The 57,671-nt window shown below is 63.2% G+C and carries 45 protein-coding genes and 1 tRNA gene (1 of these 46 running past the window's edge); 23 read left to right on the top strand and 23 right to left on the bottom strand.

Going from position 1 to position 57,671, the window contains the following annotated elements; all coding sequences use genetic code 11:
- A protein-coding gene (gene msbA, locus KW842_RS15875) for a lipid A export permease/ATP-binding protein MsbA (protein WP_218305083.1) crosses the window boundary here: on the top strand, nucleotides 1–1,625 show its 3' portion. The gene continues 229 nt to the left of window position 1, outside the view; 1,625 of the gene's 1,854 nt are visible here — the last part of the coding sequence; its start codon lies beyond the left edge, outside the window; it ends in the stop codon at nucleotides 1,623–1,625.
- Here the strand turns inward: msbA and KW842_RS15870 are convergent.
- On the bottom strand, nucleotides 1,610–2,497 hold the full coding sequence (locus tag KW842_RS15870) for a 2OG-Fe(II) oxygenase (protein WP_218305082.1): 888 nt from the start codon (nucleotides 2,495–2,497) through the stop codon (nucleotides 1,610–1,612). The genes msbA and KW842_RS15870 overlap by 16 nt on opposite strands.
- Nucleotides 2,490–3,554: a bifunctional DNA-binding transcriptional regulator/O6-methylguanine-DNA methyltransferase Ada gene (gene ada / locus KW842_RS15865; RefSeq protein ID WP_218305081.1), complete on the bottom strand. Its 1,065-nt coding sequence runs from the start codon at nucleotides 3,552–3,554 to the stop codon at nucleotides 2,490–2,492. The genes KW842_RS15870 and ada overlap by 8 nt, the downstream gene beginning before the upstream one ends.
- 125 nt (nucleotides 3,555–3,679) lie before the next feature.
- On the opposite strand from ada, the gene hutC reads away from it, so the two are divergent.
- From hutC to KW842_RS15825, 8 genes are all read left to right on the top strand, one after another.
- Complete coding sequence (gene hutC / locus KW842_RS15860) at nucleotides 3,680–4,402, top strand: histidine utilization repressor (protein WP_218305080.1); 723 nt, start codon at nucleotides 3,680–3,682, stop codon at nucleotides 4,400–4,402.
- Between the two features lie 204 nt (nucleotides 4,403–4,606).
- Nucleotides 4,607–8,884 (top strand): PAS domain S-box protein, encoded by a 4,278-nt coding sequence (locus KW842_RS15855; protein ID WP_229223725.1) that lies wholly within the window; start codon nucleotides 4,607–4,609, stop codon nucleotides 8,882–8,884.
- Nucleotide 8,885: 1 nt separating this feature from the next.
- Entirely contained in the window at nucleotides 8,886–9,296 is a 411-nt protein-coding gene (locus KW842_RS15850) for a response regulator (RefSeq protein WP_218305079.1), read from the top strand.
- Nucleotides 9,297–9,497: 201 nt separating this feature from the next.
- Entirely contained in the window at nucleotides 9,498–9,824 is a 327-nt protein-coding gene (gene trxA / locus KW842_RS15845; protein WP_090182984.1) for a thioredoxin TrxA, read from the top strand.
- 122 nt (nucleotides 9,825–9,946) lie between these two features.
- Nucleotides 9,947–11,209: a transcription termination factor Rho gene (gene rho / locus KW842_RS15840; protein ID WP_110845290.1), complete on the top strand. Its 1,263-nt coding sequence runs from the start codon at nucleotides 9,947–9,949 to the stop codon at nucleotides 11,207–11,209.
- Nucleotides 11,210–11,378: 169 nt separating this feature from the next.
- Nucleotides 11,379–11,648: a type B 50S ribosomal protein L31 gene (locus tag KW842_RS15835; protein ID WP_218305078.1), complete on the top strand. Its 270-nt coding sequence runs from the start codon at nucleotides 11,379–11,381 to the stop codon at nucleotides 11,646–11,648.
- Nucleotides 11,649–11,745: 97 nt separating this feature from the next.
- On the top strand, nucleotides 11,746–13,470 hold the full coding sequence (locus KW842_RS15830) for a glycosyltransferase family 39 protein (RefSeq protein ID WP_218305077.1): 1,725 nt from the start codon (nucleotides 11,746–11,748) through the stop codon (nucleotides 13,468–13,470).
- Nucleotides 13,471–13,527: 57 nt separating this feature from the next.
- Nucleotides 13,528–14,259 carry an ABC transporter substrate-binding protein gene (locus tag KW842_RS15825; RefSeq protein ID WP_218305076.1) on the top strand — a complete coding sequence of 244 codons (732 nt, stop codon included), beginning with the start codon at nucleotides 13,528–13,530 and terminating at the stop codon, nucleotides 14,257–14,259.
- Between the two features lie 14 nt (nucleotides 14,260–14,273).
- On the opposite strand, the gene KW842_RS15820 is transcribed toward KW842_RS15825, so the two are convergent.
- Nucleotides 14,274–14,663, bottom strand: a complete 390-nt coding sequence (locus KW842_RS15820; RefSeq protein ID WP_218305075.1) for a gel scht — start codon at nucleotides 14,661–14,663, stop codon at nucleotides 14,274–14,276.
- A 371-nt stretch (nucleotides 14,664–15,034) separates the two neighbouring features.
- On the opposite strand from KW842_RS15820, the gene KW842_RS15815 reads away from it, so the two are divergent.
- The 3 genes from KW842_RS15815 to KW842_RS15805 all read left to right on the top strand — a co-directional run bounded on the left by KW842_RS15815 (nucleotide 15,035) and on the right by KW842_RS15805 (nucleotide 18,885).
- A complete protein-coding gene (locus tag KW842_RS15815; protein WP_218305074.1) occupies nucleotides 15,035–16,939 on the top strand; it encodes an AAA family ATPase in 1,905 nt (634 codons plus the stop codon).
- A 156-nt stretch (nucleotides 16,940–17,095) separates the two neighbouring features.
- Entirely contained in the window at nucleotides 17,096–18,733 is a 1,638-nt protein-coding gene (locus KW842_RS15810; protein WP_218305073.1) for a methyl-accepting chemotaxis protein, read from the top strand.
- Between the two features lie 67 nt (nucleotides 18,734–18,800).
- A tRNA-Leu gene (locus KW842_RS15805) sits at nucleotides 18,801–18,885 on the top strand.
- Nucleotides 18,886–18,974: 89 nt separating this feature from the next.
- On the opposite strand, the gene KW842_RS15800 is transcribed toward KW842_RS15805, so the two are convergent.
- Genes KW842_RS15800 through KW842_RS15790 form a run of 3 tightly spaced genes read right to left on the bottom strand, consistent with a single transcriptional unit; the run spans nucleotide 18,975 to nucleotide 20,637 of the window.
- A complete protein-coding gene (locus KW842_RS15800) occupies nucleotides 18,975–19,520 on the bottom strand; it encodes a VOC family protein (protein WP_218305072.1) in 546 nt (181 codons plus the stop codon).
- A gap of 2 nt (nucleotides 19,521–19,522) precedes the next feature.
- Nucleotides 19,523–19,885 carry a nuclear transport factor 2 family protein gene (locus KW842_RS15795; RefSeq protein ID WP_218305071.1) on the bottom strand — a complete coding sequence of 121 codons (363 nt, stop codon included), beginning with the start codon at nucleotides 19,883–19,885 and terminating at the stop codon, nucleotides 19,523–19,525.
- A gap of 2 nt (nucleotides 19,886–19,887) precedes the next feature.
- Nucleotides 19,888–20,637, bottom strand: a complete 750-nt coding sequence (locus KW842_RS15790; RefSeq protein ID WP_218305070.1) for an SDR family oxidoreductase — start codon at nucleotides 20,635–20,637, stop codon at nucleotides 19,888–19,890.
- Between the two features lie 104 nt (nucleotides 20,638–20,741).
- Between KW842_RS15790 and KW842_RS15785 the strand changes: the two genes are divergently transcribed.
- The gene (locus KW842_RS15785) at nucleotides 20,742–21,641 is read left to right on the top strand and encodes a LysR family transcriptional regulator (protein ID WP_218305069.1); all 900 of its coding nucleotides are present in this window, start codon (nucleotides 20,742–20,744) and stop codon (nucleotides 21,639–21,641) included.
- A gap of 33 nt (nucleotides 21,642–21,674) precedes the next feature.
- On the opposite strand, the gene KW842_RS15780 is transcribed toward KW842_RS15785, so the two are convergent.
- From KW842_RS15780 to KW842_RS15760, 5 genes are all read right to left on the bottom strand, one after another.
- Nucleotides 21,675–23,021 (bottom strand): enolase C-terminal domain-like protein, encoded by a 1,347-nt coding sequence (locus KW842_RS15780; RefSeq protein WP_218305068.1) that lies wholly within the window; start codon nucleotides 23,019–23,021, stop codon nucleotides 21,675–21,677.
- A gap of 29 nt (nucleotides 23,022–23,050) precedes the next feature.
- On the bottom strand, nucleotides 23,051–24,703 hold the full coding sequence (locus KW842_RS15775) for a DUF5597 domain-containing protein (protein WP_218305067.1): 1,653 nt from the start codon (nucleotides 24,701–24,703) through the stop codon (nucleotides 23,051–23,053).
- 76 nt (nucleotides 24,704–24,779) lie between these two features.
- Complete coding sequence (locus tag KW842_RS15770) at nucleotides 24,780–27,860, bottom strand: TonB-dependent receptor (protein WP_218305066.1); 3,081 nt, start codon at nucleotides 27,858–27,860, stop codon at nucleotides 24,780–24,782.
- A gap of 276 nt (nucleotides 27,861–28,136) precedes the next feature.
- Nucleotides 28,137–29,669, bottom strand: coding sequence for a S10 family peptidase (locus KW842_RS15765; protein WP_218305065.1), 1,533 nt, complete (start codon nucleotides 29,667–29,669; stop codon nucleotides 28,137–28,139).
- Nucleotides 29,670–29,707: 38 nt separating this feature from the next.
- Nucleotides 29,708–30,991, bottom strand: coding sequence for a BNR repeat-containing protein (locus KW842_RS15760; RefSeq protein WP_218305064.1), 1,284 nt, complete (start codon nucleotides 30,989–30,991; stop codon nucleotides 29,708–29,710).
- A gap of 108 nt (nucleotides 30,992–31,099) precedes the next feature.
- Here KW842_RS15760 and KW842_RS15755 point away from each other — a divergent pair, with 108 nt between their 5' ends.
- Nucleotides 31,100–31,573: a hypothetical protein gene (locus KW842_RS15755; RefSeq protein WP_218305063.1), complete on the top strand. Its 474-nt coding sequence runs from the start codon at nucleotides 31,100–31,102 to the stop codon at nucleotides 31,571–31,573.
- Nucleotides 31,574–31,597: 24 nt separating this feature from the next.
- Here the strand turns inward: KW842_RS15755 and KW842_RS15750 are convergent, their stop codons facing one another.
- The 3 genes from KW842_RS15750 to KW842_RS15740 are packed head-to-tail and all read right to left on the bottom strand — an operon-like array spanning nucleotide 31,598 to nucleotide 34,805.
- A complete protein-coding gene (locus KW842_RS15750) occupies nucleotides 31,598–32,821 on the bottom strand; it encodes an ABC transporter permease (protein ID WP_229223724.1) in 1,224 nt (407 codons plus the stop codon).
- Between the two features lie 5 nt (nucleotides 32,822–32,826).
- Entirely contained in the window at nucleotides 32,827–33,576 is a 750-nt protein-coding gene (locus KW842_RS15745; protein WP_373925192.1) for an ABC transporter ATP-binding protein, read from the bottom strand.
- Nucleotides 33,573–34,805 (bottom strand): efflux RND transporter periplasmic adaptor subunit, encoded by a 1,233-nt coding sequence (locus tag KW842_RS15740; protein ID WP_218305062.1) that lies wholly within the window; start codon nucleotides 34,803–34,805, stop codon nucleotides 33,573–33,575. The genes KW842_RS15745 and KW842_RS15740 overlap by 4 nt, the downstream gene beginning before the upstream one ends.
- Nucleotides 34,806–35,021: 216 nt before the next feature.
- Here KW842_RS15740 and KW842_RS15735 point away from each other — a divergent pair, with 216 nt between their 5' ends.
- From KW842_RS15735 to KW842_RS15720, 4 genes are read left to right on the top strand one after another with little or no spacing between them, the layout of a single operon-like run.
- Nucleotides 35,022–35,717 carry a dienelactone hydrolase family protein gene (locus KW842_RS15735; RefSeq protein WP_218305061.1) on the top strand — a complete coding sequence of 232 codons (696 nt, stop codon included), beginning with the start codon at nucleotides 35,022–35,024 and terminating at the stop codon, nucleotides 35,715–35,717.
- 11 nt (nucleotides 35,718–35,728) lie between these two features.
- Nucleotides 35,729–36,688 carry an alpha/beta fold hydrolase gene (locus tag KW842_RS15730; RefSeq protein WP_218305060.1) on the top strand — a complete coding sequence of 320 codons (960 nt, stop codon included), beginning with the start codon at nucleotides 35,729–35,731 and terminating at the stop codon, nucleotides 36,686–36,688.
- Between the two features lie 51 nt (nucleotides 36,689–36,739).
- The gene (locus KW842_RS15725; protein WP_218305059.1) at nucleotides 36,740–40,108 is read left to right on the top strand and encodes an MHYT domain-containing protein; all 3,369 of its coding nucleotides are present in this window, start codon (nucleotides 36,740–36,742) and stop codon (nucleotides 40,106–40,108) included.
- The gene (locus KW842_RS15720) at nucleotides 40,105–41,103 is read left to right on the top strand and encodes a two-component system response regulator (protein ID WP_218305058.1); all 999 of its coding nucleotides are present in this window, start codon (nucleotides 40,105–40,107) and stop codon (nucleotides 41,101–41,103) included. Before KW842_RS15725 ends, KW842_RS15720 begins: the two co-directional genes overlap by 4 nt.
- Here the strand turns inward: KW842_RS15720 and KW842_RS15715 are convergent.
- From KW842_RS15715 to KW842_RS15680, 8 genes are all read right to left on the bottom strand, one after another.
- Nucleotides 41,100–42,317 (bottom strand): pyridoxal phosphate-dependent aminotransferase family protein, encoded by a 1,218-nt coding sequence (locus tag KW842_RS15715; protein WP_218305057.1) that lies wholly within the window; start codon nucleotides 42,315–42,317, stop codon nucleotides 41,100–41,102. The two genes, KW842_RS15720 and KW842_RS15715, sit on opposite strands and share 4 nt — an antisense overlap.
- Nucleotides 42,318–42,396: 79 nt before the next feature.
- Complete coding sequence (locus KW842_RS15710; protein ID WP_229223747.1) at nucleotides 42,397–43,755, bottom strand: HAMP domain-containing sensor histidine kinase; 1,359 nt, start codon at nucleotides 43,753–43,755, stop codon at nucleotides 42,397–42,399.
- Nucleotides 43,755–44,456, bottom strand: a complete 702-nt coding sequence (locus tag KW842_RS15705) for a response regulator transcription factor (protein WP_218305055.1) — start codon at nucleotides 44,454–44,456, stop codon at nucleotides 43,755–43,757. Before KW842_RS15705 ends, KW842_RS15710 begins: the two co-directional genes overlap by 1 nt.
- A 48-nt stretch (nucleotides 44,457–44,504) precedes the next feature.
- Entirely contained in the window at nucleotides 44,505–45,620 is a 1,116-nt protein-coding gene (locus tag KW842_RS15700) for a glycosyltransferase family 4 protein (protein ID WP_218305054.1), read from the bottom strand.
- 5 nt (nucleotides 45,621–45,625) lie between these two features.
- On the bottom strand, nucleotides 45,626–46,801 hold the full coding sequence (locus KW842_RS15695) for a glycosyltransferase family 1 protein (protein ID WP_218305053.1): 1,176 nt from the start codon (nucleotides 46,799–46,801) through the stop codon (nucleotides 45,626–45,628).
- Entirely contained in the window at nucleotides 46,798–47,703 is a 906-nt protein-coding gene (locus KW842_RS15690; RefSeq protein WP_218305052.1) for a GDP-mannose 4,6-dehydratase, read from the bottom strand. The genes KW842_RS15695 and KW842_RS15690 overlap by 4 nt, the downstream gene beginning before the upstream one ends.
- Nucleotides 47,704–47,717: 14 nt before the next feature.
- Entirely contained in the window at nucleotides 47,718–48,761 is a 1,044-nt protein-coding gene (gene gmd / locus KW842_RS15685; protein WP_218305051.1) for a GDP-mannose 4,6-dehydratase, read from the bottom strand.
- Nucleotides 48,762–48,934: 173 nt separating this feature from the next.
- Nucleotides 48,935–51,253 carry an NADP-dependent malic enzyme gene (locus KW842_RS15680; protein ID WP_218305050.1) on the bottom strand — a complete coding sequence of 773 codons (2,319 nt, stop codon included), beginning with the start codon at nucleotides 51,251–51,253 and terminating at the stop codon, nucleotides 48,935–48,937.
- A 310-nt stretch (nucleotides 51,254–51,563) separates the two neighbouring features.
- On the opposite strand from KW842_RS15680, the gene KW842_RS15675 reads away from it, so the two are divergent.
- Complete coding sequence (locus tag KW842_RS15675) at nucleotides 51,564–51,962, top strand: hypothetical protein (protein ID WP_218305049.1); 399 nt, start codon at nucleotides 51,564–51,566, stop codon at nucleotides 51,960–51,962.
- A gap of 18 nt (nucleotides 51,963–51,980) precedes the next feature.
- Nucleotides 51,981–52,955 (top strand): thiamine-phosphate kinase, encoded by a 975-nt coding sequence (thiL, locus tag KW842_RS15670; RefSeq protein ID WP_218305048.1) that lies wholly within the window; start codon nucleotides 51,981–51,983, stop codon nucleotides 52,953–52,955.
- On the opposite strand, the gene KW842_RS15665 is transcribed toward thiL, so the two are convergent.
- On the bottom strand, nucleotides 52,940–55,558 hold the full coding sequence (locus KW842_RS15665) for an EAL domain-containing protein (protein WP_218305047.1): 2,619 nt from the start codon (nucleotides 55,556–55,558) through the stop codon (nucleotides 52,940–52,942). The two genes, thiL and KW842_RS15665, sit on opposite strands and share 16 nt — an antisense overlap.
- Before the next feature lie 182 nt (nucleotides 55,559–55,740).
- On the opposite strand from KW842_RS15665, the gene KW842_RS15660 reads away from it, so the two are divergent.
- From KW842_RS15660 to KW842_RS15650, 3 genes are all read left to right on the top strand, one after another.
- Nucleotides 55,741–56,229: a CinA family protein gene (locus KW842_RS15660; RefSeq protein ID WP_218305046.1), complete on the top strand. Its 489-nt coding sequence runs from the start codon at nucleotides 55,741–55,743 to the stop codon at nucleotides 56,227–56,229.
- A 62-nt stretch (nucleotides 56,230–56,291) separates the two neighbouring features.
- On the top strand, nucleotides 56,292–57,032 hold the full coding sequence (locus KW842_RS15655) for a hypothetical protein (RefSeq protein WP_218305045.1): 741 nt from the start codon (nucleotides 56,292–56,294) through the stop codon (nucleotides 57,030–57,032).
- 6 nt (nucleotides 57,033–57,038) lie between these two features.
- A complete protein-coding gene (locus KW842_RS15650; protein WP_218305044.1) occupies nucleotides 57,039–57,542 on the top strand; it encodes a hypothetical protein in 504 nt (167 codons plus the stop codon).
- Nucleotides 57,543–57,671 lie beyond the last annotated feature (129 nt).

Below are 57,671 nucleotides of genomic sequence, written 5' to 3'. Positions count from 1 at the left end.
ATCTGCTGCCAAGCGACGCGACCAAGGCCGCGCTGTGGACCATCCCGGCGGTGATCTTCGGCCTGGCGCTGATGCGCATGGTGTCCAGCTTCGCCGGCGAATACGGCGCCGCATGGCTGAGCAGCCGGGTGCAGGCCAATCTGCGCGAAGTCATGTTTGCCCGCATCATGCGCCTGCCGAACGGCTATTTCGACCAGTCGTCCACCGGCACCACGCTGTCGCGCGTGGCGTTTGACGCGGCCCAGGTAGCGCAGGCGGTGCTGAATGTGATCACCGTCGCCGTGCGCGATTCGGTCGCGGCGATCGGCTATCTGGCAACGCTGTTCCTGATCGACTGGCAGCTGGCGGTGTTCTGTCTCGGCCTGCTGCCGCTGGTGGCGGCGATTGTCACCTTTGCCGGCCGGCGCATGCGCAAGTTGAGCAAAAGCGCGCAGGCGGCCATGGGTGACCTGAGCAATGTGCTGGATGAGAGCATCAGCGGCCAGCGCGTGGTGAAGATTTTCGGCGGCCAGAAATACGAGCAGACCCGCTTCGACCAGGTGGTCAAGCTGAATCGCCAGCTGGCGGTCAAGCACGCGGCCACCTCGGCGCTGAACTCCGGCATCATCATGCTGCTGATCGGGATTACGCTGTCGTCGGTGATTTATTTCGCGCTGCTGCGTGCGCAGGCCGGCGCGCTGTCGCCGGGCGCCTTTGTCGCCTTCATGTCGTCGCTGATGGCGATGCAGTCGCCGATCAAGAACCTGACCAAGATTAATGAACCGATGCAGCGCGGCCTGGCGGCGGCAGAATCGGTATTCGGCCTGATCGATATGGAATCGGAGGCCGACCGGGGCACCAAAACGATAGCGCGCGCCGAGGGCCGCCTGTCGGTGCAGGACGTCAGCTTCCATTATCGTGGCGCCGGCGGTGCGCCGCTGGATCCGGATGCGCGCCCGGCATTGGATCATGTATCGCTGGATATCGCGGCCGGCGAGACGGTCGCCCTGGTCGGCAGCTCGGGCAGCGGCAAGACCACGCTGGCAGGCCTGCTGCCGCGCTTCTACGATGTCAGCGGCGGCAGTATCCAGCTGGATGGCATCGATCTGCGCGATTACACCATGGCTTCGCTGCGCCAGCAGATCGCGCTGGTGTCGCAGGACGTGGTGCTGTTCAACGATACGCTGGCGGCGAATATCGCCTACGGCGACCCTGCGCCGTCAATGGAGCGCATCGAAGCGGCGGCGCGTGCGGCGCATGCGCATGAATTCATTGTGCGCCAGCCGGAAGGCTATCACTCGCCGGTCGGCGAGAACGGCCTGCGTCTGTCAGGGGGCCAGCGCCAGCGCCTGGCCATCGCGCGTGCGCTGTACAAGAACGCGCCCATCCTGATACTGGACGAAGCCACCAGTGCGCTGGATACCGAATCCGAACGGCTGGTGCAGCAAGCGCTGGAAGTATTGATGAAGGGCCGCACCACGGTGGTCATCGCACACCGCCTGTCGACCATTGAAAACGCGGACCGCATCGTGGTGCTGGACCGCGGCCGTATCGCCGAAGCAGGCAGCCACGCGGCGCTGCTGGCGCAGAACGGCATCTACGCGCGCCTGTATCAAACCCAGAAAAGTGTTCAGGCGGCGTCGTGAAAGATGATGCCCAAAGTGTGGCGTGATCCGGCGCGCAGCCGGCTCACGCCATGCCGCAGGTTGACGCGGTAGACGCCGCGCGTGCCCTGCACGGGGCGATGGTTGACCGCAAAGATGACCATGTCGCCGCGCTGCCACGGCACCACTTCCACCCGCGACTGCATGCGCGGGCGCTGTTCGGTCAGCACCAGTTCTCCCCCTTCGAAATCCTCGCCCGGCTGGTTGAGCAGCAATGCCGCCTGCAATGGGAAAACGTGTTCGCCATACAGGTCCTGGTGCAGGCAGTTATAGTCGCCGGCGGCGTATTGCAGCAGTAGCGGCGTCGGGCGCTGCTGGCCGGCGGCGTGGCAGCGGGCCAGGAAGTCGCTGTGTTCGGCGGGGAAGCGGTCCGGCAGGTCCATCAGCTCGTGCCAGCGGTTGGCGATCAACGCCAGCGGGCCGTACAAGGCGCTGCGCAGTGCGGCGATTATCGATGGCAGCGGATAGCGGAAGTACTGGTACTCGCCGCTGCCGAAGCCGTGTTGCGACATCACCACCCGGCTGCGGAACAGCTGCGGCTGCGCATACTGCGCCGCCATCGCCGCGCATTCGCCGGCGCTCAGCATGCCGGGCAGGACGGCGTAGCCGCGCGCATTCAGCTCATCAGCAATCGCCTGCCAGTCCAGGCCAGCGACATGCACCGCAATGCCTGCCGCTGCCCCAACCGCCCGACGCGCCGCCTGTACCGCGTCAGCGACGCCCGGCAGCGCGGATGACTCGGCGCCACGCGCTGCGCTGTCGCTGACCGCGCGCGGCGCCGGGGCGACCGGCGGCACGCTGCGTGGTTTACGCTCAGCGACCGGGTCGCCGAAATCCAGTTCGCCGTTACTCATTGACCGTCTCCCGGTTCAGCAGCGCCGCCTTGCGGTCCACACCCCAGCGGTAGCCGGAAATGGTGCCGTCGTTGCGCACCACGCGGTGGCACGGAATGGCGACCGCGATCGCGTTGGCGGCACAGGCGCTGGCGACCGCGCGCGCACCGCGCGGCACGCCGGCCAGCTCCGCCAGCTCCGCATAGGTCAACCGGCGGCCGGACGGTAGCGCCCGCAGCACCTGCCACACGCGCTGCTGGAACGCAGTGCCGCGCACATCCAGCGGCAAGTCCAGCCCCAGCGACGGCTGCTCGACCATGCCGACCACGCGCGACACCACCTGCTCGTATTCCGGCTCGGCCCCGATTAATTCCGCCTTGGGGAAACGGTCCTGCAAATCCTTCACCAGAAAATCCGGATTATCATCGATCAGGATGGCGCAAATGCCCTGCGCCGTGCTGGCCACCAGGATCGGCCCCAGCGAACACTCGGCAATCGCAAAACGGATCTGCTCCCCTGCCCCGCCGGCGCGGAAGGCCGACGGCTTCATGCCCAGCACCGCCGGCGACTGCGCGTAAAAGCGTCCGCTGGAATTGAAGCCGGCCGCATACAGCGCATCGGTCACCGACGCCTGCGCCGCCAGCCCGTCCTGCACGCGCCGCGCGCGGGCCGCATTGGCGTAGGCCTTGGGCGTGATCCCGGTCACCGCCTTGAACATGCGGTGGAAGTGGAAGCGGCTGACGCCCACCGCAACGGCCAGCGCATCCAGGTCCGGCGCCTCGTCGGCTTCATCGATCAGGCGGCAGGCCCGCGCCACGATGGCCGCCTGGCGCTCGGCCAGCGGCGGTTGTTCCGGCTTGCAGCGCATGCACGGCCGGAAGCCGGCCTGCTCGGCCGCCTCGCGACTGTCGTGGAAAGCCACGTTCTTGCGCAAGGCCGGCCGCGCCGCGCACGACGGACGGCAATACACCCCGGTGCTGCGCACCGAATACCAGAACACGCCGTCGGCGCCGCCATCGCGCCGCTGCACCGCCGCCCAACGCATTTCTTCGCTACTGTAGCTGCTGTCATTGCCCATTTCAGACTCCGTGTCAGTGGAATGCGGCCATCTTAGCCAGCGCAATAAAGTGACGCACTCCGCCTCTTGCTTTTGAATTGTACAAGCATGCAGTGCTAAAATTCCCGCTTTCCTGGAGAAGCCGTTTGGACGACCACACTACGCAAGACAGCATCCCTATTTTCCAGCGCATCAAGGACTACCTGGTATCCGAGATCGCCGCCGGCACCTGGAAGGAAGGCGATGTGATTCCGTCCGAACAGGCGCTGGTCAAGCAGTTCGGCGTCTCGCGCATGACCGTCAACCGCGCCGTGCGCGAGCTGACGGCGGAACAGGTGCTGACCCGCCGCCAGGGCGCCGGCACCTATGTGGCCCAGCAAAAGTACCAGGCCACGCTGCTGGAGATCAAATCCATCGCCGACGAGGTGCGCGCGCGCGGCCACGCCCACCGCAGCAGCCTGCAGCAGCTGGAACGGGTCAAGGCCAGCGACCTGATGGCCAAGCAGTTCGATCTGCCATCCGGCCATATGCTGTTCCATTCGGTGATCGTCCACTTTGAAAACGGCGTGCCGATCCAGGTCGAGGACCGCTGGGTCAATCCACAGTGTGCGCCGGACTATATGGAACAGGACTTCGCCCACATCACGCCCAACGAATACCTGATGCGCGCTGCGCCGCTGCAAGGCGCCACCTACAGCATCGAGGCGCTGGCGGCGCCGCGCGACATCGCCGACATGCTGGCGATCGACACCAGACAGGCTTGCCTGGTGCTCAAGCGCCAGACCTTTTCCGCCGGCCTGATCGCCTCGCTGGCCACCATGTGGCACCCCGGCCACCGCTACCAGTTCGCTGGCAGCTTCAACCAGTAGCATCGATGGCTAGCATCAAGCTAGCCTGAGCCATTCGCACTTTCTCACTAATTGTCACGAAAACAGCCCAAAAGTGTTAAATTTAAGGCTGTTTTGATGCAGCTCAAGATGCAATCGTTTTCTTGTGATGCCGGTGTCTACGACAAACACTTCGATGCTATAGTTTCCTCAGTACAGCAAGCTTAGCCACCGAAAGGGAACCTCTTGTTTCACTGCCGTCCGCGCTTGTGCCAGCCGCGCTGGCAACGCCTGTCGCACTGCATGGCGGCGGCTGGGCTGGCACTATGCCTGATACCGGCGGTAGCGGCCGAGCAGGTAACCATCCAGCTCAAATGGCAGCATCAATTCCAGTTCGCCGGCTATTACGCCGCCCAGGACCAGGGCTATTACCGCGACGCCGGCCTCGATGTGACGCTGCGCGAAGCGCGTCCCGGCAGCGATCCGCTACAGGCGGTAATGCAGGGCCAGGCCCAGTACGGCGTCGGCAACACCACGCTGCTGCTGGCGCGCGGCATCGGCCAGCCGGTGGTGGTACTGGCCTCGATCTTCCAGCATTCCGGCGCCGCGCTGTTGCGCCGCATTGAGGCGGACGGCAAGCCGCGCCCCTGGACCGGGGCGCGCCTGATGATCGCGCCCAACAATGAGGAATTGACCGTCTTCCTGAAAAAACAGGGCGTGCGCATGGACACGCTGTACCAGGTCGCGCACAGCTACCAGGTTGATGATCTGGTGGACGGCAAGGTCGACGCCATGTCGGCCTATAGCACCGAGGCGCCCTATCTGCTGGACCGGCGCAACCTGCGCTATGAGTTGCTGTCGCCACGCGCGCACGGCCTGGATTTCTACGGCGACGTGCTATACACCACCGAAAGCGAATTGCGCGAACATCCGGCGCGCGCCCAGGCGCTGCGCGCCGCCACGCTGCGCGGCTGGGAATACGCCATGCGGCACCCCGGCGAGATCGCCGACCTGATCCGCGCCCGCTACCCGGAACGCAAGAGCCGTGAACACCTGATGTTCGAGTCGCAAGCCATCGTTCCCTTGCTGGAGCAGCCTTTGATCGAGCTCGGTTACAGCAATCCGGAGCGCTGGCGCGCCATCGCCAGCGCCTACGCGGAACAGGGCATGCTGCCGGGCAAGTTCAGCCTGGATGGTTTCCTGTACCAGCCGCCCAGCGGCAATCCACTGCTGCGCTACGGCGGCGCCGTGTTCGGCGCACTGCTGCTGATGGTGGCGCTGGCCCAGGCATGGCGGCTACGCCAGCAGGGCAGCGCCCTGCGCGCCGCACGCGCCGAACTGGGCAGCGCCGAGCGGCTGGCGGGGTTCGCGCTGGAAGGTTCGGGTGAAGGCAGCTGGGAATGGCATCTGGCCACCGGCAAGCTGACGCTGTCGCCGCGCTATGGCGCGCTGCTGGGCTACAGCGCCGGCGACTTCCATCCGACACTGGAGGAATGGATGGGCTTCATCCATCCGGACGACCGGCCACGGCTGGAGCGCGACATCCAGCATAGTTTGGGCAGCACCAGCGACGCCACCGGCCATATCCACAGCGAGCACCGCATGCGCACCCGCGACGGCAGCTGGAAGTGGGTGCTGGCGCGCGGCATGATACTGGAACGCGACAGCGCCGGCCGGCCGCTGCGCGCCGCCGGCACGCTGGCCGACATCGCCGAACGCGCCGCCGCCGAGGAAGCGCGCGTCTGGGCAGTGGTGGACGCCACGCCGGGCGCGGTGCTCATCGCCGACAAGAGCGGCAGGGTACGCCACGCCAATCCGGCCTGCTCCCACAGCTTCGGCTACGAGGGCGACATGGCCGGCCTGTCGGTCGAACAGCTGGCGCCGGAAGCCATGCGCAGCAACAGCGGCGTGCGCGAACTGTTCTCGCGGCCACGGCTGCCGGGACGGGTATTGTGCGCGGTGCGCGCCGACGGCCACAGCTTCCCGGCCATGGTGCACCTGGCGCCGGTGGAGCTGGGCGGGCAGGAACTGGTGATCATGGCGCTGCGCGACATGACCCAGCGCCAGCGCGCCGAGGAAGCCTTGCAGGCGTCTTCGGAACGCTACCGGCAGATCGTGCAGACCGCCGCCGAAGGCATCTGGATGACCAACGCCGACGACCGCACCACCTTCGTCAACCCGACGCTGGCGCGCATGCTGAACTACGAGGTTGAAGAAATGATGGGCCGCGCCATGACCGAGTTCATGGACGATACCGGCGGCGCGCTGCTCAAGCAGCACCTGCAGCGCCGCCTGTCGGGCGAAGCCGGCCAGGGCGATGTGTGCTTCCTGCGCAGCGACGGCAGCACGGTCTGGTGCCTGCTGTCGACCACCGTGATGAACGCCGATTCCGGCCACTACGCCGGCACGCTGGCGATGCTGACCGATATCACCGCACGCCGCCAGGCGGAGGAGGCGCTGCACGGCTCCAGCCAGCGGCTGGCGTCGATCTTCAATGCGGTCACCAACGGTCTGGTGATGATCGACAGCCAAGGCGCGGTGCTGGAACGCAATGTGGCGGCAGCGCGCATGCTGGCGCACAGCGCGGAGCTGAGCGCCGGCGGGCTATGGGCCGGCGTGCGCCAGGACGGCACGCCCTACGACACCAGCAGCCATCCGGTGCAACTGGCGCTGGTCACCGGCCTGCCGGTGCGCGACGTGGTGATGGGCTTGCAGCAGCAGGACGGTGCGCGCTGCTGGCTGTCGGTGAATGTCGAACCCATCCCCGACGACAGCGGCGCGGTGCGGCTGGTGGTGGCCAGCCTGACCGACATCACCGACCGCAAGCGCGGCGAGGATGCGTTGCGCGAATTGAACGAGCACCTGGAGGAAAGGGTGGCGATGCGCACCATCGAGCTGGACCACGCGCGCCGCGTGGCCGAGGAAGCCAGCCAGACCAAAGGCCAGTTCCTGGCGAATATGAGCCACGAAATCCGCACCCCGATGAATGGCGTGATCGGCATGGCCTACCTGGCGCTGAAGACCGAGCTCGATCCGCGCCAGCGCGACTACCTGGAAAAGATACGCTTCGCCGGCGAGCACCTGCTGGGCATCATCGACGACATCCTCGATATTTCCAAGATCGAGGCCGGCAAGCTGGAGGTGGAACAGGTCGACTTCGCGCTCGACCATGTGATCCAGACACTCAACACGGTGGTGGCGCCGAAAGCCGCCAGCCGCGAGCTGGAGCTGGTGTACGACCTTGATCCGGCGCTGCCCGAGGTGCTGCGCGGCGATCCGCTGCGGCTCGGCCAGGTACTGATCAATTACGCCAACAACGCCATCAAGTTCAGCGAGAAGGGCCGCATCGAGGTGCGGGTGCGCCAGGTGGTCGGCGACGCCCACGGCTGCCTGCTGCACTTCGAGGTCAGCGACTGCGGCATCGGCCTGTCGGAAGCCGAGATCGAGAAACTGTTCCAGTCCTTCCAGCAAGCCGACACCTCCACCACCCGCGAATACGGCGGTACCGGCCTGGGCCTGGCGATCTGCAAACAGCTGGCGCAGCTGATGGGCGGCGAGGTCGGGGTGCGCAGCCGCCCCGGCCAGGGCAGCACCTTCTGGTTCACCGCCCGGCTCGGCATCAGCAGCGCCTCGGTGCCGGACCTGATCGACCGGGTCAAGGACGCGGCCGCCGAGCTGCTGGCCTCGTCGCGCAGCGCGGCGGTGATGGCGGCGCTGAAGAACGCCCGCATCCTGCTGGTCGAGGACAATACCTTCAACCAGCAGATCGCGCTGGAGATGCTGGAGGACGTCGGTTCATCGGTATGCCTGGCCGCCAACGGCATGGAGGCGCTGGAGCTGCTGCGCAACACCGCTTTCGACTGCGTGCTGATGGACGTGCAGATGCCGCTGATGGACGGGCTGGAAGCGACCCGCCGCATCCGCGCCGATCCGCGCCTGGCCGATATGCGCGTGCTGGCCATGACCGCCACCGCCACCAGCGAGGACCGGGTGCGCTGCATCGAGGCGGGCATGGACGATTTCATCTCCAAGCCTATCCAGCCTGCGCTGATGTACCAGACCATCGCCAACTGGCTGCCGGAACGTGACAGCAACGCGCCGCCGGCGCCGCTGCCGGCCCGGCCAGCCCGCTCGGCGTTCAGCACCACGCTGGGCGGCGACCCGGCGATTATCGATCTGTCCATCTTGGCAAAATTGCTGGGTTATCATCCGCATAAGGTGCGCAAGTTCGCCTTCAAATTCCTGCAAAATACGCAGGACGGGCTGACGCTGATGGACGCGGCGCTGGCGCGCGGCGATTTTGCCGCGCTGCGCGACCTCGGCCACAAGCTGAAATCGCCGGCGCGCACCGTCGGCGCGCTGGGCATGGGCGAGCTGCTGCTGGAGCTGGAGCAACTGCCGGCCGCCGCCAGCGACGCCGACAACCGCCAGCGCGCCCAGGCGCTGCTGGGCAAGCTGTGGCCGCTGCTGGAGCAGATTACTGAACAGATTATGACCAATACCACTTTCGCCGACGACAACTGAGATGCGCATACTGCTGCTGGACGACGACGCCTTCATGCTGGAACTGCTGGCGGACATGATCGCCACACTGGGCGGGCATAGCGTAATCCGCGAAACCGATGGCCGCCGTGCGCTGATCGAGCTGCGCCTGCGCCCTCCCCAACTGGTGATCTGCGACCTGGCGATGCCGATCATGGACGGCATCGACTTCCTGCGCCTTGCGGCGGCGCAGCAATACCCTGGCTGCGTGGCGCTGCTGTCCGGCGTCGACAGCGCGGTGCTGAACACCGCCGGCCGGCTGGCCGAGGCGCAGGGATTGCACATCCTGGGCACTTGCGCCAAGCCGCTGGGCATCGAGGCGCTGGCCGGTTTGCTGGCCCGCGCCGAGGCGCGCTGCCCGGCGATCATGGTAAATAGTTTAAAGAATAGTTAAGGAAATGCGGTCGCGGCGACAAACCACCGCACATTTTTAAAAAATGGGTTATTATTTACGCCATCCCTCGCCTGCCGACCTTGTTGCCACCCCCTCAAAGACATTGAAATCGTGCAAATGGCACCCAACTGCTGCTCATGGCAGCGTTTGTGGCCCCGTCCCCAGGCGTTATTACTGACACTGACCTCGATTGAGGAAAATATGAGCGAAAATATCAAACACATTACCGATGCTTCCTTTGACGCCGACGTGCTGAAGTCCGACCGTCCTGTGCTGGTCGATTTCTGGGCCGAATGGTGCGGCCCATGCAAGAGCATTGCCCCGATCCTGGAAGAAGTGGCCAAAGAATACGAAGGCAAGATCCAGATCGCCAAGATGGACGTCGATTCGAACCAGGCTGTACCAGCCAAGTTCGGCATCCGCGGCATCCCGACCCTGATCCTGTTCAAAAACGGCGTCGCCGCTGCGCAGAAAGTCGGCGCCATGGCGAAAGGCCAACTGACCTCTTTCATCGACAGCAATATCTAAGATAAGATATCGCTGCGTTGTACCAGCGGCGCCGCGCCCGCGGCCGCCGCTGAATAATACGAGACAACCCACGTAGTCCCCTCCCCTACCTTTACTTTCCCGTCACGGGATACTCAAACAATATGCATCTATCTGAATTGAAGGCCTTACACGTCTCGGCGTTGTTGGAAATGGCCATCGGACTGGATATCGACAATGCGGCGCGCCTGCGCAAGCAAGAGTTGATGTTCGCGATCCTGAAAAAGCGCGCCAAATCGGGCGAGCAGATCTTCGGCGACGGCGCCCTGGAAGTGCTGCCGGACGGCTTCGGCTTCCTGCGCTCGCCCGACGCCAGTTATATGGCGTCGACCGACGACATCTACATCTCGCCATCGCAGATCCGCCGCTTCAACCTGCACACCGGCGACTCGATCGAAGGCGAAGTGCGCACCCCGAAAGACGGCGAGCGCTATTTCGCACTGGTCAAGGTCGACAAGGTCAACGGCGAATCGCCGGAAGCCTCGAAACACCGCATATTGTTTGAGAATCTGACGCCGCTGCACCCGAACGAGCCGCTGCGCCTGGAACGCGACATCAACGGCACGGAAAACATCACCGGCCGCATCATCGACCTGATCGCGCCGATCGGCAAGGGCCAGCGCGGCCTGCTGGTGGCGTCGCCGAAGTCCGGCAAATCGGTCATGCTGCAGCACATCGCCCACGCGATCACCTCCAACCACCCGGACGTCACGCTGATCGTGCTGCTGATCGACGAACGCCCAGAGGAAGTGACCGAGATGCAGCGTTCGGTGCGCGGCGAAGTCGTGGCATCGACCTTCGACGAGCCGGCCACCCGCCACGTGCAGGTTGCCGAGATGGTGCTGGAAAAAGCCAAGCGCCTGGTCGAAATGAAAAAAGACGTGGTGATCCTGCTGGATTCGATCACCCGCCTGGCGCGCGCCTACAACACCGTGATCCCGGCTTCGGGCAAGGTGCTGACCGGTGGTGTCGACGCCAACGCGCTGCAGCGTCCGAAGCGTTTCTTCGGCGCCGCCCGTAATATCGAGGAAGGTGGTTCGCTGACCATCATCGCCACCGCGCTGATCGAAACCGGTTCGCGCATGGATGATGTGATTTACGAAGAATTCAAGGGTACCGGCAATATGGAGGTGCACCTGGAGCGCCGCCTGGCCGAGAAACGCGTCTACCCGTCGATCAACCTGAACAAATCGGGCACCCGCCGCGAAGAGTTGCTGATCAAGCCGGACCAGCTGCAGAAGATCTGGATCCTGCGCAAGCTGCTGTACTCGATGGACGAGATCGAGGCGATGGAGTTCATCCTCGACAAGATGCGCGCCACGAAGAACAACACTGAGTTCTTCGACATGATGCGTCGCGGCGGCTAATCAGCGATTAGCCGTAACAAACAGGCAACTCCGGTTGCCTGTTTGCGTTTACGGGCGTATAATCGCCGATCGCATTAATTTAACCACTGGCAAGTGAGCGGCAATCGGGTCACGAGGTAGCAAGACCGACGAAGTGCTGTTTGGCTACCAAACTAACCGAGGCTACAAAATGAAAGCAGAAGGTCACCCAGAATACCGCGAAGTCGTTTTCCACGATCTGTCGTGCGACTTCAAATTCATCACCCGTTCGACCATTGGTACCCGCGAAACCATCAACTTCGAAGGTAAAGACTACCCACTGATCAAGATCGAGGTATCGGCTGAATCGCACCCGTTCTACACCGGTAAACACAAAATCGTCGACACCGCTGGCCGCGTTGAGAAATTCCGCCAGAAGTTCGGCACCGTCGGTTCGAAAACCGCCGTCGCAGCTGGCTAATCTCAGCCGCTTCGCTAAAAAAAGCAGCCTCTGGCTGCTTTTTTTGTTTGATGCCGTCATACTCCGGTTCTACTCTTAAAAACACACTGATTGATCGATGAAGCCAGTCCGTCTTGCCGCCGCCGCTACCTTGGCCTTACCGCGCTGGGCCCTGTATGCCCTCGGCCTGCTGTATATCCTGCCTGGCCTGATCGGCCGCGAACCGTGGAAGAATGACGACGCCGCCAGCTTCGGCATCATGTGGACCATGGCGCACGGCAGCTGGCAGGACTGGCTGTGGCCGAACATCGCCGGGCTGTCGCTGCCGGATGAGGGCCCGCTGGCCTTCTGGCTGGGCGCGCTGGGCATCAAGCTGTTTGGCTGGCTGCTGGGCGATGTGCTGGCGGCGCGTGTCAGCACCGTCGGCATCTTCCTGCTGGGCGTGCTGTCGCTGTGGTACGCCACTTTCCACCTGGGCCGCCGCCAGGATGCGCAGCCGCTGCGCCTGGCCTTCGGCGGCCAGCCGGAGCCGGACGACTTCGGCCGCACGCTGGCCGACGCCGCCGTCCTGATTTACCTCGGCTGCCTGGGCTTGCTGCTGCACAGCCATGAAACCACGCCGGACGCGCTGCAGGTGTCGATGACCGCCTTCCTGCTGTACCGTACCGTGCGCTATGTGGAAAAGCCCTCGCTGCGCAACGCCGGCCTGAGCGGCCTGGCGATCGGCCTGATGACGCTGAGCGGTGGCTGGATTACGCCGGTGTGCCTGATGCTGGCCCTGTTCGCCTGCACCCGTTTCCTGGCCCAGCCAGCCATCCGCGCGATGCGCGATCTGGGCGCCATGATCGCTGTCGGCGGCGCGCTGGCCGCGCTGTGGCTGCTGCCGGCCCAGCTACTGGAACCGTATCATCAGCAGCCGCTGAACGCCTGGCTGGGCTGGAACTGGCTGCAGCTGGACTGGCCAAGCTGGAGTTCGGTCAAATTCTTCTTCCGCGTTGGCGTGTGGTTCTTCTGGCCTGCCTGGCCGTTCGCCTGCTGGGCGGTATGGGCCTGGCGCCGCCAGCGCGGCGTGCTGCACATCGTGGTGCCGCTGGCCTTCGTGGTGATGGGCCTGCTGCTGACGCTGTGCAATCCGCAGTCTGACCAGGGCCAGCTGCTGGTGCTGCTGCCGCCGCTGGCCATCATGGCCGCCTTCGGCCTGCTGACCATGAAACGCGGCGCCATCAACGCCATCGACTGGTTCTCGGTGATGGCGCTGACCTTGTGCGCGCTGGTGATCTGGATCTTCTACTTCGCCAAGCTGATTGGCTGGCCAGCCAAGGCGGCCAAAAATGTGCTGAAGCTGGTACCGGGCTACACGCCCGAAGTCGGCTGGATCGCCTTCTTCGTGGCGCTGGCCGCCACGCTGGGCTGGTTTGTGCTGGTGCACTGGCGCGTGTCGCGCCGCCCGGCCGTGCTGTGGCGCGCGGTGGTGCTGTCCTCCGGTGGCCTGATCCTGATCTGGGTGCTGTCGATGACGCTGTTCCTGCCCGAGCTCAACTACGGCAAGAGCTACGCCGGCGTGGCGCGCCAGATCGCCGACAAGCTGCCGCCGGGCACACGCTGCATCGAAACCAATGTCGGACCGGCGCAGCGTGCCTCGTTCGCGTTTTATGCGCAGCTGCCGTTTGTCGGCGTGGAAGGCGGCCGCTGCGATCTGTTGCTGTTGCAAGATAGCGTCAAACTGCGCGACAACCGCGAGATCCTGCCGCAGCATCGCGGCAAGCAGTGGGTGCTGTTATGGGAGGGACGCCGTCCGGCGGACCGCCAGGAACGCTTCCGCCTGTTCCGCCGGGCCGATTAAAACGCTGCCCTTGGGCTGGCAATGCTGCTATGCTTTTAAGCAGAAAGCGGCCAGCCCATGCGATTTACCTTCCTGACATTATTTCTGCTGGCGACTTGCACGCGCGCGCCCGTCAGCGCCGCACCACTGCAAATTACCACCGAATATGCCCCGCCATCGAGCATGCGCGGCGCCGACGGCGTCATCACCGGCCGCGCCACCGACAAGGTGCGCGAGATGATGGCGCGCAGCGCCACCGACTACCGCATTGAGCAACTGCCGTGGAAACGCGCTTACCAGATGGCGCTGACGCAGGATCAGACCTGCGTATATTCAACCACCCGCACGCCGGAGCGCGAAGCGCTGTTCAAATGGATAGGACCGACCGACGAAGCCGAGTGGCAGTTCTGGGGGCTGGCCAATCACCCATTTCCACTGAATAGCCTGGAAGATGCGCGCAAGCTGCGCATCGGCACCTATATCGGCGACGCGCGCGACGAATTCCTGCGCAGCCGCGGCTTCAATGTCGACGCCGTCAGCAACGATATGATCAATCCGCAAAAATTGCTGCTCAACCGTATCGATTTATGGGCGGTTGGCACGCGCACCGGCAGTGCCGGCCCAACCGCGTTCGAGGGATCGGACCGGGTGGTGCCGCTGCTGGTGTTCCACCGCGTCAAGGTCTACCTGGCGTGCAATCCGTCCGTGGCGGATGAACTGATCGACAAGCTCAACGCCACGCTGGCCGAGATGCGGCGCGACGGCACCGTGACGCGGCTGGACCGCAAGTACGAGAGCTGGGGCAAGTAGCGCCCGGCCCGCCATCAGTGGCGCGACGCCATCATCAGGCCATTGGCCGGCACCTTGGCCGCCAGCGGCAGCTTCTGGAATTCGCTGATGGCGACACTATCGCCCTCTTCGCGAAACTCGAAGCGCACGCCGCTCTCGGTGACGAAGGTGGTCGGCGAGGTGGCGTAGATGCGGATCTGCTTGCCATCGTCCAGTTTGGCGTAGCGTTGCAGCACCGATTGCGAGAACACAATCCGCTGGCCGTTCTGCAGCTGGTAGCGGTGCGCAAAGCTGTCGAATGCGGCCGGATCAACGTAATAGCGGCTGATGCGCGGGGCTTTTACATCGATGCTGTCTTCAGCGTGAACAGCTGGCAGGGTGGTCAGGGCAAGCGCGGCGACGACGCCAAGCAGAACGGTTTTCATGGTGTGCTCCTAAGTTGTGTACGTTGCGGGAGCCACCGCTGTTATTGGGAATTCAGCGGGGACAGGTGCAGATTAACAAAGCTTTCTGCAAACATCTCACGCATGCGACGAGCCGCCAAAGCGCGGCCTTCAACTGCAAAAAACCGCGATAAACGGCGCGCGTCGCGGCATCTGTTGCGCGCTGCGGCTATTTCTAGGGCGGATGTGATACAAACGGCGCCAACCGGTCTATAGTCGCGTATGAGTTGCCGTACGGCAGCAAATCCAATCCATCCGCTTGCGCCCCCAGTTTGCGCATCGGTCACGGCGGCCCCGGCTGCTGCGCCCCATCCTCGCGCCCAGCCCCGGCATCATGCTCCTGATGGTGCATTATGTTTACTCTTTACAAACTTCAAACCGCGCTACGCAATAATTACGTCCGTGCCCTGCTGCTGATCGTGACGGCCTCGCTGGTTCTGCTACTGGGCTTGCGCGCTTCAGTGCCGCAAGACACCAGCCCGGTCCTGCGCACCCAGGATATCGCCCAGATCACGGCCTTGCCCGCCAAGCGCGCCCAGCTGGAATACCTGCTGATCGCCGCGCCGCAGTCGGACGCGCCGCGCTATGTGTTCAAGCTGAAGAATGACGACAAGCTATACGTGGTCAAGGTGCCGGGTACCACCCACCTGAGCCTGGAGCGCGAGGTCCTGCTGCGCAATAACATTCCCTACGCCATCGCGCGCGAAGACTATCTGGCCTCGCACAAGGCGGTGATGCAGGATGACGACGTCAGCATGCTGGCGCGCACCGGCGCCTTCGTGGTGCGGCATGCGCTGGACATCGTGCTGGTGGTGCTGGCCCTGTTCCTGCTGCGCCACGGCCTGCCCGGCATGGGCCTGAACGCCACTGTGCTGACGCCGGACCAGCTGAACGGCAGCATGGACGACCTGATCGGCATGGAAGACATCAAGCAGGAAGTGCTGCACCTGGAAGACATGATACGCAACCGCGCGCTCTATAAAGAGCACGACATCGACAAGCCGTTCAACGTCATGCTGACCGGGCCGGCGGGCACCGGCAAGACCAAGCTGGCAGGCTATCTGGCCAAGCGGCTCAATATCCCGCTGATCCAGGCCTCTGGCTCGGCGCTGGAATCCGGCTATATCGGCGGCGGTTCGAAAGCGCTGCACGCGCTGCACCGCAAGGCATGCGCGCGCGGCCAGTGCATCATCTTCCTCGACGAAGCGCAAAGCCTGTTCATGCCGCGCGGCCGTGGCGAAAAGAAATGGGAAGACGACACGGCCAATACCCTGCTCGGCCTGCTCGACGGCGTGCGCAGCGACAAGGGCGAAGGCGTGATCTGGGTAGTTGCCTCCAACTTCGATGATGCATCGACGCGCATGGACGAGGCGATGCTGCGGCGCTTCTCGGTCAAGATCAATTTCCGTCTGCCCAACAAGAACGAACGGCGCGAGCTGCTGCGCGCCTTCCTGTCGCGCAAGGCTGACGGCTGCGTGGACTGGCAAGATTTGAATCTCGACCACGTTGCCGAAATTACCGCCAACCTCAGCCCGGCGCTGCTGCAAACCGTGGTCGAGCGCGCCAGCATGCTGGCTATCCAGGAGAAGCAGGTGATCAACACCGACCTGCTGTTCCGCGCGTTTGAACGCGCCACCATCGGCCTGACCGACCGTGCCACCACGGCGGAGAAAACCCGCCAGCGCGAACGCGTCGCCCTGCACGAGCTGGGCCACTTCTTCATGCAGATCGACCCGTGGCTGCGCGCCGGCATGTCGCTGGCGGAGGTGAAGGAGCGCTCGCCGTTCCTGAAGATTTCGACCGAGTCGGTGTCCAAGCTGGGCGCGCTGGGTTATGTGCTCTCAGCCTCGGATGATATGGCCTTGCGCACGCTGGAGGAACTGGAACATGATGTGATCCAGCTGTACGGCGGCGTAGCGGCGGAAGAACTGTTCTACGGCGCGCGCGGCATTTCGGTCGGCAGCCAGAACGACATCGAAAAAGCCACCTCGATGCTGAACCTGATGGTTAACAAGCTATCGATGTACTCGCGCTCAAAGATCGACCACAGCCAATTCAAGGACAAGGAGGCCGACCTCGGCCAGGTGGAAGCCAAGGCCGACGAGCTGTACAGCTACACGCTGAACGCCATCGCCGACTACCGTGAGCACATTGACGCGCTAAAAGGCGTTTTAATGGACCAATACGTATTGTCAAAAGACGCCATCTTCGCACTACTGGAACAGCAGGCAGCAAAACACGGCTTGCATAAAAATTAGAAAAAATGCTAGACTTTCCATAGCGCAACTGATATCGGTCGCAAGATGTCCCAGCAAGTTGCAACCTATCGTTGGCCTAGCCCCCGCCTTGAAAAGATAGACCGCGTGAGCCGCACTTCCGTGCGCTCTGAGCCATCTCTTTTTGAGGAATCACCCATGAAATTTAGCAATCTAAAAATCGGCGTACGCCTGGCGACCGGCTTCGGCCTGCTGCTGCTGTTGCTGGGTATTGTCGCGACGGTGGCCATCACCCGCATTAACAGCATCAACGACGCCACCGACCGGATACTGAACGACCGTTTCGTCAAGGTCATGCTGGCCAAGCAGATCCAGTTCGAGGTGAATGTCCAGGCACGTAATCTGCGCAACGCGATTATCGGCAACGCCGATCCGGAAGAGGTGCGCACCTCGCTCGGGAAAATGGACGCTTCGGTAGAGAAAAACAGCCTGCTGATGGCCGATCTGAAAACCAAGATTCATTCCGAAAAAGGCCTGCAACTGTTTGCCGCCATGCTGTCGGCAAGGCAGGAGTATGCGAATGGCCGCGATACCACCCTGAAGCTGCTGAAAGAAGACTCTGCCGGCGCGGCGGGTGTTTATCTGTTGAAGGAAGTGCGTGGACCACAAACCAGGTTCTTCAGTGCGATCGACGATCTGACCGAGTTTCAGACCGAGTTGATGCGCAACGATAGCCAAGCCGCCGAACGCGATGGCAGCCTGGCGGTGTCCATCACGGTGGTGCTAGCGGTACTGTCAGCCGTCGCTGCGGTGATTATTGGCATCGTCATCACGCGCTCCATCACCGGCCCGGTCAACCAGGCAGTCAAGCTAGCGCAAACGGTGGCAGCAGGTGATCTGAGCAGCCAGATCGAAGTCCACACCAAGGATGAAATTGGCGTGCTGCTGTCCGCGCTGAAACAGATGAACACCAATCTGCAGGAGATTGTCGGCAAGGTCCGTACCGGCACCGGCGAGATCGCCGTCGCCACTGGCGAAGTCGCTGACGGCAACCTCAACCTGTCCTCGCGTACCGAGCAGCAAGCCAGTGCGCTGGAGGAAACCGCTTCCTCGATGGAAGAACTGACCTCGACCGTCAAGCAGAACAGCGATAACGCGCGGCAGGCCAACCAGTTGGCGGTGTCAGCTGCGGCAGTGGCCCGCAAAGGTGGCAGCGTAGTCGCCGACGTGGTCGCCACGATGAGCACCATCAGCGGTTCGGCCGGCAAGATGGCGGATATCATCAGCGTCATCGACGGGATTGCCTTCCAGACCAACATCCTGGCGCTGAATGCCGCAGTGGAAGCGGCACGCGCCGGCGAACAGGGGCGCGGCTTCGCGGTGGTGGCATCCGAAGTGCGCAATCTGGCGCAGCGCAGTGCGGCGGCAGCCAAAGAGATCAAGGTGCTGATTGATGACTCGGTCGACAAGGTCGAGGCAGGTAACCGGCTGGTGGCCGAGGCCGGCACGACGATACAGGAGGTGGTCAGCAGCGTGCAGCAAGTGACCGACATCATGAGCGAAATCGCCGCCGCCAGCCGCGAACAGGAAGTCGGCATTGAACAGATCAACCAGGCCATTTCCGAAATGGATGCGGTAACTCAACAGAATGCCGCACTGGTGGAAGAGGCAGCGGCAGCCACCGCATCACTGGAAGAACAGGCATCGACACTGAATAAAGTGGTGGCGGTGTTTAAGCTGAGCAACGATACACAGCCGGTCCGGTCAACCCGGATTGCGCCGCGCTCACCAGGCGGCAGCCCGCGCCTGGACGTTAAAAGGCTGGCGCAAGTATAAAACTACGCCGCAGGGTTGCAGTAGGGTTGCAAATCGGTGATAATGCGGGTCGCATTGCAATACACCTGCCTCGGTGGTGGAATTGGTAGACGCAGCGGACTCAAAATCCGCCGCCGCAAGGCGTGCCGGTTCGATTCCGGCCCGGGGCACCAACAGTTGGTATTCATGCGCAGCAGTAACGATCAAAAACCCGCCCATCTCCTATGACGGCGGGTTTTTTATTGCCCCGAACCAATAGCGATCAGTCAGCCGGACGCCACAGCTTCACTTTCGACGTCTTCTCATACGCCTTGCCGTTGGGATAGCCCACCAGCTCCAGCTCAGATCCCCATGGCGACAGGAAATGCACCCAGGTTTCCCCGGCAGTGTCGCCGCTGCTCATGGTCATCGGCTCGCCGATGATGGTGATGCCTTTCGACTTCAGATACGCCACGCCGGCTTGCACGTCATCGGTATAGAACGCGATGTGCGAGGCGCCGATATCTTCGATCTTCGGCATGATGGTGCTGCCAGTCGAATTTTTGTACTCAAACAGTTCGATGTTTGAGCCATTGCCGCAGCGGAGCATGGCCAGCGTCACGCTCTCGGCACGCGGCGCCATATTGAATGGGCCGATCTGCGTCACCGGCTCGCAGCCGAAGGTCGAGACAAAAAACGCCTTGGCCTGCGCCAGGTCCGGCACGTTGACGCCAACATGGTCCACACCTGCCGTCTTGATGCCCGCCGCCTGCGCCATGCCGCCCAGCTGCAAAGCGATCGCGGTCAATATCATTGCAATGATTTTCATGATTACTCCTTGTTTTTTTCGATGAACACATAGGCGCTGGCCAGCTTGCCATCGCGGATGGTGAAGATGTCCTCACCACGTATCAGGTTCGGCTTGTCCTTCGGCCCATAGCCCCAGGTGACGCGACCGATATCGTGGTTCCACGCCACCGGTTCCGGCGTGAAAACGAAACCGGCATGGCCGCCCTGCACTTTATCGATCAGCGCCGCCACCGCCGCGTAGCCGGTCACCACGCCGTCGTAGTCGGCGACGTAGAAGTTGTCGGTATAAACCTGCGCGAACCGGGCATTACGGCGCGCCGCGTCGGTGTCATTCCAGATTTCGAAATGATGGTCGATCAGCTGCTGTACGATGGCGACGTCCATGATTACACCTGCACCATGCCGCCATCGACAAACAGCTCGATGCCATTGATGTAGGCGGCATTGTCGGACGCCAGGAAGGCCACCGCCTTGCCGATTTCCTCCGGCTCGCCGAGACGCGCCAGCGGCACTTGCGCAGCCAGTGCATCAAACAGGCCCTGGCGTGCTTCATCCGGCACCAGGCCGCCAAGGCCAGGCGTGCGGATAGGACCTGGGCTGACGACGTTGACGCGAATGCGGCGGTCCTTCAGATCCATCACCCACGACCGCGCCAGATTGCGTACCGCCGCCTTGCTGGCGCTATACACGCTAAACGCCGCCGTGCCCTGGATCGACACGGTAGAACCGGTCAGTATCACCGAGGCGCCATCCACCAGCAGCGGCAAGGCTTTCTGCACGGTGAACAGCACGCCGCGTACATTGGTGCCGAAGATGCGGTCGAAGTGTTCCTCGCTGATGGCGCCCAGCGGCATCATGTCGCCGCCCCCGGCGTTGGCGAACAGGATGTCCAGCTTGCCGGCGCTTTTGGCGATTTGCGTGTAGACCGTATCCAGATCCGACAGCACCGACGCGTCGGCGCGGATACCGGTGGCGGCCGCGCCGATGCTGGCCACGGCGGCGTCCAGTTCCGCCTGGCGACGGCCGGTGATGAAGACGCGCGCGCCTTGCGCCGCCAGTTCCTGCGCGGTGGCCAGGCCGATGCCCGAAGTGCCGCCGGTGACCAGTGCGAATTTGCCGTTCAGTTGCTTGTTCATGATTTACTCCTTGAAGTCAGTTGGGATGGGTGAACTTTAACGCCCGCCGATTTATAGATAAACCGTGTAAAATAAAAATCACTATCCACACACAGGAATAATCGATGAACCAGTTGCTGGCGATACGCGCCTTTGCCCGCGTGGTCGAGGCAGGCAGCTTCACCCGCGCCGCCGATTCGCTCGACATGCCGAACGCCAGCTTGAGCAAACTGGTGCAGGAACTGGAGGCGCATCTGGGCGTGCGCCTGCTGCAGCGGACCACGCGCCGCGTCACGGTGACGCCGGAAGGCCAGCATTACTACGAGAAGACGGCGCTGATCCTGCGCACGCTGGAGGATGTCGACAGTTCATTCAATATCGCGCAGAGCAAGCCGCGCGGGCATTTGCGCATCGATGTCGGTGGCTCGACAGCGCGCGATGTACTGATTCCAGCGCTGCCGGAGTTCCTGGCGCGCTATCCGGACATCCGCATCGACCTGGGCGTATCAGACCGTTCGGTGGACATGATCAGCGATAACGTCGATTGCGTGATCCGTGGCGGCCCGCTGGACAACTCGTCATTGATCGCCCGTCCGATCGGCCAGGCGGCGATGGTGACCTGCGCCACGCCTGCTTACCTGAAGCAGTACGGCGTGCCGGCGTATCCGGAAGAACTGAAGAATGGCCACCGGCTGGTAGCCTATGTGCTGGCGCAAAGCAACCGCGCGGTGCCCTTGCGCTTTTTCCACGGTGGCGAGAAAACCGAGATCAAAGTCGAGCACCGGGTGGGCGTCAACGAAAGCAACGGCCACATGGCGGCGGGCCTGGCGGGACTGGGCATCATCCAGACCTTCGCCTACGCCGCCGCGCCCGCATTGAAGGACGGCACGCTGGTCGAAATCCTGAAGAAATGGCGGCCGCAGCCCTACCCGTTCCACGTCGTCTATCCGCAGAACCGCCATGTCTCGCACCGCCTGAGGGTCTTCACCGACTGGCTGCTGGAGAGCTTCCCGCAGCGCTTGTGATGTCTATTTGCAGCGTATCGCTTGCTGCTCAGATTAACCTAAGCTCGGGCGCTTCGGCGAGTAGGTCCAGCCGGGGACCAGGTAGCGCATCGCCATCGCATCGTCACGCGCGGTGGTGGCGACTTTTTTGTACAGCTGATGCGCGGCCTCGATGCGGTCCAGGTCCGGCTCGATGCCCAGGCCTGGCTTCTGCGGCACCTGCACCGCGCCGCCGACGATTTGCAGCGGCTCCCTGGTCAGACGCTCCTGGCCCTCCTGCCAGATCCAGTGCGTGTCGATCGCAGTGATATTGCCCGGCGCAGCAGCAGCGGCATGCGTGAACATCGCCAGCGACACGTCGAAGTGGTTGTTGGAGTGCGAGCCCCAGGTCAGTCCCCACTGCTCGCACAGCTGCGCCAGACGCACCGAACCCTGCATGGTCCAGAAGTGCGGATCGGCCAGCGGAATATCGACCGCGCCCAGCAGATGCGAGTGCGCCATCTGGCGCCAGTCGGTGGCGACCATATTGGTGGCGGTCGGGATGCCGGTGGCGCGGCGGAATTCCGCCATGATCTCGCGGCCCGAGTAGCCATTCTCAGGACCGCAAGGATCTTCGGCATACGCCATGATGTGGCCTTGGCCCTTGCAAATCTCAATCGCCTCGCGCAGCGACCAGGCGCCGTTCGGATCCAGCGTCACGCGCGAATCCGGATAGCGCTTCTTGATCGCCGTGATGGCTTCCAGCTCCACCGCGCCCGGCATCACGCCACCCTTCAGCTTGAAGTCGCGGAAGCCGTATTTTTCCACCGTAGCCTCGGCCAGTTCGACGATGCCGGCCGGCGTCATCGCTTCCTCGTTGCGGCGCTTGTACCAGCCAGTCTGGCCGTCGCCGCTTTGATACGGAAGGTCGGTGCGCTGACGGTCGCCGATGTAGAACAGATAGGCCAGCATTGGCACGCTGTCGCGCTGCTGGCCGGAACCCAGCAGTTCGCACACCGGCACGCCCAGGTGCTGGCCCAGCAAATCCAGCAGCGCGGCTTCCACCGCGGTGACCACATTGTCGAGGCGCAGATTGATTTCGTGCGGCTGCTTCAGTACTTCCGCCTCCGCCGCCGACGTCACCTGATGGTGGCCGCCGATCGCCGCGCGGATCGCATTCAGCGTGCGGTTGTACAGGCCGATCTGCGTACCCACCACCAGCGGCACCGAACGCTCCAGCGCCGCCAGGATGCCGGCGCCGCCCGGCACTTCGCCGATGCCGGTGTTGCCGGCGCTATCGGTCAGCAGCACCAGGTTGCGCGTGAAATACGGCGAATGCGCACCGCACAGATTGAGCAGCATGCTGTCGTAGCCCGCTACCGGGACGACGCGCATGGCGGTGATGACAGGGGAATTGCTCATGGTTCTACTCCAGATAAGTTCAGTTCATTTCAGCGATAGCGGTACAGCTTCACGCGCTGTATGGTGTAGCCATCGCCAGGCAAATGGATGTGGCGGCCCTGGTGGGTCTGGTCGCCATTCAGCCAGCGCCCTTCCTTCCAGCGGCCTTTCTCGTAGATGCCTTCGACCGCCTTTTCGATGCCGGCCAGCGAGCCGTCGCTGCCGCCGAAGACCAAGGTCAGGCCCTTGCCTGCCACCAGGAATTCATCGTCGCCGGTCTGGATCACCAGACCACCGCGCGTCTGCACCTCGGCAGGCTTCAATTTTTCCCATGGCGCGTTAAAGCTGACCGTCAGCGTATAGCCGCCCAGTTGCACCTTCTGCGGCGCGCTGTCGACTTCACCATCAAATGACATCGGCGCCTTGAAACCACGGATCTTGCCGCTGCCCTGGTATTGATTGATCACCGGCGCGATCTGCTTCAGCACGCGGTAAGCCTGCGGCAGCGAATAACTGCCATCCTTGACCTCATCGATGGCAAACGGCGAGAAGCCGAAGGCGTCATGCTCGCCAATCGCATAGAAGGCATCGGCGCCGGCGTCAGTGCGGTCGGCCTGATTGCCTTCCGGGACAAACAGCGGATTATCCGGGCGCTTGAACTGCTTGGCCCAGTGCGCGAAATTCGGAAAGTAGATATCGATAGACAGCACATCCACCGACGGCGCGCCCGGCTTCCACACATCAAACAGATGCGGCAGCGGACCGGCGCTCGGATATTCGCCCGGACGCTTGCCAGGACGCGGCAGCGCCACATTCACATACATCGGCAGCGGATACACGGCCTTGCCGGCGGCGGTCAGCGCTTCGACAAAGCGCGCATAGTGCCAGGCCTGGAATACCTCTTCGGTGTCGATGGTATCGCCAAACACTTCGGCCCACGAACCGGATGCGCGCGCGCCGCGCGACTCCCAGGCCGCTTTCAGCGCCGGCTGCAAACTCGCCTTATTGGCTGCCAGATAGCTGGTCAGCGCAGCAGGCACCGGCTCGCGCCAGGCGGCGTTGGCGGCCGCACTGTAGTCGCGCACTTCCGGCAGCATGCCGATCTCATTTTCGACCTGCACCATCAGCACCGTGTGCTGCGTATCCACCTGCTTCAGGTGCGCCATCAGCGCGCGATAGGCGGCGATGTCGGCGGCCAGCGTGGCTGGCGCGAACGGCGTCAGGATCTCTTGCGCCACGCCAGCGCGGGTACGCGCGCGCGGGAAGCGCTGGCTGTCTTTTTTGACCCAGGCCGGCACATAGGTCGACATGGAATTCTTCCACGCGCCAAACCACAGCAGCACCAGCTTGGTGTTGTTGGCGCGCGCCTGTTTCAGCATGCCATCGAGCACGCTGAAATCGAAGCGCCCTTCCACCGGCTCGATCTGGTCCCACTCGACCGGCGCCAGCACGGTATTGACTTCGGCCGCCTTCAAGACCGGCCACAAGCTATTCAGGAATTCAAGATTGGACGCGGACGAGTTGTTCAACTCCCCGCCCAGGATTAAAAACGCTTGATCGTCGACGATCAGCTGGGTGGCGCTGCCCTGCTTGCGCAGGTGCGGCGGCGTGGCGGCACTGGCGCTGCTGATGGCCGCCCAGCCCAGCAAGGCGACAGCAACGGCGCAGGCGGCAGCGCGTACTTTGCGGCTCGGTGCATGCATGGCTGCTCCTAAAAAAAACCGCCCCATAAAGGGGCGGGCAGAAAAGGCCCCGCAGGGAGACGGGGGGCCAGACGACTTAGAACTTGGCGCGCAGGCCCAGCGAGTAGGTACGGCCAGGCGAATACTGCGTGAACGGCGCATTGGCGAACTGGAAGTAGCCGCTACGCGAGTTGTTGTTCAGGTTGACAACATCGAAGTTGAGCGTAGGCCAGTTGTCCTTGTCGAACACTTCTGCCAGGTCGATGCTGGACGAGAAGTCCAGTTGCTTGTAGTCGTTGCCGAACAGTGCAGCTTGCGTGATGCCGTTCTGGTTGGCGCTGGCGTTCTGGCTGCCTTTCGAGAAGGTGTGTGCCAGACGTGCCATGTAGCCATGGTTCTCGTAGTAGACCGAGAAGTTGTTGGTACGCTTAGGCACGCCCAGGGCCACGAAGCCGGCCGAGCCTTCGCCGCTGGCGCGCTGGTTGATGAAGGTCGCGGTTTCGCTGATGCCGAAGCCACGGATCGGCAGCAGTTTATCCAGCGGCTGCACCCAGCCCAGTTCCAGGCCACGGATACGCAGGTCGCCATCGGCGTTGCGGGCACGGGTCAGCACCACGGTGGCCGCGTCAGGACCGCCACGCGAGTTGATCGCGGTCTGCTGATTCGGGGTCAGCGTGCCGTAGTTGATGCCGTACGCTGCCAGCGAGCTGAATGGCGCGGTGACATTCTCATTGATGGTGAAGCCTTCGACGTTCTTCTGGAACACGGTCAGGCTGACATAGCCTTCGCGGCCGGTGTACCAGTCGATGCCCAGGTCGATATTGTCCGACAGGTAGGGCTTCAGGGCTGGATTGCCAACCGAACCCACGTCCGCCGACACCGACGAGAAGTTCACGCCAGGACGCAGCGCATTAGGGTCAGCGCGGGTCATGCTGCGCGACAGTGCGGCACGCGCCACCAGGTTCTCACGCAGGCTGATGGCGATGGTGCCCGATGGCAGCGTGTTGTTGTAGGTGGTTTCCTGATACACCCACTGATCGATGTTCGGATACTTGCTGCCGTTCAGCGTCAGCGTGGCGTTGCGTGGATCGGCGATCGAGTTCAGCGAACCCACCGACTGCTTGGTGCGGACATAGCGTACGCCTGCGTTATAGCGGGTCGGGAAGCCGGCCAGTTCGGTCTTGCCGTTGGCTTCAAAATACAGGCCGGTGGTTTTCTCACCGATGAAGCCTGAGCTGGCACCGGTCGACGATGCGCCGCTAGCTGGGGCGTTGTTGTAGTACTGCTGGTAGTTCGAATCCTTGGCGAAGCGGTCCCAGTCGACCATCACTTTGCCGTACGGGCCAGGCACGATGTAGCTGGCCAGCGCGCTTTGCGGAATCAGCGAACCACCATAGGTCAGCGGCGTGGTCGCACCAGCGGTATAGCCGGTGCCGTAGCCTGGGTACAGCGCAGCAGCGCTGGCGCCAGGGGTCGATGCGCCGTTACAGGCTGGCGCGCCGTTCGGACCTTGCAGGAACACGCTAGGATTGTTGCCGCACACCGCAGCCTGCCATGCGGCCGAGTTGTCGGAAGCGCGAATGGTGCGGGTGATGTCATCGTAAGCAACGCCGCCCTTCAGGTTGAACTTGTCGTCACCCCAGGTCAGGTCGCTGTGGAAGCCCTTGGTCTTGGTGTCGCGGAACTCGTTCTGGATGTTGACACGGCCGGTGTTCCACACATAGCTGGCAGGGTTGTTCAGATCGGTACTGGAGACGATCGACGGAATGCCGCCGCCGTTGTTCGAGTAGGTCACGGTATTGCCGCTGTTCGGCGCGGTGATCAGGTAGACCGTTGGTGCTTCGTGGCTGAACTTACTCTTGGTGTAGTTGACTTGCGCATCCAGTTTCAGGGTCGGGGTGATCTTCCACTCCATGCCTGGGTTGATGCCGGTCATGTCGACCTTGTCGCGGCGATAGCCGTGCTCGAAGAAGTTCTGGGTGTTGGCGAAAGTGCCGCCGGTGACCGTGCAGCCATTGGCGCAATCGGTTTTGTCGACCGTCATGTTCAGCGGGATCATGCCGCCGTTACGCACCGACCAGTCGTAGTCCATACGGGTCATGTTGTCGTCGCGCTTGCTGTACATGGTGTCCAGGTAGAAGTGCAGCGTTTCCGACGGGCGGTACTCGGCGCTGAAGATCGCCGAACCTTTGTCCTTGGTGCCGAAGTAATCCATGGTACGGCCCAGGCGTGGCACGATGCCCTTGTTGATCTGATCGATGGTCAGGCCAGGGTTATGCGCCAGCAGCCAGGCCTGGTCGATGACCTGGCCGGTGACCAGGCCGTTGCCTGCGCCAACTGGCACGGTGGCAGGAATGGTCCAGTTGCCGCCGCCGGTGCTGTTGCGGCCAGGACCGGTATTCTGCGTTGCCGACAGATTGGCGTTGGTGTAGCCGACGGTTTCCCAGCCGGTGGTGTGGATTTGCTGGCGCGACAGGGCGATACCGCCCAGAATGCCCCAGTTGCCGAAGGTCTGGCTGGCGATGATCGAACCGCGGCCGCCGACCTTGTCAGCGATCTGCTGTTTGGTGGCGGTGTAGCTGGCCGAGACGTATTTGCCTTCCTTGTCGAACGGACGGGCGCTGCGCAGATTGACCACGCCAGCAGCGCCCCCTTCGATCATGTCGGCGGTCGGGCTCTTGCTGACGGTCAGCTTGGTGAACAGGTCGGTTGGCAGCAGGTCCAGATCGACCTCGCGGTTGGTGTTGGCGCCGTCGATCGGACCCGACGAAGCCACGGCCACTGGCGCACCGTTCAGCAGAATCTTGGTGAAGCTCGAACCCAGACCACGGATCTGGATGGTGGCGCCTTCGCCGGTGATGTCACGCGATACGCCCACGCCAGGAATGCGGCTCAGCGATTCAGCGATGTTCTTGTCCGGGAACTTACCGATGTCTTCGGCGTTGATCGAATCCTGGAAACCGACGGATTCTTTTTTGTCCTTGGCGGACGACAGCAGCGAGTTGCGGTAGCCGCTGACCTTCACGACGGTCATGCCGGCGCTGTCGTCCTGGGCCGCAGGGGCTGCGGCAGGAGTGGTTTCTTGTGCGTATGATTGCGCAATCAAGCCCGCCATAACGGTCAGGCCGAACGCCATTTTCCGGCCAGCATGCCGGGATTTCTGTTGTTTAACTAACATTCTCAGTCTCCTTCGGGAAAATCACCGTGGTTATTGTTATAAACCTCGCAACTGTTTGCTAGAATGGTTGCGCGATCATTTGAGTGTAAAAGTTTTTAAAAGTTATTGTCAACCAAAATAATTTTGAAAATGTTATACGCTACCATTTGATAATAAAGTGCTATCGCGGGTAGCGCATTCTCAGAGGGAAAACAGCTTTTTTTGAGGAAAAAAACAGCTGTGGTGAGATTGGTACGCCGGCGGCTGCGAGGCGCTCGCCGCCGGCGGAAAAGCGGATCAGTATTTGGCCGGTGCGTTAGGCGCAGGCGTGGCCGAACGGATGAAGTCGCGCAGATCCTCATTTGAGGTAGCCAGATCCTCCGAACGCAGATACATCATATGGCCGCTGCGGTAGCCTTCGAAGCGCAGCCTATCCTTCATCTTGCCGCTCGGGTCCAGCTGCCACATGGTGTACTTGGCGTCGAAGTAGGTGCAGGCGCCGTCGTAGTAGCCCGACTGTATCATCACCTTCAGGTAAGGATTGGCGGCCATCGCCAGCCGCAGGTTCTCGCCGGTGTTCTCGTTCTTGAAGTCCCACGGATGGACATCGCCGAACAGGTTGTACTTGATATCGGTCTTATAGCCCAGGTCATTGCGCAGGTACTGGTTGATGGCCGGCGTGAACGAATGCAGCCACGAAGTCAGCTCAGCGTTGTAATCGACTTTGTCGCCCGACTCAATCTTGTCGATGCCAAGGTAGCGCGAGTCCAGCCGGCCGACCGTTTTGCCCTGCTTGCGCAGCAGCTCTTTCCAGAACTGCTGCGGCTGCACCGACAGATTATTCTGCAACACGTATTCAGGCGACAGGCCGGAATAACGGGCGATCCTGGCCGCGATCTGGGCACGCTTCTGCGCTTCGAGGAAGCCGCCCTTGGCCAGCGCCGGCAGCAATTCGTCGGTGGTGAAGGCCTCCACTTCGGGCAGCAAATCCTTCAGGTCGCGCGCCTGCAGATCGGCCGGCAGCGCTTTCTGATACCAGGCGGTAGCCGCGTAGTAAGGCACTTTCAGCGCGTCATCCACCACGCCGTCGCGCTTCAGTCCCAGCTCGGTCGGCGACACCAGCACCACGCCGTTCAGATACATCCACTGCGCGTTTTGCAGCTCCAGCGCCAGGCCGGCCACACGGGTGGTGCCGTAGCTTTCGCCGATCAGGTATTTCGGCGAAGTCCAGCGGCCTTCGCGCGAGACAAAGGTGCTGACCCACTCCGCCAGATACTGGATGTCGGCGTTCACGCCAAAGAAGCGCGCGCGGTCGGCCTTGCCGTCGAGGATGCGCGAGAAGCCAGTGTTGACCGGATCGATGTAGATGATGTCCGCCACGTCGAGGATCGAATGCGGATTGTCCTTCACGCCATACGGCTGCACCGGATAGCCTTCCGCATCCAGGTTCAGGACTTTCGGCCCGGTGTAGGCAATGTGCATCCACACCGACGCCGAACCGGGGCCGCCGTTAAACGACAGCACCAGCGGGCGCTTGCTCTTGTCGCTGACATCGGTGCGCTGGTAGTAGGTATAAAACAGCGACGCCGTCACCTTGCCATCCTTGTCCCACACCGGCTGCGTGCCGGCGGTCACCTTGTACGGCACAACCTTGCCCTTGATGGTCACCTGCCCGGTTTTGCTGACATGTGAATCTGCTTTCAGCACACGCTCGCTGGCTTGTAGCTCGGCGGCGCGCTCCTTGCTGAGGGCGGGCGCCTTGTCGGCGTCCTGCGCGTGGGTGACAGCGCTGGCGGCCAGCAGCGCAAACAGGGCAAGCTTGGATTTCATGGCATCTCTCAAGGTGGAAAGAGCCTATGGTAGAAGTTCTAAGGTTTCCAGTCCAGAACTTGTACTGGCTGCGGCGCGACACTGGCTTGCCCCTCTCCATCAACCTGTTGCACATTCTGCACAAACAGGCTCAAGGTGCCGTTGCGCCGCCACAGTTCGGTGTCGAAGCTCGGCTCCCAGGCGCCGACGGTGGTCGTTGTCAGATCCTGCACGCGCCACGCGCCGTTCGCGATGTCGGCGGTGCTGGCCACCGACACCTTGCTGCCGCGCTCCTCGTCGCGGAACACCAGCAGCGCGCCGGATGCGCCGACCATGATCTGCGGCCGCGCAATCGGAATCCGCTTGGTGCCCTGGCCGCTGAGCGAGAACGGCGTCTTGCGGAAGTCCAGCGCGCGCACCTGCCACGCAGCGCCGGTGTGATAGATGACGTGGTACTGCGGGACGCTGGAACCGGCATCGCGCCAGTAGCTGGCGATATAGGGGCGGCCCTGCTGGTCAGCCGCCATCGAGGTCTGGTTGATCAACTCGCTATTCTGCGGAATGCGCAGCGCGTATTCGGCGCTGGCAGCGCTGATCGGCAGCGTGTAAGGCGTGCCGTCCGAGCGCTCCCACGTCACGCCGCCGTCGCACGAGCGCGCATAGGCCATATCGTGGTTGCTCGCCACGTCCGGCGACTCGCGCCACACCCACGACAGGTGCAGCGTGCCATGCTGATCGAGGAAGGCCTGCCAGTAAGCGTTGCGCTGGCCCTCGCCGGTGATCAGATTGCTGTGCAGCCGCGTCCAGCGCTGGCTGGCGGTGTCGTAGCGGTTGATGATCAAATCGCCACGGCCGGAGCCGCCCAGACGGTAGAAGAACAGCAGATTGCCATTCGGCAGGCGATGAAATTCCGGGTACGACAGCTCGTCCTCCTGCGCCCCCACCATCGCCAGCTTCGGGCCCAGCTCCAGCGAGCCGGGCGCCACGCTGCGCGCATAGCGCAGCGGATTGTTGTGATGGTCCCACGCCACATGCAGATAGCCGGCGCCATCGGCCATGATGCTGATGGCGTTGTGCGCGTCGGCTGCGTTGCCCTGCCAGGCGCTGCGCCGGGTGGTCCATTGCGTGCTGCCCAGCTTGCGCTTGCCCAGCACCAGGTAGCGCTCGGCGTCGTAGTAGGCGACATACTGCGTGTCTCCCTGCGTCACCAGCGAATTCTTGCGGAACACCACCGCATTGACAGAATTATTTGCCCAGCCATCGCCCACCACCGAGATCTGCGGCGCGGCATCAGCGTGGAGGGACACGGCCAGCAGGGCCGCCAAGAGAAAAGATTTGACCATGCGCCATGCTAAGCAAAGGCATGAGATAGATCAATATCCCCACAATTTCCGCGTGGAAAATATGCGATAATTCCTGCCGTAATACTGGCGCCCTAAACAATTGTCGCTATGACCACCCTACACGACCACACTCCCTATCTCGATCAGCTGCACGATGATCCGCACAGTTTTTGGAACTCGCGGATACGCGCGTGCCGCTGGATGATCGTCAAGACTTTCTGTCTCGGCGCGCTGGCGGCCGCGCTCGGCGTGCTGGGCCAGGGCTGGCTGGAAAAAGCCGCGCCCATCCTTCCCTTCATCAGCCAGAACTACGGCCTGTGGCAGACGGCTTACCTGCTGGCGCTGGTGCTGGTATTCCTGCTGTGGGCGTTCGCCATGCGGCAGAAAATGGGGCTGCTGGAAAACAGCCGCCAAGGTCTGAAAACCCAGCTGCGCATCGACCAGCATAACGAACGCATCGAAGAGCGCCGCCGCGCCAATCGCGAGCGCCGCGAAGAGGTGCGCCAGGAACGCGAAGAACACACGATTTACTTCAAGGCGACCGGCGGCGGCAGCAACCGCAGCAAGAAGTTTGATTACTGATTTAGCAATCAATCAACTTGCTGATTATTCGTAGCGCAAGCAGTCAACTGGCAACAGTTTGGATGCGCGGCGCGCCGGATAGAAGCCGAAGAACACCCCCACCAGGCTGGAAAAGCCACACGCCACTATCACCGCCTGCAAGGTGATGTCGACATCGAACTTGCCGGTGGCGGTAATCCCGGCAGCCGCCAGGCTGGCCAGCACGATGCCAAAGATGCCGCCCACCAGGCAGATCACCACCGCCTCGGTCAGGAACTGCAACAGCACATCGCGCGGCTTGGCGCCGATCGCCATGCGGATGCCGATTTCGCGGGTACGCTCGGTCACCGACACCAGCATGATGTTCATGATGCCGATGCCGCCCACCACCAGCGAAATCGCGCCGATCAGCGCTAGCAGCGCCGCGATGCCTGCGCTGATCTTCTGCGCCGTCTCGGCAAACGAGGCCAGGTTATCGATGCGGAAATCGTCCGGCTGGTCGATCTTGATGTGGTGGCGGTCGCGCAGCGTTTCGCCAATATCGAGTATCGCATCCTGCAAATTGCCGCCCGATTTACCCTGCGCCACCACGTAGTGCACATTGCCGGGGAAAGGCATTTTCACCAGGTTGGCGGCGGCTGCGGTAATCGGCACGATCACGTACTCGCTCAAGTCGCCGCCGTCCACCTGCTTGCCCTCGCCGTACAGCACACCGATCACCTGGAACGACACGTTCTCGATGCGGATATATTTGCCCAGCGGGTCCTGCTTGTAGAAGAACTGGTCGGCGATCTTGCGGCCGATGACCACCATCCGCGCCGAGGAACGCATGTCGGCGTCGCTGAACGCGCTGCCCTTGTCGATCTTCCAGCCGCGTATCTTGAACATCGACGGCGATACGCCATGCACGGTTTTGGATGCGTTCTCGTTGCCGACCGAAAGATTGAAAGCACCCTGCAACACCGGTGCCGCACCGGCCAGCGACGGCAGCTGGTTCAGCGCCTCCGCATCGCGGATGGTCATGGCCGGCTGCGCGCCGCTGCGCATGCGCTGCTGCTGCGCACGGTCGCCGCCGGGCGAGATGAACAGCATATTGGTGCCCAGCTGCTCCAGCTCCTTGCCGATGAAGCGCTTCATGCTGTCGCCCACCGCCAGCAGCAGCACCACCGAAGTGATGCCGATGATGATACCCAGCATGGTCAGCAGCGTGCGCAGGCGGTTCGCCAGCATCGAGCGAAACGCCTCGATCACGATCTGTAAAAGGTTCATATGATTTATACGGTAATGGGTTCGTGGCTCAGCGCCAGCTGGCGCAAGCCTTCGGCGGATGGGCCGTCGTACAGCACCCGGCCGTCCTTGAGGCGCATCAGGCGCTTGCTGTAGGCGGCGATGTCCGGCTCGTGCGTCACCAGCAGAATGGTGATGCCGCGTTCCTGGTTCAGCTGCTGGAAGGAGCGCATGATCTCGATGCTGGTCTGCGTATCCAGGTTGCCGGTCGGTTCGTCGGCCAGCACCAGCGGCGGATCGCCGACCAGCGCGCGGGCGATCGCCACCCGCTGCTGCTGGCCGCCGGACAGCTGGTTCGGCGTGCGCTTGGCCATCTCCTTCAGTCCTACCCGTTCCAGTTCGATCAGCGCCTTGGCGTGCGCCTTGGCGCGCGACACGCCGGCATAGATCAGCGGCAGCGCCACATTCTCCGCCACGCTCATGCGCTTGATCAGGTTAAAGCTCTGGAACACAAAGCCGATGGTGCGATTGCGGATAGTCGCCAGCTGGCTGCGCGACAGCGTCAGCGTGTCGGTGCCGTTAAGGTAATAGCTGCCGCCGGTAGCCTGATCGAGACAGCCGAAGATGTTCATCAGCGTCGACTTGCCCGAACCGGACTGTCCCATCACCGCCAGGAAATCGCCGCGCGGCACAGCCAGGTCGATGCCATGCAGCACCTGCGTCTCCACGCTGCCGGAAAAGTAGCTCTTGGTGACCTGGCGGATGTCGATCAGCAGCTCGTTGGTATGCCCACTCACATGCCACCTTCTTGGCCGCTGACGATGGCGCGCGTGATCACCTGATCGCCCTTCTTCAATTCGCCGCCTACCACTTCGGTGTAACGGAAGTTGGACAGGCCGATCTTCACGTCGGTGGCCTTGGGCTGGTTCTTGGCGTCCAGCGTGTAAATGCGGAAGCTGCGCGCCAGGTCGGCCTTGCTGCGGAACGACGCATCATCATCGGCCGGCGCTTCGGTGGCGGCGGTGGCGGTGGCGCTCGCGCTGGCCGACGCGCTCTTGCCGGCAGCGGCCTGCTTCTTCTGCTTCTCGATTTCCTCGTCGCTGAGACGGAAGCGCAGCGCGGCGGTCGGCACCCGCAGCACATTCTGGCGATTGCCAACCAGCAGGCGCACCTGCGCCGTCATGCCTGGCTTGAGCAGCTCGTCCTTGTTGTCCACGTCCAGCACCACGTTATACGTCACCACGTTCTGCACCACGTTGGCGGCCAGGCGGAACTGGCGCATGCGCGCATTGAATTCCTTGTCCGGATAGGCATCGACCACAAAGCGCGCCTCCTGCCCTTCCTTCAGCGAACCGACATCCGCCTCCGACACGCTGGTGTCGATCTGCATCTTGGTCAGGTCGCGCGCGATCTGGAACAGCTGCGGCGTGGTGAACGACGCCGCCACCGTCTGACCCAGATCAACCGTACGCTTGATGATCACGCCGTCGATCGGCGAACGGATCACCGAGTTGTCAAAGTCGGCCTGGGCACGCGCCAGCTGCGCCTGCGCCAGCTGGATATTCGCCTGTGCCACATCGACTTCGCGCTTGGACTGGTCCAGCGCCAGCGGCGACAGATAATTCTGCGCCAGCAGCGACTGGTTGCGCTGGTAGGTGGCCTGCGCCAGCCGCAGCGATGCTTTGGCCGACGACAATTGCGCATCGGCCTGGCGGATCTGCGCATTGAAGATGGTCGGGTCGAGTTTCAGCAGCACCTGGCCCTTGCTCACATGGTCGTTGAAGTCCGCTTTCAGCTCGCTCACCGTGCCCGATACCTGTGAGCCGATATTGATCAGCGCCACCGGATTGATGGTGCCGGTGGCAGTCACCGTCTGCGTGATATTGCCGGTATCCACTGCCGCCGTGCGGAAACGTGGCGCTTCCACGACAGGGGTCTTGCTTTTGGAATAGTAGGACGCTGCAACGCCACCGATTACCAGCAGGCCGATGGCCAGCGCGATCTTCTTTTTGGTCAGGAAAGCCATTGTTTTCAATATGTTCCGTAGTGAGACCCGGCGACACGCGGGCCAGCCATGCAAGTATCAAACAAATTTATCTTTTAAGCAATACTACCTCTTCCGGGGAACTGAACGATACCTACCCCGTGGTATATGCAAAATTGCAAGGCGGCTTTGCAGCTTTGTCCGTTCTCACGGGGCTTTTTCCTGCCTATGATGGCGACTCCAATCAAGGAGGACGCCATGTCAGAAACGCTTACCATCACGGTCGCCGACGGCAATTTCAACTGCTACGTGGCGCGTCCGTCCGAGCCTGCCAGCGCGCCGGTAATCATCGTGCTGCAGGAGATCTTCGGCGTCAACGCCGGCATCCGCAGCATCGCCGACGCCTATGCGGCCAAAGGCTATATCGCGCTCGCGCCGGACTTGTTCTGGCGCGCCGATCCGGGCCTGTACCTGTCGGAAGACCAGCCGGGCGACTGGGCGCGCGGCTTCGCGCTGTACAGCGCCTACAACTTTGACGGCGGCGTCGCCGACATCGCCGCCGTGGTGGCTGCGGCGCGCACACTGTCCGGCGCCTCCGGCAAGGTCGGCGTCACCGGCTACTGCCTCGGCGGCCTGATGACCTACCTGAGCGCCGCCCGTGCCCACGCCGACGCCTTCGTCGCCTACTACGGCGGCGGCACCGAAAAATACGCGGATGAAGCAGGCAAAGTCGCCAGGCCGCTGCTATACCACCTGGCCGAGGAAGATGAATACATCGGCAAGCAAGCGCAAGCGACCATCAGCGCCGCCTTCAGCGCCAACCCGCACATCACGCTGCACAGCTACCCTGGCTGCAACCACGCCTTCGCGCGGCCCGGCGGCAACCATTACGACAGCGCTGCGGCTACGCTAGCCAACGCGCGCACCGACAACTTTTTTAAACAACACCTCTGAGGGGAAACAGCATGTCCGAACAGATCAATCCATCCCGCCGCAACGCCATGGTTGGCAGCGCGGTCGCAGCAGCAGCCGCCGCCATGGTGGTGGCCAGCACCGAAGCCGCCGCCGCGCCAGCAGGCAAAGTGACCAAGACCGCCAGCACCATCACCACCCGTGACGGCGTCGAGATCTACTACAAGGACTGGGGCCCACGCGGCGGTCAGCCGGTGATCCTGAGCCACGGCTGGCCGCTGAATGCGGACAGCTGGGAGTCGGCAGCCTTCTTCCTGGCCAATAACGGCTTCCGCGTGATTACCCATGACCGCCGTGGCCATGGCCGTTCGAGCCAGCCCTGGGATGGCAACGATATGGACCACTACGCCGACGACCTGGCGCAGCTGATCGAAGCGCTGGACCTGAAAAACATCATCCTGGCCGGCTTCTCGACCGGCGGCGGCGAAGTGGCGCGCTATGTAGGCCGTCACGGCACCAAGCGCATCGCCAAGCTGGGCCTGATCTCGGCCGTGCCACCGCTGATGCTGAAAACCGACACCAATCCAGGCGGTCTGCCGCTGGAAGTATTCGACGGCATCCGCGCCGGCCAGGTCAAGGATCGCGGCCAGCTGTATCTGGACATCGCCTCGGGCCCGTTCTACAACTACAACCGTCCCGGCGCCAAGCCATCGCAAGGCATCATCCAGGCATGGTACGCGCAGGGCATGCAAGGCGGCTTCAAAAACACCTACGATTCGATCAAGGCATTTTCGGAAACCGACTTCCGCGACGACCTGAAAAAATTCGACAAGCCTACCCTGATCATCCACGGTGACGACGACCAGATCGTGCCGATCAACGCCGCCGGCATCGCCTCGGCCAAGATCGTCAAAGGGGCGAAACTGATCGTCTACCCAGGCGCGCCGCACGGCCTGACCGACACCCACAAAGAGAAGTTCAACAACGACTTCCTGGCCTTCGCCAAATCCTGACCATAAAAACCGCCTCCGGGCGGTTTTTTTATGTGTTAAGGTTCCATCACCATGATGGAATTTTTTACCGCGCCGGACACGCCGTCCCTGCTCCACTACGGCACTTACTCGCCGTTGCTGGTTATTCTCTCGATTCTCGTTGCCATATTCTCATCGTGGATGGGATTGCAAGTCGCGGGGCAAGCACGCCTGGCCGGCACGCGCGCGCTGCGCGCAGCCATGCTGGCCACCGGCAGCCTGGCGCTGGGCTGCGGCGTGTGGGCCATGCACTTCATCGGCATGCTGGCCTTCGACCTGTGCATCGACACCGACTACGACCACGTCCTGACGCTGCTGTCGGTGCTGCCCAGCCTTGCGGCATCGTGGGTAGCGCTGTACATCATCAGCATGCGGCGACTCAGCGCCATCTCGCTGATCAGCGGCGGCGTGCTGGTCGGCGCCGGTATCGGCGCCATGCACTACACCGGCATGGCCGCCATGCAGACGGCGCTCAGCCTGTACTACGATCCCTTCATGTTCGGCCTGTCGATTGTGGTGGCGGTGGTATTGGCCACGCTGGCGCTGTGGATACGCTTCGGCCTGCGCCTGCTGCGCCTGCCGCGCGCCGCCATGGCCAGTGTCAGCGCCATCGTCATGGGCTGCGCCATCGCCGGCATGCACTACACCGGCATGGCGGCGGCGCGCTTTGTCGGCGTCATGCCGGTGGATGCATCGCCGGAGCAGAACTCGCTGTTCCTCGCGCTGGCGATCGCCGTCATCACGGTGGCGGTGACTGCCTTCGTCATGGCCGCCAACGGCATGCTGCGCTACCGCGAGCTGTACCGCCAGCAGGCCGAAAGCCAGGCCTGGATGCGCGCGCTGCTGACCACCACCGTCGACGGCGTGATCACCATCGACCGCGCCGGCGTGATCCACGAGTTCAACGCCTCGGCCGAACGCATCTTCGGCTGGCAGCGCGATGAAATCCTCGGCAAGAATATCCGCGTGCTGATGGCCGACACCGAGCGCTCCGAGCACGACGGCCTGCTGCATTACCTGTTGACCGGCGTCGATGCGCATTACGGCAAGGGCAGCGAAGTGCTGGCGCTGCGCAAGGATGGCAGCCAGGTACCGATCCGCCGCGCGCTGGGCCACGCGCGCATGGCGCAGCGCGACCTGTTTGTGCTGTTCATTACCGACATCACCGAACGCCGCGCCATCATGCAGGCGCTGCGCGACAGCGAACAGCAATTCCGCTCGCTGATCGGCAACATCCCCGGCATCTCCTTCCGCAGCAGCATGGCGTTCGATGCGCCGCCGCTCTTCGTCAGCGATAACATCGAGCGGCTGGCCGGCTATCCGGCCAGCGACTTCGTCGGCGCCGGCCGCACCCGCACCATCGGCTCGCTGATCTGCGAGGAGGACCGCGAACGCGTGGCGGCCGACATCGCCCGCAGCATCGAGGCGCTGACCGCCTACCAGGTCGAGTACTGCCTCATCCACGCCGACGGCAGCCGCCGCTTCATGTGGGAGCATGGCGCGGTGACGCAGGACGAAAGCAATCCGGACATCCGCTGGATCGACGGCGTAATCCTCGACATCAGCGAACGGCGCGAGATGGAGCAGCAGCTGCGCCAGGCCAAGGAAACCGCCGAGCAGGCGGCCGCTGCGCGCGCCAGCTTTGTCGCCAATATGAGCCACGAAATCCGTACGCCGATGAACGCCATCCTCGGCTTCACCGACGTGCTGCTGGATACCGAGTTAAACAGCGAACAACAGCGCCACCTGGACACGGTGCGCAAGGAAGGCCGCTCGCTGCTGCGCCTCTTGAACGAAATCCTCGATACCGCCAAGCTGGATAAAGGCGCAGTGGAGCTGGAGCCGGACGACTACACGCTGCTTGGCCTGATCGACGAACTGGCCTCCACCTTCGGCAGCAACGCCCGCAGCAAAGGGCTGGTGATCGACATCCACTACGACACAACACTGCCGGCCTGGCTGCACGGCGACGAATTGCGCATGCGGCAAATCCTCGGCAACCTGCTGGACAACGCCATCAAGTTCACCGCCGCCGGCAAAGTCAGTCTGAGCGCCGGCGAACAGCAGGGCCAGTTGCACATCGCCGTGCAGGACACCGGCATCGGCATCGCGCCGGAACGCATCAACGCCATCTTCGATCCGTTCACCCAGGCCGACGCCTCGATGACGCGCCGCTTCGGCGGCACCGGCCTGGGCACCACCATCAGCCGCCAGCTGGTCAGCCTCATGGGCGGCAAGATCTGGGCCGAGAGCACACAAGGCGTGGGCACTACCTTCCATGTGCTGCTGCCGCTGGAACCGGCACGCAACGGCCAGCAGCAGAGCAGCGAGCGCTTCGACTATCCGCTGCCGCCGCTGCACATCCTGGCGGCGGACGACGTGCCGCAAAACCTGGAGCTGCTATCGCTGCTGCTGGCCAAGCGCGGCCACACGCTGGCGGTGGCGCACGATGGCGTGCAGGCGGTCGAAATGACCGCCGCGCAGCGCTACGACGTGGTGCTGATGGACATGCAGATGCCGCTGATGGATGGCCTGGCCGCCACCCGCGCCATCCGCGCCCGCGAACAGCAGCACGGCGCGGCGGCCCAGCCCATCGTGGCGATGACCGCCAGCGTGCTGGCCGCGCACCGTGAAGCGGCGGCGGCGGCGGGCATGAACGGCTTCGCCTCCAAGCCGGTCGACTGGCATGCGCTATCGCACGAAATCGCCAAAGTACTCAAGCTGGCGCCGGTGCCATCGGCGCCGCCGCCATCCGAAGCGCCGCGCCAGCGGGTACTGAACAACAAAGCCGGCCTGTCGCGCTGGGCCGACGACGAAAGCGCCTACCATCAGGCGCTGCACCGCTTTGTCGCGGACTACAGCACCGCCGCCGCCGCGCTGGCCAAGCTGCTAAGCGACACCAGCGAACTGCGGCTGGCCGAAGCGCAAGCCTGGTGCCACAAGGTGCGCGGCGTGGCCGCCAATATCGGCCTGGAACAGATGGCCGCCACGCTGGCGCAGCTGGAGAAGCTGTGCGGCTCGCCGCAGCGCGGCGGTGAAGGCATGCTGCAAACCGAACTGGCGCAATCACAGCGCACGCTGGCGGCACAACTGGACGCAGCGCTGAGCGCCATCCATGCGCTGGCGCCGCCGCGCGGCTCGCGGCTGGAAGCCCCGCCACCGGCCGCCGTATTCGACCTGGCCATCGCGCGCCAGAAAGCCGCCGCTCTGTTACCATCGCTGCAAAAGGGCGCCCTCAACGACGCCGCCCTGAGCGCATTGCAAGCCGCCCTCACGGGCGCCCCATCCGCACTGGCGCAGCAACTGAACGCTGTGCTCGACGCACTGAACGATTTCGACTTCCCGCAGGCCCACGCTGCTCTGCAAGCATTACAGGCCAGCCTGTCCACGGAGATCCAATGAGAACCACGCACCAACCGCACCAGCCACAGATTCTTGTGGTGGACGACGAAGCCAGCAACCTGCAACTGCTGCGCCATATTCTGCAAGACCACTACCGGCTGCTGTTCGCCAAGGACGGCCCGCGCGCGCTGGAGCTGGCGCGTTCCGAACAGCCGCAGCTGATCCTGCTGGACGTGATGATGCCGGGCATGACCGGCTACGAAACCTGCCGGCTGTTGAAGTCCGATCCGGTCACCACCGCGATTCCGGTCATCTTCGTCACCGCGTTAAGTGACGCCGACGACGAGGTGATCGGCTTTGAGGCCGGCGCGGTTGATTACATCACCAAGCCGGTCAGCCCGCCGATCGTGCGTGCACGCGTGCGCAACCACCTGTCGCTGGTCGGCGTGGATGAGTTGAAAAAGACCCGGCTGGAAATCGTCCAGCGGCTCGGCCTGGCGGCCGAATACAAGGATAACGAAACCGGCCTGCACGTGATCCGCATGAGCCACTATGCGCAGGTGCTGGGCCTGGCGATCGGCATGACCGAGGCGGAGGCGGAAGACCTGCTGCACGCCGCACCGATGCACGACGTCGGCAAGATCGGCATCCCCGACAGCATTCTGCGCAAGCCCGGCCCGCTGGATGCGGACGAATGGAAGATCATGCAGACACACGCGCTGATCGGCGGCGACATCATCGGCAAGCATCCGCACGGCATGATGGCGATGGCCTACGATGTCGCCATGACCCACCACGAGAAGTGGGATGGCAGCGGCTATCCGAACGGCCTGCAAGGCGATGAGATTCCGCTGGTCGGCCGCATCATCGCGATTGCCGACGTGTTCGACGCGCTGACCTCGGCGCGGCCCTACAAGGAAGCGTGGCCGGTGGAGCAGGCGGTGGAACACATGCTGGCGCAGCGCGACAAGCACTTCGAAGGCCGCCTGGTCGACATCTTCCTGAAACAGATGCCCGCGCTGCTTGAGATCAAGGAGCGCTGGGCAGAGCGTTAGTTGAGTCTTGCGCCACGCCCGGCCAGGCGCGCCATCACGCTGACCGCATGATCGATCTGCGCCCTGGTGTGACCGGCATTCATCATGAAGCGCAAGCGCGCCTGTCCCACCGGCGCGGCCGGAAACTGGATCGCATCCACATGCACGCCTTCGGCGCGCAATGCCATCGCATAGCGCTGGCAGGTTTCCGCATCGCCGATCAGCACCGGCAGGATCGGCGTGGCGGTGGAAATAATCGTATAGCCCAGCGGCTGCATCTGCTCGATGAAATAGCGCTGGTTGTCCCACAGGCGCTGGCGGCGCTGCGGCTCTTCTTCCAGGATATCCAGCGCGGCCAGCAGCGCCGCCGCCTGGTCCGGTGGTGGCGGGCAGGTGAAGCCGTAGGCGGAGCTGGTCAGGCGGATCACGTCCGCCACATCCTTCTCCACCGCGACAAAACCACCGATCGAGCCGAGCGCCTTGCTCAAGGTCCCCATCTGCATGATGTTGCTGCTGTAGCAGTTGAAATGCTCCGAAGTGCCGCCGCCGTTGGCGCCCAGGATGCCGGTGGCGTGCGCGTCATCGATGTACAGCAGCGCGCCGTGACGTTCGGCCAGCGCCACCAGGTCCGGCAGCGGCGCGATCGTGCCTTCCATGCTGAATACGCCGTCGCTGACGATGATCGGCGTGGTGCCGTCGGCGGCGCCGGCCTGCAGCAGCGACTCCAGGTGGTTCATATCGCAATGGCGGTAGTTGTAGCGCAGCGCGCCGGACATCTGGATGCCTTCACGGATCGAGATGTGATTGAACTCGTCCGAGTAGTAGGCATACTTGTGGCGCTTCCTCTGACGGAAACCATGCAGGCGCGCCAGCGTGGCCGCCTTGACGATCGACGACAGCACGCCGATATTGGCCATATAGCCGGTGACGAACAGCACCGCGTCGCTCTTGTGCTTCAGGGCGCCGAGACGGCGCTCCAGCTCGCGGTAAACCTCCAGGTCGCCGCCCAGCAGGCGCGACTCGCAATTGCCGACGCCATAGCGGTCCAGTCCCTGCTTGGCGGCCGCCACCAGGCGTGGATGGTTGGCCAGCGCCAGATAGTTATTGGTGCTGAACGAAACCACCGTCTCGCCTTCGCTGACGAAGGTCGGGTCGGGCAGCGTGCTGTGCACCGCCGAGTCGTGGTAGATGGGGTGATGCTTGAGCCAACTGGCAATGTCGCTAAGATCGTGCATGATAGGGGTAGCCGAAAGATATCAGCCCATCATAGGGCTGCCCGGCTTTCCACAAGCTTGCGGTCACATTACGAGTTGGTTAGCTAGCCGGCGCCAGGGGCAGCACGATGCGGGCGATCAGCCCCGGTGCGCCGTCTTCCAGCACCAGCTTGCCGTCATGCGATTTGGCGGTGGCGCTGACGATGGACAGGCCCAGGCCATTGCCCGGCAGGTGGCGGCTCTGGTCGACGCGATAGAAGCGCTGCGTCACCTTGCCGCGTTCGTCGTCGGGGATGCCAGGGCCGTTGTCGTGCACCGAGATCGCGGCTTCGCCGTGATACAGGCCGGCGCGCACATGGATGGTCGAGCCAGGGCCGGCGTACTTGATGGCGTTGTCGATCAGGCTGGCGATGGCGCTGGCCAGCAGGTTGCGGTCGCCCTCCACGTTCAGCGAAGCCGGCGCGTCCACCGTCAGCTTGATCTCGCTATCTTCAGCAATCGCCTCGTACATTTCACCGATATCGGCCACCACGCGGCCCAGATCGAGCCGCTCGAACAGGCGCGCGCGCACGCCGGCTTCCGCCTCGGCGATTTGCAGCAGGCGCTCGAACAGCCGTATCAGGTCGTCGATATCGTCAATGGCGTCGTGCGCGGCGGTGGATAGCCGGGGCACCGACGCCTCGTGGCGCAGCGCGTCGTCCAGCCGCCCGCGAATGCGGCTCAGCGGCGTGCGCAGGTCATGGGCAATGGCGTTGGAGACATTGCGCACGCCATCCATCAGCAGCTCGATGCGGTCCAGCATGCGGTTGATGTCGCGGTTCAGCAGCGCGAATTCATCATTGCCGGTGACCGGGATGCGCGGACTCAGGTCGCCTGCCTCGATCTGCGCCGCCGTGCGGCGGATTTCGCCCAACCGCGCCTCGATGCTGCGGCGGAACAGCATGGCGCCGGCAATGGTCAGCATCAGCGACACGCAGGCGCCGGCCAGCAGCGCGCGCCAGATCACTTCGCGCACCGCCTCTTCTTCGCTCAGGTCGCGCCCGACAATCAGCACGCCGCCCAGCACCAAAGGCCGCAGGTACAGGCGCGCCGGCGCGATGCGGCCGTTGCGCAGTACATCCGAGGTCACCATATCGGGCGCCTCATCGAGGCTGGGCCATGACGAGAGGTTGCCCGCGATCGGCTCGCCGTCGCTATCAACGATCTGGAAAATTTCGCGGTCGTTGTCGATGCCGTCGCTCAGCAGGCGCTTGACTTCCGCCTTCAGCGCCACCTGGCCGCCATCGGCCACATTGTCCAGCAGGTGCTCGGTCTGTTCAGTGATCTTGCCGTCGATGTTCTGGTCGATCACGCCGATGGTGCCGCTGTAGAACACCACCGACACCGCGACGATGGAGGCGATGCCCAGCAGGCCATAGCCAAGCACCAGCTTGGCGACAATCGAGCCGCGCAGCTTCATCACCCCTGCTCCGCCTCATCCGGCGGGGTCACGCCCATGCGGTAGCCAACGCCGCGCAGCGTGTGGATCAGCATCACCGGGAAGTCCTTGTCGACCTTGGCGCGCAGCCGCGAGATCTGCACGTCGATCACATTGGTCTGCGGGTCAAAGTGATAGTCCCACACCGATTCCAGCAGCATGGTGCGGGTCACCACCTGGTTCTCGTTGCGCATCAGGTATTCGAGCAAGCGGTATTCGCGCGGCTGCAAGGTGATCACCTTGTTGCCGCGCGTGACGCGCAGCGTGCGCAGGTCCAGCCGCAGGTCGGCCACTTGCAATTGCGTACTGTCGGCGCCCGGCGCACTGCGGCGCAGCAGCGCTTCCACCCGCGCCAGCAGCTCGGAGAAGGCAAATGGCTTGGACAGGTAATCGTCGGCGCCGCCGCGCAGGCCGGTGACGCGGGCGTCGATGGTGGTCAGCGCGCTGACGATGATGACTGGCGTCTGCTTGCCCAGCGCGCGCAGCTTGTCGACGATGGACAGGCCGTCGATGCGGCCGGGCAGCATGCGGTCGAGGATGATGATGTCCCATTCCTCGCTGCTGGCGTAGTCCAGGCCATCCGGGCCGGTGGCGGCGGCGGTGACCATATAGCCCGCCTCGCGCAGGCCCTTGCAGATATAGTTGGAGGTTTCGGCTTCGTCTTCGATCACCAGGCAGCGCACGCGAGTCTCCAGAATTCAGTGGTAAGCGCGTATTCTACCTTGCGCGCCTTAGCTTGGCTTGGCGGCCAGTTCGCGGTACAGGTCCAGGTAGTTTTCGGCCATCTTCTCGGCGGTGAACAGTTCCCAGTAGCGCGCTTCGGCGCGGCGGCCCATCCCGGCCGCCAGCGCCGGGTTTTCCCACAGCTTGCGCATCGCTGCGCCCAGCGCCGCCGGATCGTCCGGCGGCACCACCAGGCCGGTGTCGTTGTCGATGTTGATGTAGGTGGTGCCGGTGCCGATCTCGCTGGAGATCATCGGCTTGCCGAACATCGCGCCTTCCAGCAGCGAGATGCCGAACGACTCCGAGCGCAGGTGCGACGGGAACACCATCGCGTAGCTCAGCTCCAGCAGGGCCGCCTTGTCTTCCTCGTCCACCGCACCGATGAACTGCACATGGGTCAGGCCCAGGCGCTGCGCATGCGCTTTCAATTCCTTTTCGATCGGGCCGGCGCCGGCGATCACCACCGGGTAATCGATATGGGCCATCGCGTCCAGCAGGATGTGCAGGCCCTTGTAATAGCGCAGCACGCCGACGAACAGGAAGAAGCGCTCGCCGCACTGGGCGCGCCATTTGTCCTTGGCCTGCTGCGACGGCTGGCGGTAGATCGCCTTGTCCAGGCCATAGGTGATGATGCGGGTCTTGTCCGCAAAGCGCTTCAGCACCGGCGATGAGGCCATGTAGTTGGGCGAACTGGCGACCACCGTGTCCACGCTGCCGAGGAAGCGGTGCTGCAACGGACTATACAGGCGCAGCAGATTTTTCTGGCGCACGATGTCCGAGTGATAGGTCACCACGCTGGGCTTGTCGATGCGCGCCGCGAAGTGCGCGATGTCCATGAACGGCCACGGGAAGTGGTAATGGATCACGTCCGCATCCTGCGCCAGCTGCGCCAGCTTGCGGATGGCGGAAAACGAGAAGCCGGTCGAAGCGACTTCAAAATCCAGCTTGGCGCGATGCACGGTGTGGCCATCGACTTCGATGACGGACGGGCCGTTGCGGCTCAGTGTCAGCAATTCATTGGTCACGCCCAGGCGTCCGGTGCCCACGCACAGCTGGCGTATCACTTGCTCGATACCGCCCCAGTTGTCCGGGTAATAAGTCTTGGAAAAATGCAGGACGCGCATGGTATTCAGTGTGACAAAACTTGATGATAGACGGCGACGGTGCGGCGCGCCGCTGCATCCCAGGTCAGCTCCAGCGCGCGGCGCTGGCCGGCCGCGATGCAGCGCGCGCGCACTGTGTCGTCGCGCGCCAGCGTGGTCATGGCGGCGGTGATGTCGCCGACCGACAGCGGATCGAACTCCAGCGCCGCGCCGTTCGCCACTTCCGGCAGCGAGGTGGTGTTGGAGCAGGCCACCGGCACACCGGCGGCAAAGGCTTCCACCAGCGGCAGGCCGAAGCCTTCGTGCAGCGACGGGAAGATGAAGGCGCCGGCGCCGGCGTAGAGATGCCGCAGGTGGCGGTCGTCGGTCAGCTGGTCCAGCCACACCACGTTCTCGCCGCGCTGCTGCGCATCCTTGATGCGCTTGACCAGTTCCTCGCTGCGCCAGCCCGGCTGGCCGACAATCACCAGCTGGCGCGCCGAACGCAGCACCGGCGGCAGCGACAAGTAGGCTTCCAGCAGGCGCTCGACGTTCTTGCGCGGCTGCAGCGTGCCGACGAACAGGAAATAGCCTTCGCGCAGGCCGTGCAGGCCCAGCGTGACATCGCGCTCGTCGCCTGGCGGCGGTTCGAACCAGTGCGCGGCCACGCCGTGGTGCACCACGCTGATCTTGTTTTCATCGACGCCGAAATGCTCGACCAGTTCGCGGATCGAATAATGCGATCCAGTGATGACATGCTGCGCCTTGCGTGCCGCCCTGGCCTGCAGCCAGTTCTTCAGCTTGCGCAATTTCGGGCTGGCCCACTGCGGATGCGAAATCGGCAGCGCGTCGTGCAGCGTGGCCACCACCGGGCAGTCCATGCGCACGATGCGGTAATCGGTGGCGTGGAACAGGTCCAGCGGCGCCGTGCCGCGCGTATCTTTCGCCAGTACGGCCTGGGTGCTCAGGTGTACCGATGACGGCAGTACCATATCCCCAAGCGTGGCCAGCGGAAACGACAGCGGCAGCGCGCGGCCCAGCTGCACCTTGCGCGCATCGCCATGCGGCGCAAACGACAGCGGCAGCACTTCGACGCCGGCGCCCGGCAGATGCTCCAGCAGCGCGCGGCTGTACACGCCCAAGCCATCCAGGCGGCCGCCGGTCAGCAGCGGCTCGGCCGTCGTCACCGACAGGCCGACACGCAAGGCAGTCTGTGTGTTCAAGCCGCGTACATCCAGCGCAGCGTGTCGGCCAGCGGCACGGTATCCAGCGGGCCGGTGGCAACGGCCAGACGGCGGTTGTCGCCCACCAGGCGCACCACTTCATTGGCCCGCACAAAGGCCGGATTGACGTGGACGTTGATCTTGTAGCCGGCGATATCGGCCATCATGTCCAGCGCCTCGCCCAGCGAGTAGGCGTGGCCGGAGCAGATATTGAAGGTGCCGCCCACAGCGGCAGGTGCGGCCAGCAGCTTGCGGTAGCTTTGCGCGACCATGCGCACATCGGAAAAATCGCGCCACACATGCAGGTTGCCCAGCTCGATGTCGGCCGCCTTGCGGCGGAAGTGCGTGACGATTTTCGGCAGCAGGAAGTTGTCCGCCTGGCCAACGCCGGTGTAGTTGAAAGGACGGACGAAGATCAACGGCAGCTTGTCCTGCCACAGCCGCGCCATGTATTCCATGGCCAGCTTGCTGACCGCATAGTCGTTGGCCGGCGCCGCCGGCACGTCTTCGTGGATCACGCCGACGTCGGTATTGCCATAGATATTGGCGCTGGACGCCAGCAGCACCGCCGACGGTTTCTTCTCCGACGACGCCAGCGCTTCGAGCAGGTTGCGCGTGCCGACCACGTTGACGCGGTAGATCTGTTCCACGTCGCCGTGCGCCACGAAGGCAATCGCCGCCAGGTGCGCCACCACATCCGGCTGCACCTGCCGGATCACCTCGGCCAGGCCGGCGCGGTCCAGCAGATCAACCGCGAACTCGCCCTCGCCCGGCGCGTGGCCGGGGGTGATGGTGCCGAAGACCTGGTAGCCGGCCGCGCGCAATTCCTGCGCGGCGTAGTGGCCGGTGAAGCCGGACAAACCGGTAATCAGGGCGCGTTTGCCCGCACCTTCAGCAGCCATGGGGCCTCCTTGAATTAGAACGAGAAGCCGGCCTTGTTGCGGCGCAGGTCAGCTTCCACCATCATCTGGCACAGCTGTTCCAGCGTGGTCGATGGTTTCCAGCCCAGTTCCCTGGTGGCCTTGGCCGGATCGCCGATCAGCAGTTCCACTTCCGCAGGACGGTAGAACTTTGGATTGACGCGCACCAGCACCTTGCCGGTTTGCTTGCAGGTGCCGATTTCATTGTCGGCCGAGCCGCTCCACTCCAGCGCCACATCGACTGCCTTGAAGGCCATCGACACGAAGTCGCGCACGGTTTCAGTACGGTTGGTGGCCAGCACATAGGTGTCAGGCTGGTCGGCCTGGAGGATGCGCCACATGCCTTCCACGTATTCCTTGGCAAAGCCCCAGTCGCGCTTGGCGTCCAGGTTGCCCAGTTCCAGCACGTCCAGCTTGCCCAGGTGGATCTTGGCCACCGAGTCGGTGATCTTGCGGGTGACGAACTCACGGCCGCGCAGCGGCGACTCGTGGTTGAACAGGATGCCGGACGAGCCGAAGATGCCATACGACTCGCGGTAATTCACGGTCATCCAGTGTGCGTACAGCTTAGCCACGCCATAGGGGCTGCGCGGATAGAAAGGGGTATCTTCTTTTTGCGGCACGGCTTGCACCTTGCCGAACATTTCCGAGGTCGACGCCTGATAGAAGCGGATCTTCGGATTGACGATGCGGATGGCTTCCAGCAGATTGACCGGACCGATGCCGGTGATTTCCGCCGTGGTGACCGGCTGCTCGAACGACACGCCGACAAAGCTTTGCGCGGCCAGGTTGTACACCTCGTCCGGCTCGGCAGTCTGGATCAGGCGGATGCTGGAACTCAGGTCGGTCAGGTCGTATTCAACCAGCTTCAGATTCGGGTGCGATTGGATGCCCAGCTCTTCGATGCGCCAGAAGTTGACGGAGCTGGTGCGGCGGTAGGTGCCGGTGACTTCATAACCTTTTTCCAGCAGCAGTTCAGCCAGATAAGCGCCGTCTTGACCAGTAATGCCCGTGACCAGGGCTTTTTTTGTTTTCTGCATGGGTGAATGCCAATCCAAATCGTGGGTAATCTTAGTAGCCCGATATTGTAACAGAGCGCTACATGAGCATTTCTAACGAAAACCCTCGTTTTACATCACTTACATCTTGTTACAGGAGAAATAAAAAAACCGGTCACCCACCATGAGCGGGCGACCGGCTTTGTTGTTTCCGCTTATACCTTGCGCTGGGCGACCGCATCCACCACGCACAGCGCGGTCATGTTGACGATACGGCGCACGGTGGCCGACGGAGTCAGGATATGCACCGGCTTGGCGCAGCCCAGCAGGATAGGACCGACCGCGATGCCGTTGCCGGACGAGGTTTTCACCAGGTTGTAGGCGATATTGGCCGATTCGATATTCGGCATCACCAGCAGGTTGGCGTCGCCGGTCAGGGTCGAGTTCGGCATGATCTGGTTGCGCAGCTTGGAATCCAGCGCGGCATCGCCGTGCATTTCGCCGTCCACTTCCAGCGATGGATCGCGCTGCTTGACCAGTTCCAGCGCAGCGCGCATCTTGCGGGCCGAAGCGCTGTCGGACGAGCCAAAGTTGGAGTGCGACAGCAGCGCGGCACGCGGCGACAGGCCGAAGCGGCGCATCTCGTCGGCAGCCATAACGGTGATCGCAGCCAGCTCGTTGGCGTCCGGATCTTCGTTGACGTGGGTGTCGACCATCACCAGCTGGCGCTGCGGCAGCACCAGCACATTCATGGCGGCGTACACGCAAGCGCCTTCGCGGCGGCCCAGCACCTGGTCGATATAGTGCAGGTGCAGCTGGGTGGTGCCGAAAGTGCCGCAGATCATGCCGTCGGCGTCGCCCTTCTTGATCATCATGGCGCCGATCAGCGAGTGGCGGCGGCGCATTTCCAGCTTGGCGTACTCCTGGGTCACGCCCTTGCGCGCGGTCAGCTCGTAATAGGTGGTCCAGTAGTCGCGATAGCGGTCATCGTGGTCCGGGTTGATGACGTCGAAATCCACGCCCAGCTTCAGGCGCAGGCCGAACTTGGCGATACGGGTTTCCAGCACGGCCGGACGGCCCACCAGAATCGGACGCGCCAGCTTCTCATCGACCACCACCTGCACCGCACGCAGCACGCGCTCTTCTTCGCCTTCGGCGTAGACAATGCGCTTGACGTCCAGCGGCGCCTTCTTGGCCACCGCGAACAGCGGCTTCATGAAGGTGCCCGAGCGGTAGACGAACTGCTGCAGGCTTTCTTCGTAGGCTTGCAGATCTTTGATTGGACGGGTGGCGACACCGGAATCCTCGGCGGCCTTGGCCACCGCCGGTGCGATCTTGGTCAGCAGGCGCGGATCGAATGGCATCGGAATCAGGTATTCAGGGCCGAACGACAGATTGGTGAAGCCGTAGGTGGTGGCAACGATGTCCGACTGCTCGGCGTGCGCCAGCTCGGCAATCGCGTGCACCACGGCGATTTCCATTTCGCGGGTGATGGTGGTGGCGCCGCAATCCAGCGCACCCCGGAAGATGTACGGGAAGCACAGCACGTTGTTGACCTGGTTCGGATAGTCCGAACGGCCAGTGCAGATCACCGCGTCGCCGCGCACCGCCTTGACGTCTTCCGGCAGGATTTCCGGATTCGGATTGGCCAGCGCCAGGATCAGCGGGTTCGGCGCCATGGCCTTGACCATGTCCTGCTTCAGCACGCCGCCGGCCGATACGCCCAGGAAGATATCCGCATCCGGAATAACTTCCGCCAGCGTGCGGGCGTCGGTTTCACGGGCGAAGCGTTCCTTGTCCGGGTCCATCAGCTCGGTGCGGCCCTTGTAGACCACGCCTGCCAGGTCGGTCACGTAGATATTTTCCAGCGGGAAGCCGAGGTCGACGATCAGGTCCAGGCAGGCCAGCGCAGCAGCGCCAGCGCCGGACACCACCAGCTTACATTTTTTGATGTCTTTGCCAACCAGCGAAATGCCGTTCAGGATGGCCGCGCCGACGATGATGGCGGTGCCGTGCTGGTCGTCGTGGAACACTGGAATCTGCATGCGCTCGCGCAGCTTGCGCTCGATGGTGAAGCATTCCGGCGCCTTGATGTCTTCCAGGTTGATGCCGCCGAAGGTCGGTTCCAGCGCGGCGATGACTTCCACCAGCTTGTCCGGATCTTGCTCGTTGATTTCGATGTCGAACACATCGATGCCGGCGAATTTCTTGAACAGCACGCCCTTGCCTTCCATCACAGGCTTGGCGGCCAGCGGACCGATATTGCCCAGGCCCAGCACGGCGGTGCCGTTGGTGATGACGGCGACCAGATTGCCGCGAGCGGTGTATTTATAGGCGTTAGCCGGATCGATGACGATCTCTTCGCAAGGCGCAGCTACGCCAGGGGAGTAGGCCAGCGCCAGGTCGCGCTGGTTGGTCAGTTGCTTGGTCGGGGTTACGCTGATTTTGCCTGGTGTCGGAAACTCGTGGTATTCCAGCGCAGATGCGCGCAGTTGTTGACGAATTGCTTCTTTTTTCTCAGGTGACGAATCCATGCTGTACTGCCTTCCCATATTGTGCGATCGAAGGCCTATGATTTTATCAGACCAGCCCCTGTGCATAACTAGGTATTTTCACGCACAGCAAGAAGGGTTATCAGCATTTTTTATGAACAAGGCGTGGGTTAGCCGAATTTTTACGCTAATAAACCCCAGATAGGGACAATATAATCAATTTTTGAAAATGATTATGAATAACTATCAATCCATCGGATCCAATTGAAATTACTGATATTTCACCATGCGAACCGTATCGGTTCGCAATTCAGCTAAGCTGAAGCCTGCTGTCGTCGATCAGGAGAATGCCATGTCCGCCTTGGTAGTTTGCCAACATCTTCCCGAACCGGCCGGCGCCTCGCCACAGGGCGCGGCCTGGCAGCAATTGCTGCACTGGCACGCGAGCGGCCAGCAATTGGCGTTTGTCTACAGCCGCTCGCTTGGCGGCCTGATCCATACCGGCCAGGGCCGGCTCGACCAGCTGACCCTGGACGCCACCACCATCGAGGCCGGCAACAGCAAGCTCTACATCGTGCTGGCCGGCGCCTCTTACGAAGCCGGGCCGCAGCTGTTCTTCACGCCGAATCTGCTGAGCCGCTTCCACGTCAACGGCGTAGCAGTGCGGCTGGCCAACCATGACTGGCTCTTTCTGTCGGACGAATCGCTGCCGGCGATCGGCATGGAAAGTCTGCAAAAAAGGATAGCTTAGCGGCGGTACAATACCGCCATGCTCTCCGAATTCGACCTCATCAAGGAATACTTCCAGCGTCCCCACCATGCCGCGCGCGCTGCGCTGGGCATCGGCGACGATTGCGCACTGATCGCGCCCACGCCCGGCATGCAGACCGCCATCTCGTCCGACATGCTGGTCGAGGGCCGCCACTTCTTCGCCGGTGAAGATCCGGTCCGGCTAGGCCACAAGGCGCTGGCAGTCAATCTGTCCGACCTGGCGGCGATGGGCGCGCGCCCGGTCGGCTTCACGCTGGCGCTGGCGCTGCCGGAAGCCAACCGCACCTGGCTGCAAGGTTTTTCGCAAGGCCTGTTCGCGCTGGCCGACGCTTTCAACATCGAGCTGATCGGCGGCGACACCACCAAGGGACCGCTGAATATCTGCATCACCGTATTTGGCGAGCTGCGTCCCGGCCAGGCGCTGCGCCGCGCCGCCGCCAAGCCAGGCGACGACATCTGGATTTCCGGCACGCTGGGCGACGCGCGCCTGGCGCTGGCCGGCTACCGGCTGGAACTGCCGTGCCAGCTGGACGCCGCCAGCCAGCGCGCGGCCGCCGTGCGCATGCATACGCCGGTGCCGCGCGTCGAACTGGGCGTGCTGCTGGCCGAGCAAGGCATCGCGCATGCGGCGATTGATATTTCTGACGGCCTGATCGGCGACCTCGGCCACATCCTCAAACTGTCGCAAGTGGGCGCCACGCTGGATGTCGATGCGCTGCCGGCCGGCGACATCCTGGCCACGCAGGACACGGCGCTACGCCGCGCCTACAGCGCTGCCGGCGGCGATGACTATGAACTGTGCTTCACCGCGCCGGCCTCGGCACGCGCGGCGGTGCTCGCGGCGGCCGGCAGTGTCGCCACGCCGGTAACGCGGGTAGGCAGCATCGACGCCGATGCCGGCCTGCGGCTGGTGGACGCCAGCGGCAAGCCGCTCGACCTGCAACTCAGCGGCTTCGATCACTTCGCCGGCTGAAGCACCGACGGCAGCGCGGTCGCATCCTCACCGGGCTGCCCCACCCGCTTGCCGCTGCCATGCATCAGCCAGTAGTGGTGGAAGGCCAGGCGGATATTGTCGCGCAGCTGGGTGTCGTCCCACGGCTTGGTGTAGAAGCGGTAGATGGCGCCGCGGTTGATCGAATCGAGCACCGCCTCCAGCCCGGTGTAGCCGGACAGGATGATGCGTATGGTGTCCGGATACATTTCCTTGACCTTGCTGAGAAATTCGGTGCCGCTCATGGCCGGCATGCGCTGGTCGCAGACAATCACCTGCACCGCATGCAGCGCCAGCAACTCGAATGCCTCGGTCGGTGAGGCGGCGGTCAGGATCTGGTAGCCGTCGCGGCGGAACAGCCGGTGCAGCGAAGCCAATACATTCACATCATCATCGACAATCAGCAAAGTCTGCGCCGGCTGCTTGGCCGTGCCCGGCGCTGGCGGCAGGCTGCGGCCAGACCGTACCAGCTCGCCCAGCGCATCCGGCGCCAGCGGCTTGCTGAAGAAATAGCCCTGGATCTCGTCACAGCGGCTGCGCCGCAGGTATTCCAGCTGCGCCCGCGTCTCCACGCCTTCGGCGATCACTTGCAGCTTAAGGCTGTGCGCCATGCTGATGATGGCCAGCGCAATCGCCGCGTCGTTCGGATTGGTGGTGATGTCGCGCACGAAGGCGATGTCGATCTTCAGCTTGTCGATCGGGAAGCGCTGCAGATAGGACAGCGAGGAATAGCCGGTGCCGAAGTCGTCGATGGCCACCTTGATGCCGATCGCCTTCAGATTTTTCAGCACGGTGATGGTGCGCTCGGCATTGACCATCAGCGCGGTTTCGGTCAGCTCCAGCTCCAGCAGTTCGGGCGGCGTCTTGTTGCGCTGCAAAGCCTCGCGCACCACGCCTTCCAGGTCGCCTTCGACAAACTGGCGGCTGGCGACATTGACCGCCACCCGCACCGGGCCAGTGCCGTCATTGAGCCAGGTGACAATCTGCTTGCACGCCGCGTCGATGATCCACGCGCCGACCCGCACCACCAAGCCGGTATCTTCCAGCACCGGCACAAACTCGGCCGGATACACCATGCCGACGCCGGGCCGCTGCCAGCGCAGCAGCGATTCCACGCCGGCAAAGCCGCCGGTATGCAGATTCACCTTGGGCTGGAAATGCAGCAGCAGCTCGTTGCTATCGAAGGCGCGGCGCAGCGCCAGTTCCATGTCCAGCCGCGCCAGCACCTGCACATTCATGCCGGCGGTGAAGAAGCGGTAGCCGTCGCGGCCGGCCTGCTTGGCGCGCTCCATGGCGGTATCGGCGTACTTGACCAGCGTCTGCGGATCGGTGGCGTCGTCCGGATAGACCGAGATGCCGATGCTGGCGCTGAGCACGGCCTGGTGGCCATCCAGCTCGAACGGCTGGCGCAGCGCTTCGCGCACCTCGTTGGCGGCGTGCACCGCGTCCTGCTGGTCGCGGCTCATGGTCAGCACCATCGCGAATTCGTCGCCGCCGACGCGGCCTACCGTATCGCGGATGCGCGCGGTCTGCACCAGCCGGTTGCTGAACTGGCGCAGCAGGTCGTCGCCAAGCAGCGTGCCGAGCGAATCGTTGATGTTCTTGAAGCGGTCCAGGCCGATCATCAGCACCACGATGCGCCACGACTTGTCTTGCGCGACCGCAATGGCGTCGGCGACGATCTTGAAGAACAGCGTGCGGTTCGGCAGGCCGGTCAGGCTGTCGTAATGGGCCATGTGCTGCAGCAGTTCTTCGGCCTGGCGGCGCTCGCTGATATCGCGCGCCACGCCCAGCAGCACGGCCGGCTGTCCTGGACGCTGCAGCAGTTGCCAGTACAACTCGACCGGCACGGTGATCAGGTCGCTGCGCATCAGTTCCAGTTCGTTCAATTCCGGCGAGCGTGCGGGGCCAACGGCGGCGGCGTAATCGGCCAGGCGTTCCGCCTGCGCGCGCAGCGCCTCGGGATTGCCCAGGCCGAGCCGGCTGGCGGTCTGGCCCAGCATCTCGCCGCGCGGATAAGCCAGCATGCGGCAGGCGCCTTCGTTGGCATCGACCAGCTCGGCGGTCGCGGCATCGAGCAGGAAGATGGCGTCGGCGGTGGCGTCCATGGCGCTGCGGAAGCGCTGCAGCTCGGCGGTCCGCTCGCGCACCGTCTGCTCCAGCCGCTGGTTATAGCTGCGCTCGCGGTTGTGCAGCATGCGCATCTCCAGCATATTACGGATGCGCATCAGGGTCTCTATCGGATCGAAAGGCTTGCTGATGAAATCGCGCGCGCCGCACTCGAAGGCGCGCATCTTGTGGTCAGGCTGGGCGGTGACCACCAGCACCGGCAGCCAGCCGTCGGGCTCCAGCGGTTTCAGCGCTTCCATCACATCGAAGCCGCTCATGCCGGGCATTTGCAGATCGAGGATGATCAGGTCATAGCGGTGTTCAGCGTGCCAGGCGGCCACCACGCGCGGGTCGGTGGTGGAGGTGACGTCCTTCTGGCCGGTGGAAGTCAGCAGATACTCCAGCAGTTCGACGTTGACCGGCTGATCGTCGACGATCAGGATGCGAGCGTACTGAATGTCGGTCTGGCTGATCATTGCGCCTCCGGCTGATGGACTCATCAGTAAGCTTAACAGCCTCGACAATTAGTGGCGCACGGATGCGTAATTATTTGTAGCGTTACAACTCAGATAGCGCGACACACCACTGGCATCGATTGCGAAGTGCATGGTACAGTGCCAACTAGCCCCTTAGCCACACATCCCGAGAAGGAGAAGCCATGAGCAACAGCGACACCATCCTCGATCTCGCCGCCCAGGTCGGCAAGGCACTGCAAGAGAAAGGGCTGATCCTGGCCACTGCGGAATCCTGCACTGGCGGCGGCGTGGCCCAGGCCATCACCGAAATCGCCGGCTCGACTGCCTGGTTCGACTGCGGCTTCGTCACCTATTCCAATGCCTCCAAAACCGAAATGCTGGAAGTGCCGGCCGCGCTGATCGCGCAGATGGGCAGCGTCTCGGAAGAAGTGGCGGGCGCCATGGCCAGCGGCGCGCTGGGCGCCAGCAATGCGCATCTGGCGGTCTCCACCACCGGCATCGCCGGCCCGACCGGCGCGGTGCCGGGCAAGCCGGTCGGCACCGTCTGCTTTGGCTGGGCCAATGCCGACACCGTCCACACCGAACGGCTGGTATTCAGCGGCGACCGCCGTGAAGTACGCGAACAAACCGTGATCCACGCACTGCAAGGGCTGCTCCGCTTCATCAACTAGGTTGCCTTCGAGCCACAAAACAATTACTCTCGACGCATTCAAAATGCGTTTGGGAGTGGTTGATGCAAAACACGGTACATTTTATTCTCCAGGGCAAAGGCGGCATCGGCAAGACGCTGGTCTCGACCATTCTTGCGCAATGGGTGGCGAGCAAGGACGTGGCCGAGGGCCAGCAGCCGCTGCGCTGCTATGACACCGACCAGGAGAATGCGACCTTCTCGCGCTACAAGGCGATGAACGTCAAGCACGTGCCGGTGATGACCGACAGCCGCAACATCGACCCGAAGCGCTTCGACGCGCTGATGATCGACATCCTTGAAGAGGAAGGCAACTGCGTCATCGACAACGGCGCCAACACCTTTTCGCCGCTGATGGGCTACCTGATCGAGAACGACTGCTTCTCGCTGCTGCAGGAGTCGGGACGCAAGGTCTACATCCACACCATTGTTGGCGGCGGCGACACGCTGCACGATACCGCCACTGGTTTCGTCTCGACCGCCAAGGCCACCAAAGTGCCGCTGGTACTGTGGGAAAACGAGCACTTCGGCCTGCTGCAATCGGCGGCCGGCAAACAGTTCATCGAATCGCAGACCTACGCCGACAATGCGCAGCGGGTGGTCGGCCGGGTGGTGCTGTCGGCGCGCAATGCCGACACCTTCGGCGCCGACATCAAGAAAATGAACACCGCGCGCCTGACCGCGGCCGAGGTCAAGGAAAGCGACAAATTCAACGTCATGGAAAAGCAGCGCATCAAAGTGGTGTTCCGCGACCTGTTCGATCAACTCGACAAAGTGAAGTGGTAAGCGGCCATGGATCAGCAAAAGCTGCGCGCCCTGGTATTTGAAAAGACCGGCGTCAAAATCGACGTCGACGACCCGGTATTCGCGCTGGTGGCGCTGAACGAGGCGGTGCTGGAAGAAGCGGTGCAGCGCCACGTCGCGCTGATCGACGCCGCCTCGCAGGAACTGGCACAGCAAGCCCGCCTGGCCGGTGGCCTGCCCCAGGCGCACGACAACCACGTGCACGGCGAACATCCGCCCGGCTATGTCCCCACGCCGGCGGCCGGCGCGGTGCGTCCGATCTCCACCCAGTCGCCGCTGATCACGCCGCGCGAACTGCGGCTGCTGGCGGCAGCCTGCGGCATCGCCATCCTCAGCGCGCTGACCGTGCTGGGCGGCCAGGCCGCCTTCCGCAAGCCCGCCCTGACGCCCGAGCAAGCCCAGAGCCTGCAACGCGCCGAACAGCTGGAAAAATCCCTGCGCACGCTAGACCCCAAACTGCGCGCCCAACTGCCCGCCGAACTCCAAAAGTAAAACCGGGGTCAGATACCGTCTTGAATAGCAAGCCCTTTTGAAAGGTAATTGGCGTCAAAGGGCTTGCCGGTACGAATGACACCATAGATGAGATGCACGAGCTTATGCATCACGGCGCCGATTACGGCT

It is taken from the genome of Duganella sp. sic0402 (assembly GCF_019219065.1).
GTDB lineage: Bacteria > Pseudomonadota > Gammaproteobacteria > Burkholderiales > Burkholderiaceae_D > Rugamonas.
Note: the sequence above shows the minus strand (reverse complement) of the source record. Positions and strands in the feature narration are given on the sequence as shown.

Bases quoted from the DNA above. Each gene is read 5' to 3' on its own strand.
- KW842_RS15870 (WP_218305082.1), bottom strand. From the start codon at position 2,497: ATGAGTAACGGCGAACTGGATTTCGGCGACCCGGTCGCTGAGCGTAAA.
- ada (WP_218305081.1), bottom strand. From the start codon at position 3,554: ATGGGCAATGACAGCAGCTACAGTAGCGAAGAAATGCGTTGGGCGGCG.
- KW842_RS15850 (WP_218305079.1), top strand. From the start codon at position 8,886: ATGCGCATACTGCTGCTGGACGACGACGCCTTCATGCTGGAACTGCTG.
- trxA (WP_090182984.1), top strand. From the start codon at position 9,498: ATGAGCGAAAATATCAAACACATTACCGATGCTTCCTTTGACGCCGAC.
- rho (WP_110845290.1), top strand. From the start codon at position 9,947: ATGCATCTATCTGAATTGAAGGCCTTACACGTCTCGGCGTTGTTGGAA.
- KW842_RS15835 (WP_218305078.1), top strand. From the start codon at position 11,379: ATGAAAGCAGAAGGTCACCCAGAATACCGCGAAGTCGTTTTCCACGAT.
- KW842_RS15830 (WP_218305077.1), top strand. From the start codon at position 11,746: ATGAAGCCAGTCCGTCTTGCCGCCGCCGCTACCTTGGCCTTACCGCGC.
- KW842_RS15825 (WP_218305076.1), top strand. From the start codon at position 13,528: ATGCGATTTACCTTCCTGACATTATTTCTGCTGGCGACTTGCACGCGC.
- KW842_RS15820 (WP_218305075.1), bottom strand. From the start codon at position 14,663: ATGAAAACCGTTCTGCTTGGCGTCGTCGCCGCGCTTGCCCTGACCACC.
- KW842_RS15815 (WP_218305074.1), top strand. From the start codon at position 15,035: ATGTTTACTCTTTACAAACTTCAAACCGCGCTACGCAATAATTACGTC.
- KW842_RS15810 (WP_218305073.1), top strand. From the start codon at position 17,096: ATGAAATTTAGCAATCTAAAAATCGGCGTACGCCTGGCGACCGGCTTC.
- KW842_RS15800 (WP_218305072.1), bottom strand. From the start codon at position 19,520: ATGAAAATCATTGCAATGATATTGACCGCGATCGCTTTGCAGCTGGGC.
- KW842_RS15795 (WP_218305071.1), bottom strand. From the start codon at position 19,885: ATGGACGTCGCCATCGTACAGCAGCTGATCGACCATCATTTCGAAATC.
- KW842_RS15790 (WP_218305070.1), bottom strand. From the start codon at position 20,637: ATGAACAAGCAACTGAACGGCAAATTCGCACTGGTCACCGGCGGCACT.
- KW842_RS15785 (WP_218305069.1), top strand. From the start codon at position 20,742: ATGAACCAGTTGCTGGCGATACGCGCCTTTGCCCGCGTGGTCGAGGCA.
- KW842_RS15780 (WP_218305068.1), bottom strand. From the start codon at position 23,021: ATGAGCAATTCCCCTGTCATCACCGCCATGCGCGTCGTCCCGGTAGCG.
- KW842_RS15775 (WP_218305067.1), bottom strand. From the start codon at position 24,703: ATGCATGCACCGAGCCGCAAAGTACGCGCTGCCGCCTGCGCCGTTGCT.
- KW842_RS15770 (WP_218305066.1), bottom strand. From the start codon at position 27,860: ATGTTAGTTAAACAACAGAAATCCCGGCATGCTGGCCGGAAAATGGCG.
- KW842_RS15765 (WP_218305065.1), bottom strand. From the start codon at position 29,669: ATGAAATCCAAGCTTGCCCTGTTTGCGCTGCTGGCCGCCAGCGCTGTC.
- KW842_RS15760 (WP_218305064.1), bottom strand. From the start codon at position 30,991: ATGGTCAAATCTTTTCTCTTGGCGGCCCTGCTGGCCGTGTCCCTCCAC.
- KW842_RS15755 (WP_218305063.1), top strand. From the start codon at position 31,100: ATGACCACCCTACACGACCACACTCCCTATCTCGATCAGCTGCACGAT.
- KW842_RS15750 (WP_229223724.1), bottom strand. From the start codon at position 32,821: ATGAACCTTTTACAGATCGTGATCGAGGCGTTTCGCTCGATGCTGGCG.
- KW842_RS15740 (WP_218305062.1), bottom strand. From the start codon at position 34,805: ATGGCTTTCCTGACCAAAAAGAAGATCGCGCTGGCCATCGGCCTGCTG.
- KW842_RS15735 (WP_218305061.1), top strand. From the start codon at position 35,022: ATGTCAGAAACGCTTACCATCACGGTCGCCGACGGCAATTTCAACTGC.
- KW842_RS15730 (WP_218305060.1), top strand. From the start codon at position 35,729: ATGTCCGAACAGATCAATCCATCCCGCCGCAACGCCATGGTTGGCAGC.
- KW842_RS15725 (WP_218305059.1), top strand. From the start codon at position 36,740: ATGATGGAATTTTTTACCGCGCCGGACACGCCGTCCCTGCTCCACTAC.
- KW842_RS15720 (WP_218305058.1), top strand. From the start codon at position 40,105: ATGAGAACCACGCACCAACCGCACCAGCCACAGATTCTTGTGGTGGAC.
- KW842_RS15715 (WP_218305057.1), bottom strand. From the start codon at position 42,317: ATGCACGATCTTAGCGACATTGCCAGTTGGCTCAAGCATCACCCCATC.
- KW842_RS15710 (WP_229223747.1), bottom strand. From the start codon at position 43,755: ATGAAGCTGCGCGGCTCGATTGTCGCCAAGCTGGTGCTTGGCTATGGC.
- KW842_RS15700 (WP_218305054.1), bottom strand. From the start codon at position 45,620: ATGCGCGTCCTGCATTTTTCCAAGACTTATTACCCGGACAACTGGGGC.
- KW842_RS15690 (WP_218305052.1), bottom strand. From the start codon at position 47,703: ATGGCTGCTGAAGGTGCGGGCAAACGCGCCCTGATTACCGGTTTGTCC.
- gmd (WP_218305051.1), bottom strand. From the start codon at position 48,761: ATGCAGAAAACAAAAAAAGCCCTGGTCACGGGCATTACTGGTCAAGAC.
- KW842_RS15680 (WP_218305050.1), bottom strand. From the start codon at position 51,253: ATGGATTCGTCACCTGAGAAAAAAGAAGCAATTCGTCAACAACTGCGC.
- KW842_RS15675 (WP_218305049.1), top strand. From the start codon at position 51,564: ATGTCCGCCTTGGTAGTTTGCCAACATCTTCCCGAACCGGCCGGCGCC.
- thiL (WP_218305048.1), top strand. From the start codon at position 51,981: ATGCTCTCCGAATTCGACCTCATCAAGGAATACTTCCAGCGTCCCCAC.
- KW842_RS15665 (WP_218305047.1), bottom strand. From the start codon at position 55,558: ATGATCAGCCAGACCGACATTCAGTACGCTCGCATCCTGATCGTCGAC.
- KW842_RS15660 (WP_218305046.1), top strand. From the start codon at position 55,741: ATGAGCAACAGCGACACCATCCTCGATCTCGCCGCCCAGGTCGGCAAG.
- KW842_RS15655 (WP_218305045.1), top strand. From the start codon at position 56,292: ATGCAAAACACGGTACATTTTATTCTCCAGGGCAAAGGCGGCATCGGC.
- KW842_RS15650 (WP_218305044.1), top strand. From the start codon at position 57,039: ATGGATCAGCAAAAGCTGCGCGCCCTGGTATTTGAAAAGACCGGCGTC.